At 68.7% G+C, this 56,432-nt stretch carries 56 protein-coding genes and 1 pseudogene; 29 read left to right on the top strand and 28 right to left on the bottom strand.

Features of this window, described 5'->3' with window-relative positions:
- The first annotated feature begins 182 nt into the window (after positions 1-182).
- The 4 genes from ACXMYJ_RS13325 to ACXMYJ_RS13310 all read left to right on the top strand — a co-directional run bounded on the left by ACXMYJ_RS13325 (position 183) and on the right by ACXMYJ_RS13310 (position 4,237).
- Positions 183-773 carry a GNAT family N-acetyltransferase gene (locus tag ACXMYJ_RS13325; RefSeq protein WP_460356752.1) on the top strand — a complete coding sequence of 197 codons (591 nt, stop codon included), beginning with the start codon at positions 183-185 and terminating at the stop codon, positions 771-773.
- Between the two features lies 1 nt (position 774).
- Positions 775-1,491, top strand: a complete 717-nt coding sequence (locus ACXMYJ_RS13320; protein ID WP_460356749.1) for an LppM family (lipo)protein — start codon at positions 775-777, stop codon at positions 1,489-1,491.
- 84 nt (positions 1,492-1,575) lie between these two features.
- Positions 1,576-2,655: a bifunctional (2E,6E)-farnesyl/geranyl diphosphate synthase gene (idsA2, locus tag ACXMYJ_RS13315; protein WP_260753510.1), complete on the top strand. Its 1,080-nt coding sequence runs from the start codon at positions 1,576-1,578 to the stop codon at positions 2,653-2,655.
- Between the two features lie 4 nt (positions 2,656-2,659).
- Entirely contained in the window at positions 2,660-4,237 is a 1,578-nt protein-coding gene (locus ACXMYJ_RS13310; RefSeq protein WP_443187050.1) for an alpha-(1->6)-mannopyranosyltransferase A, read from the top strand.
- Here the strand turns inward: ACXMYJ_RS13310 and ACXMYJ_RS13305 are convergent.
- Positions 4,158-4,562, bottom strand: a complete 405-nt coding sequence (locus tag ACXMYJ_RS13305; protein ID WP_260753512.1) for an Rv2175c family DNA-binding protein — start codon at positions 4,560-4,562, stop codon at positions 4,158-4,160. The genes ACXMYJ_RS13310 and ACXMYJ_RS13305 overlap by 80 nt on opposite strands.
- Before the next feature lie 82 nt (positions 4,563-4,644).
- Here ACXMYJ_RS13305 and ACXMYJ_RS13300 point away from each other — a divergent pair, with 82 nt between their 5' ends.
- Entirely contained in the window at positions 4,645-5,874 is a 1,230-nt protein-coding gene (locus tag ACXMYJ_RS13300; protein WP_260753514.1) for a protein kinase domain-containing protein, read from the top strand.
- A 77-nt stretch (positions 5,875-5,951) separates the two neighbouring features.
- Here the strand turns inward: ACXMYJ_RS13300 and ACXMYJ_RS13295 are convergent, their stop codons facing one another.
- From ACXMYJ_RS13295 to ACXMYJ_RS13285, 3 genes are read right to left on the bottom strand one after another with little or no spacing between them, the layout of a single operon-like run.
- Positions 5,952-7,340: a class II 3-deoxy-7-phosphoheptulonate synthase gene (locus ACXMYJ_RS13295; protein ID WP_443187049.1), complete on the bottom strand. Its 1,389-nt coding sequence runs from the start codon at positions 7,338-7,340 to the stop codon at positions 5,952-5,954.
- Between the two features lie 33 nt (positions 7,341-7,373).
- Positions 7,374-7,868: a polyadenylate-specific 3'-exoribonuclease AS gene (locus ACXMYJ_RS13290; protein WP_443187048.1), complete on the bottom strand. Its 495-nt coding sequence runs from the start codon at positions 7,866-7,868 to the stop codon at positions 7,374-7,376.
- Positions 7,869-8,759, bottom strand: a complete 891-nt coding sequence (locus tag ACXMYJ_RS13285; RefSeq protein ID WP_443187047.1) for a hypothetical protein — start codon at positions 8,757-8,759, stop codon at positions 7,869-7,871.
- Positions 8,760-8,843: 84 nt separating this feature from the next.
- Here ACXMYJ_RS13285 and ACXMYJ_RS13280 point away from each other — a divergent pair, with 84 nt between their 5' ends.
- Positions 8,844-10,118, top strand: coding sequence for a glycosyltransferase 87 family protein (locus tag ACXMYJ_RS13280; RefSeq protein ID WP_443187046.1), 1,275 nt, complete (start codon positions 8,844-8,846; stop codon positions 10,116-10,118).
- A gap of 3 nt (positions 10,119-10,121) precedes the next feature.
- Here ACXMYJ_RS13280 and ACXMYJ_RS13275 read toward each other — a convergent pair whose 3' ends face one another.
- The 5 genes from ACXMYJ_RS13275 to ACXMYJ_RS13255 all read right to left on the bottom strand — a co-directional run bounded on the left by ACXMYJ_RS13275 (position 10,122) and on the right by ACXMYJ_RS13255 (position 13,511).
- Positions 10,122-10,847: a lysophospholipid acyltransferase family protein gene (locus tag ACXMYJ_RS13275; protein ID WP_260753529.1), complete on the bottom strand. Its 726-nt coding sequence runs from the start codon at positions 10,845-10,847 to the stop codon at positions 10,122-10,124.
- Between the two features lie 85 nt (positions 10,848-10,932).
- The gene (locus ACXMYJ_RS13270; RefSeq protein ID WP_443187045.1) at positions 10,933-11,334 is read right to left on the bottom strand and encodes a hypothetical protein; all 402 of its coding nucleotides are present in this window, start codon (positions 11,332-11,334) and stop codon (positions 10,933-10,935) included.
- The gene (locus tag ACXMYJ_RS13265) at positions 11,331-12,572 is read right to left on the bottom strand and encodes an ArsA family ATPase (RefSeq protein WP_260753532.1); all 1,242 of its coding nucleotides are present in this window, start codon (positions 12,570-12,572) and stop codon (positions 11,331-11,333) included. The genes ACXMYJ_RS13270 and ACXMYJ_RS13265 overlap by 4 nt, the downstream gene beginning before the upstream one ends.
- A gap of 37 nt (positions 12,573-12,609) precedes the next feature.
- Positions 12,610-13,047, bottom strand: coding sequence for an SRPBCC family protein (locus tag ACXMYJ_RS13260; protein ID WP_260753534.1), 438 nt, complete (start codon positions 13,045-13,047; stop codon positions 12,610-12,612).
- 74 nt (positions 13,048-13,121) lie between these two features.
- Positions 13,122-13,511 carry a polyketide cyclase / dehydrase and lipid transport gene (locus tag ACXMYJ_RS13255; protein ID WP_260753535.1) on the bottom strand — a complete coding sequence of 130 codons (390 nt, stop codon included), beginning with the start codon at positions 13,509-13,511 and terminating at the stop codon, positions 13,122-13,124.
- 92 nt (positions 13,512-13,603) lie between these two features.
- On the opposite strand from ACXMYJ_RS13255, the gene ACXMYJ_RS13250 reads away from it, so the two are divergent.
- The gene (locus tag ACXMYJ_RS13250; protein WP_260753536.1) at positions 13,604-15,406 is read left to right on the top strand and encodes an AMP-dependent synthetase/ligase; all 1,803 of its coding nucleotides are present in this window, start codon (positions 13,604-13,606) and stop codon (positions 15,404-15,406) included.
- On the opposite strand, the gene ACXMYJ_RS13245 is transcribed toward ACXMYJ_RS13250, so the two are convergent.
- From ACXMYJ_RS13245 to ACXMYJ_RS13230, 4 genes are all read right to left on the bottom strand, one after another.
- The gene (locus ACXMYJ_RS13245) at positions 15,403-16,539 is read right to left on the bottom strand and encodes a glycosyltransferase family 4 protein (protein WP_260753538.1); all 1,137 of its coding nucleotides are present in this window, start codon (positions 16,537-16,539) and stop codon (positions 15,403-15,405) included. The two genes, ACXMYJ_RS13250 and ACXMYJ_RS13245, sit on opposite strands and share 4 nt — an antisense overlap.
- Positions 16,536-17,363, bottom strand: a complete 828-nt coding sequence (locus ACXMYJ_RS13240) for a peptidase (protein WP_260753539.1) — start codon at positions 17,361-17,363, stop codon at positions 16,536-16,538. Before ACXMYJ_RS13240 ends, ACXMYJ_RS13245 begins: the two co-directional genes overlap by 4 nt.
- Entirely contained in the window at positions 17,332-18,468 is a 1,137-nt protein-coding gene (gene ripC / locus ACXMYJ_RS13235) for a peptidoglycan hydrolase RipC (protein WP_460356739.1), read from the bottom strand. Before ripC ends, ACXMYJ_RS13240 begins: the two co-directional genes overlap by 32 nt.
- Positions 18,469-18,620: 152 nt before the next feature.
- Positions 18,621-18,863 carry a hypothetical protein gene (locus tag ACXMYJ_RS13230; RefSeq protein WP_260753541.1) on the bottom strand — a complete coding sequence of 81 codons (243 nt, stop codon included), beginning with the start codon at positions 18,861-18,863 and terminating at the stop codon, positions 18,621-18,623.
- Between the two features lie 124 nt (positions 18,864-18,987).
- Here ACXMYJ_RS13230 and ACXMYJ_RS13225 point away from each other — a divergent pair.
- Positions 18,988-20,793: pseudogene (locus ACXMYJ_RS13225) on the top strand (DEDD exonuclease domain-containing protein); the annotation flags it as partial.
- Here the strand turns inward: ACXMYJ_RS13225 and trpD are convergent.
- Positions 20,731-21,759, bottom strand: coding sequence for an anthranilate phosphoribosyltransferase (gene trpD, locus ACXMYJ_RS13220; RefSeq protein WP_260758155.1), 1,029 nt, complete (start codon positions 21,757-21,759; stop codon positions 20,731-20,733). The pseudogene ACXMYJ_RS13225 and the gene trpD sit on opposite strands and share 63 nt — an antisense overlap.
- Before the next feature lie 135 nt (positions 21,760-21,894).
- Between trpD and ctaE the strand changes: the two genes are divergently transcribed.
- From ctaE to qcrB, 4 genes are read left to right on the top strand one after another with little or no spacing between them, the layout of a single operon-like run.
- Positions 21,895-22,506 carry an aa3-type cytochrome oxidase subunit III gene (gene ctaE / locus ACXMYJ_RS13215; RefSeq protein ID WP_260753545.1) on the top strand — a complete coding sequence of 204 codons (612 nt, stop codon included), beginning with the start codon at positions 21,895-21,897 and terminating at the stop codon, positions 22,504-22,506.
- Positions 22,507-22,565: 59 nt separating this feature from the next.
- A complete protein-coding gene (qcrC, locus tag ACXMYJ_RS13210) occupies positions 22,566-23,402 on the top strand; it encodes a cytochrome bc1 complex diheme cytochrome c subunit (protein WP_260753546.1) in 837 nt (278 codons plus the stop codon).
- Positions 23,399-24,607, top strand: coding sequence for a cytochrome bc1 complex Rieske iron-sulfur subunit (gene qcrA, locus ACXMYJ_RS13205; RefSeq protein WP_260753547.1), 1,209 nt, complete (start codon positions 23,399-23,401; stop codon positions 24,605-24,607). The genes qcrC and qcrA overlap by 4 nt, the downstream gene beginning before the upstream one ends.
- On the top strand, positions 24,604-26,262 hold the full coding sequence (gene qcrB / locus ACXMYJ_RS13200) for a cytochrome bc1 complex cytochrome b subunit (RefSeq protein ID WP_460356736.1): 1,659 nt from the start codon (positions 24,604-24,606) through the stop codon (positions 26,260-26,262). Before qcrA ends, qcrB begins: the two co-directional genes overlap by 4 nt.
- Positions 26,263-26,486: 224 nt before the next feature.
- On the opposite strand, the gene ACXMYJ_RS13195 is transcribed toward qcrB, so the two are convergent.
- The 4 genes from ACXMYJ_RS13195 to ctaC all read right to left on the bottom strand — a co-directional run bounded on the left by ACXMYJ_RS13195 (position 26,487) and on the right by ctaC (position 29,651).
- Positions 26,487-27,137: a DUF2561 family protein gene (locus ACXMYJ_RS13195; RefSeq protein ID WP_460356733.1), complete on the bottom strand. Its 651-nt coding sequence runs from the start codon at positions 27,135-27,137 to the stop codon at positions 26,487-26,489.
- 14 nt (positions 27,138-27,151) lie between these two features.
- Complete coding sequence (locus ACXMYJ_RS13190) at positions 27,152-28,027, bottom strand: MmpS family protein (protein ID WP_260753552.1); 876 nt, start codon at positions 28,025-28,027, stop codon at positions 27,152-27,154.
- Positions 28,028-28,187: 160 nt separating this feature from the next.
- Complete coding sequence (locus ACXMYJ_RS13185; protein WP_260753553.1) at positions 28,188-28,607, bottom strand: cytochrome c oxidase subunit 4; 420 nt, start codon at positions 28,605-28,607, stop codon at positions 28,188-28,190.
- Between the two features lie 9 nt (positions 28,608-28,616).
- A complete protein-coding gene (gene ctaC, locus ACXMYJ_RS13180) occupies positions 28,617-29,651 on the bottom strand; it encodes an aa3-type cytochrome oxidase subunit II (RefSeq protein ID WP_460356729.1) in 1,035 nt (344 codons plus the stop codon).
- A 159-nt stretch (positions 29,652-29,810) separates the two neighbouring features.
- On the opposite strand from ctaC, the gene asnB reads away from it, so the two are divergent.
- Positions 29,811-31,742, top strand: a complete 1,932-nt coding sequence (gene asnB / locus ACXMYJ_RS13175; protein WP_396884565.1) for an asparagine synthase (glutamine-hydrolyzing) — start codon at positions 29,811-29,813, stop codon at positions 31,740-31,742.
- A gap of 32 nt (positions 31,743-31,774) precedes the next feature.
- Here the strand turns inward: asnB and ACXMYJ_RS13170 are convergent, their stop codons facing one another.
- Positions 31,775-32,746 (bottom strand): carbohydrate kinase family protein, encoded by a 972-nt coding sequence (locus tag ACXMYJ_RS13170; protein ID WP_260753557.1) that lies wholly within the window; start codon positions 32,744-32,746, stop codon positions 31,775-31,777.
- Between the two features lie 189 nt (positions 32,747-32,935).
- On the opposite strand from ACXMYJ_RS13170, the gene ACXMYJ_RS13165 reads away from it, so the two are divergent.
- The gene (locus ACXMYJ_RS13165) at positions 32,936-33,604 is read left to right on the top strand and encodes an Rv0361 family membrane protein (protein WP_260753558.1); all 669 of its coding nucleotides are present in this window, start codon (positions 32,936-32,938) and stop codon (positions 33,602-33,604) included.
- Positions 33,605-33,620: 16 nt separating this feature from the next.
- Here ACXMYJ_RS13165 and ACXMYJ_RS13160 read toward each other — a convergent pair whose 3' ends face one another.
- Entirely contained in the window at positions 33,621-33,998 is a 378-nt protein-coding gene (locus ACXMYJ_RS13160; protein ID WP_443187037.1) for a HesB/IscA family protein, read from the bottom strand.
- 111 nt (positions 33,999-34,109) lie between these two features.
- On the bottom strand, positions 34,110-35,171 hold the full coding sequence (locus ACXMYJ_RS13155) for a glycerate kinase family protein (protein WP_460356725.1): 1,062 nt from the start codon (positions 35,169-35,171) through the stop codon (positions 34,110-34,112).
- A gap of 79 nt (positions 35,172-35,250) precedes the next feature.
- On the opposite strand from ACXMYJ_RS13155, the gene ACXMYJ_RS13150 reads away from it, so the two are divergent.
- From ACXMYJ_RS13150 to ACXMYJ_RS13140, 3 genes are read left to right on the top strand one after another with little or no spacing between them, the layout of a single operon-like run.
- Positions 35,251-35,928 carry a DUF3043 domain-containing protein gene (locus ACXMYJ_RS13150; protein WP_260753565.1) on the top strand — a complete coding sequence of 226 codons (678 nt, stop codon included), beginning with the start codon at positions 35,251-35,253 and terminating at the stop codon, positions 35,926-35,928.
- A gap of 8 nt (positions 35,929-35,936) precedes the next feature.
- Complete coding sequence (gene cobT / locus ACXMYJ_RS13145) at positions 35,937-36,980, top strand: nicotinate-nucleotide--dimethylbenzimidazole phosphoribosyltransferase (protein ID WP_460356797.1); 1,044 nt, start codon at positions 35,937-35,939, stop codon at positions 36,978-36,980.
- A 3-nt stretch (positions 36,981-36,983) separates the two neighbouring features.
- Positions 36,984-37,715: an adenosylcobinamide-GDP ribazoletransferase gene (locus ACXMYJ_RS13140; RefSeq protein WP_460356722.1), complete on the top strand. Its 732-nt coding sequence runs from the start codon at positions 36,984-36,986 to the stop codon at positions 37,713-37,715.
- On the opposite strand, the gene ACXMYJ_RS13135 is transcribed toward ACXMYJ_RS13140, so the two are convergent.
- Entirely contained in the window at positions 37,712-38,815 is a 1,104-nt protein-coding gene (locus ACXMYJ_RS13135) for a branched-chain amino acid aminotransferase (protein WP_460356719.1), read from the bottom strand. The genes ACXMYJ_RS13140 and ACXMYJ_RS13135 overlap by 4 nt on opposite strands.
- A gap of 47 nt (positions 38,816-38,862) precedes the next feature.
- Entirely contained in the window at positions 38,863-39,999 is a 1,137-nt protein-coding gene (gene gcvT, locus ACXMYJ_RS13130) for a glycine cleavage system aminomethyltransferase GcvT (protein WP_460356717.1), read from the bottom strand.
- Between the two features lie 17 nt (positions 40,000-40,016).
- Here gcvT and ACXMYJ_RS13125 point away from each other — a divergent pair, with 17 nt between their 5' ends.
- Positions 40,017-41,549, top strand: a complete 1,533-nt coding sequence (locus tag ACXMYJ_RS13125; RefSeq protein WP_443187032.1) for a leucyl aminopeptidase — start codon at positions 40,017-40,019, stop codon at positions 41,547-41,549.
- A gap of 18 nt (positions 41,550-41,567) precedes the next feature.
- Here ACXMYJ_RS13125 and ACXMYJ_RS13120 read toward each other — a convergent pair whose 3' ends face one another.
- Both ACXMYJ_RS13120 and ACXMYJ_RS13115 read right to left on the bottom strand, forming a co-directional pair.
- Positions 41,568-43,136: an SDR family oxidoreductase gene (locus ACXMYJ_RS13120; RefSeq protein WP_460356714.1), complete on the bottom strand. Its 1,569-nt coding sequence runs from the start codon at positions 43,134-43,136 to the stop codon at positions 41,568-41,570.
- Positions 43,137-43,193: 57 nt separating this feature from the next.
- On the bottom strand, positions 43,194-43,544 hold the full coding sequence (locus ACXMYJ_RS13115) for an oxidoreductase (RefSeq protein WP_260753596.1): 351 nt from the start codon (positions 43,542-43,544) through the stop codon (positions 43,194-43,196).
- A gap of 158 nt (positions 43,545-43,702) precedes the next feature.
- On the opposite strand from ACXMYJ_RS13115, the gene sucB reads away from it, so the two are divergent.
- From sucB to ACXMYJ_RS13085, 6 genes are read left to right on the top strand one after another with little or no spacing between them, the layout of a single operon-like run.
- Entirely contained in the window at positions 43,703-45,478 is a 1,776-nt protein-coding gene (gene sucB / locus ACXMYJ_RS13110) for a 2-oxoglutarate dehydrogenase, E2 component, dihydrolipoamide succinyltransferase (RefSeq protein ID WP_460356711.1), read from the top strand.
- Between the two features lie 12 nt (positions 45,479-45,490).
- Entirely contained in the window at positions 45,491-46,402 is a 912-nt protein-coding gene (locus ACXMYJ_RS13105) for a TIGR01777 family oxidoreductase (RefSeq protein ID WP_443187029.1), read from the top strand.
- A gap of 10 nt (positions 46,403-46,412) precedes the next feature.
- Positions 46,413-47,111: a lipoyl(octanoyl) transferase LipB gene (lipB, locus tag ACXMYJ_RS13100; protein ID WP_460356709.1), complete on the top strand. Its 699-nt coding sequence runs from the start codon at positions 46,413-46,415 to the stop codon at positions 47,109-47,111.
- The gene (lipA, locus tag ACXMYJ_RS13095; protein WP_443187027.1) at positions 47,108-48,040 is read left to right on the top strand and encodes a lipoyl synthase; all 933 of its coding nucleotides are present in this window, start codon (positions 47,108-47,110) and stop codon (positions 48,038-48,040) included. The genes lipB and lipA overlap by 4 nt, the downstream gene beginning before the upstream one ends.
- A 4-nt stretch (positions 48,041-48,044) precedes the next feature.
- Positions 48,045-48,797, top strand: a complete 753-nt coding sequence (locus ACXMYJ_RS13090; RefSeq protein WP_443187026.1) for a DUF4191 domain-containing protein — start codon at positions 48,045-48,047, stop codon at positions 48,795-48,797.
- A 51-nt stretch (positions 48,798-48,848) separates the two neighbouring features.
- The gene (locus ACXMYJ_RS13085; RefSeq protein ID WP_460356705.1) at positions 48,849-50,663 is read left to right on the top strand and encodes an amidohydrolase; all 1,815 of its coding nucleotides are present in this window, start codon (positions 48,849-48,851) and stop codon (positions 50,661-50,663) included.
- Positions 50,664-50,666: 3 nt separating this feature from the next.
- On the opposite strand, the gene ACXMYJ_RS13080 is transcribed toward ACXMYJ_RS13085, so the two are convergent.
- A complete protein-coding gene (locus ACXMYJ_RS13080) occupies positions 50,667-51,137 on the bottom strand; it encodes an RDD family protein (protein ID WP_460356702.1) in 471 nt (156 codons plus the stop codon).
- Between the two features lie 144 nt (positions 51,138-51,281).
- On the opposite strand from ACXMYJ_RS13080, the gene glnA reads away from it, so the two are divergent.
- Positions 51,282-52,718, top strand: a complete 1,437-nt coding sequence (gene glnA, locus ACXMYJ_RS13075) for a type I glutamate--ammonia ligase (protein ID WP_460356700.1) — start codon at positions 51,282-51,284, stop codon at positions 52,716-52,718.
- Between the two features lie 32 nt (positions 52,719-52,750).
- On the opposite strand, the gene ACXMYJ_RS13070 is transcribed toward glnA, so the two are convergent.
- Together ACXMYJ_RS13070 and ACXMYJ_RS13065 are read right to left on the bottom strand one after the other, a co-directional pair.
- The gene (locus ACXMYJ_RS13070) at positions 52,751-53,977 is read right to left on the bottom strand and encodes a tyrosine-type recombinase/integrase (protein WP_460356697.1); all 1,227 of its coding nucleotides are present in this window, start codon (positions 53,975-53,977) and stop codon (positions 52,751-52,753) included.
- Complete coding sequence (locus ACXMYJ_RS13065; RefSeq protein WP_460356695.1) at positions 53,961-54,551, bottom strand: helix-turn-helix domain-containing protein; 591 nt, start codon at positions 54,549-54,551, stop codon at positions 53,961-53,963. The genes ACXMYJ_RS13070 and ACXMYJ_RS13065 overlap by 17 nt, the downstream gene beginning before the upstream one ends.
- 90 nt (positions 54,552-54,641) lie before the next feature.
- Between ACXMYJ_RS13065 and ACXMYJ_RS13060 the strand changes: the two genes are divergently transcribed.
- From ACXMYJ_RS13060 to ACXMYJ_RS13045, 4 genes are all read left to right on the top strand, one after another.
- Positions 54,642-54,836, top strand: coding sequence for a helix-turn-helix transcriptional regulator (locus ACXMYJ_RS13060; protein ID WP_460356692.1), 195 nt, complete (start codon positions 54,642-54,644; stop codon positions 54,834-54,836).
- A gap of 148 nt (positions 54,837-54,984) precedes the next feature.
- Positions 54,985-55,326, top strand: a complete 342-nt coding sequence (locus ACXMYJ_RS13055) for a hypothetical protein (protein WP_460356689.1) — start codon at positions 54,985-54,987, stop codon at positions 55,324-55,326.
- A complete protein-coding gene (locus tag ACXMYJ_RS13050; RefSeq protein WP_460356687.1) occupies positions 55,323-56,192 on the top strand; it encodes a tyrosine-type recombinase/integrase in 870 nt (289 codons plus the stop codon). Before ACXMYJ_RS13055 ends, ACXMYJ_RS13050 begins: the two co-directional genes overlap by 4 nt.
- Positions 56,189-56,432, top strand: a 244-nt coding sequence (locus ACXMYJ_RS13045; RefSeq protein WP_460356685.1) for a hypothetical protein, incomplete at its 3' end; no start/stop codon positions are given. The genes ACXMYJ_RS13050 and ACXMYJ_RS13045, both read left to right, overlap by 4 nt.

Raw genomic sequence — 56,432 nt, 5'->3', positions numbered from 1 at the left:
TAACAGTGATGATACGAGCTAAATCTGAGCGGTACCACCTAGTTCGCCCCACGATTCTATGACGTGCGCCGCTGACGGCGGCCACCACCTCGTCCGTCGGATGCCCACACTCGGATGCCCAGACGACGGTCCGGCCGATAATGGGTGCCGGTCACACTTTCACCTTCAGGAGGGGCAGACACTTGGCGGCACGTCTGATCGATCTGTCGCCCAGCGATATGGCGCACCGCCTCAGAGATGCGTTGGCGGTCTATGTGGACGCGATGCGTTATCCCCGCGGCACCGAGGATCAGCGCGCGGCGATGTGGCTCGAACACATCCACCGGCGTGGATGGAAGGCGGTCGCGGCGGTCGAGGTACTCGACTGCACCGACCCGGCCGACCCCTCCCCGGCCGCGCCGATGCTCGGCATCGCCTACGGCTACTGCGGCGCCCCCGACCAGTGGTGGCAACAGCAGGTGGTGTCGGGCCTGCAGCGCAGCGGCGCCGACCAGGCACACATCGCCGATCTGATGCGCAGCTACTTCGAGCTGACCGAACTGCACATCCATCCCCGCGCGCAGGGGCGGGGTCTCGGCGAGGCCCTGATCCGGCGCCTGCTCGACGGCCGTCCCGAGCAACATGTGCTGCTGTCCACGCCGGAGATCGTCGGCGAGGACAACCGGGCCTGGCGGCTCTACCGCCGCCTGGGCTTCACCGATGTGATCCGCGGCTACCACTTCGCCGGCGATCCTCGGGCATTCGCGATCCTCGGCCGCGCGCTACCCCTTTGACATGGCCCCGGTCTGGCACGATGACACGGTGCTGACCCGTCACCGCACCCGCAGACGTCTCCTCGCGCTGGTGTTGCTGCTGTTGGTCGTCGCGCCGTCGCTGATCGGCTGTGTGCGCGTCAGGGCCTCGCTCACCGTGTCCCCCGACGACCGGGTCTCCGGCCAGATCGTCGCGGCGGCCATCCCGCGCGACGACAATGACAAAGGCCCGCAACTGCTCAACAACCTGCCGTTCGCGCAGAAGGTCGCCGTCTCGGAGTACAGCCGTGACGACTACGTCGGTTCGCAGGCGGTGTTCTCCGATCTGACTTTCGCCGAGCTGCCGCAGCTGGCCGGCATGAACCGCGACGCCGCCGGCGTCGACATCTCGCTGCGCCGCGCCGGGGACCTGGTGATCCTCGAAGGACGGGCGGACCTCACCTCGCTCAGCGATCCGGAGGCCGACGTGTCGCTGTCCGTCGCGTTCCCCGGCGAGGTCACGTCGACCAACGGCGAGCAGATCTCGTCGTCGGTGGTGGAATGGAAGATGCGGCCGGGCGTGGTCAGCACGATGAACGCGCAGGCCCGCTACACCGACCCCAGCGCGCGCTCGTTCACCGGCGCCGCCATCTGGCTGGGCTTCGCCTCGCTGATCGTCGCCGGGGTCATCGGGTATCTGGCCTACATCAACCGGGACCAGTCCCCGCGGCCCGGGCAACCGCAGGAACCGGCGCACTAGGGCTTGCCTACTCGCTTCCGGGCAACAGGCTCTACGCTGAGCAGTCGGGGGCGTGTGCATGAGAGAAAGGGGCGCCCGCTGAGCGTGGATGCATCGGCACCGTCGGCCGTGGAGCTGGCGGCGGCCGTCACCGAACAGCTGCGCGAGTATCTTCGGGAGCGCCGCCGAGACGCCGCGTACATCGGCACCGACTACGCCGTGCTGACCGAGGCCGTCGAGGAGTTCGTGTTGCGCGGCGGCAAACGCCTGCGGCCCTCGTTCGCGTACTGGGGCTGGCGCGCCGTCGCCGGATCGGAGCCGGGGCCCGAGGTGCTCAGGCTGTTCTCCGCCCTGGAGTTGCTGCACGCCTGCGCGCTGGTCCATGACGACGTCATCGACGCCTCCGCAACCCGCCGGGGCCTGCCGACCGTGCACCGGATCTTCGCCGACCGTCACCGCGACAACAACTGGCTGGGTTCTGCCGAGCAGTTCGGGCTGTCCGCGGCGATCCTTCTCGGCGACGTCGCCCTGGTCTGGGCCGACGACATCGTCGCCGGCGCCGACATCGGCGCCGAGGCCCACCGCCGCGTGCAGCGGGTGTGGGCGGCGATCCGCACCGAGGTCCTCGGCGGGCAGTACCTCGACATCGTCAATGAGGCCAGCGGCGCCGAGACCGTCGCGGCGGCGCTGACGGTCAACATCTACAAGACCGCGTCGTACACGATCTCGCGACCGCTGCAGCTCGGCGCCGCGGCGGCCGCCGAGTGCCCGGAAGTGCTGTCGGCGTTCCACGAGGTCGGCACCAGTCTCGGGGTCGCGTTCCAGCTGCGCGACGACGTCCTGGGCGTGTTCGGCGACCCCGCCGTGACCGGTAAACCGTCCGGCGACGACCTGCGCTCCGGCAAACGCACCGTGCTGCTGGCCGAGGCCATCGAGCTCGCCGAGAAGCATGATCCGGTCGGGGCCGAACTGTTGCGCAGTTCCATCGGGACCGATCTGACGGACGTTCAGGTCAAGGAGGTCTGCCTGGTGATCGAATCGGTGGGAGCGCTGGCCGCCGTCGAGAGCCGGATCGACAAGCTGACCCGGCGCGCGGTCGAGATCCTCAACGCCGCACCCATCGACGCAGTGGCCAAGGCCGGGCTGGCCGAGCTCGCCAGATTGGCCGCGAACCGGTCCGCCTAGGAGCATGACGACACCGAGCCCCGCCCCGTCCCCGCGCACCGACGTATCGGATCATCTGCGGCGCCTCAAGGACTTCACCCTCTCCCCCCAGGCACGTCCCGCGCTGGTCGGTGCGCTGGGCGCGACGCTGATCACCGTCGGGGCCACCGGCGCGGGCAGCACACGGCTGCACGATCCGCTGCTGGAATCGATGCACCTGTCCTGGCTGCGGTTCGGGCACGGCCTCGTGGTGTCCTCGCTGCTGCTGTGGGCCGGTGTGGCACTGATGCTGATGGCGTGGCTGTGGCTGGGCCGCCGGGTCGTCGACCGCACCGCCACCGAGTACACGATGAAGGCCACCACCGCGTTCTGGCTGGCCCCGCTGCTGCTCAGCGTGCCGGTGTTCAGCCGTGACACGTACTCCTACCTCGCCCAGGGTGCGCTGCTGCGCGACGGCTTCGACCCCTACGTCGTCGGCCCGGTCGAGAACCCGAACTCATTGCTGGACAACGTCAGTCCGATCTGGACTACGACTACCGCACCGTACGGTCCGGCGTTCATCCTGGTCGCCAAGTTCGTCACGATGCTCGTCGGCGACGACGTCGTCGCCGGCACCATGCTGCTGCGCCTGTGCATGCTGCCGGGCCTGGCCCTGCTGATCTGGGCGGCGCCGCGGGTCGCCCGCCACGTCGGGGCCAGCGGGGCGGCTGCCCTGTGGATCGGGGTGCTCAACCCGCTGGTGATCATCCACCTGATGGGCGGCGTGCACAACGAGATGCTCATGGTCGGGTTGATGATGGCCGGCATCGCGCTGTGCCTGGCCGGGCGCAACGTCGCCGGCGTCACCCTGATCGCGGTCGCCGTGGCGGTGAAAGCCACAGCGGGACTGGCGCTTCCGTTCATGGTCTGGGTCTGGGCCCGAAGGCTGCGGGAACGTCGCGAGTTCAGCACGGTGAAGGCGTTTGCGGCCGCGACGGCGGGATCGGTGGTCGTCTTCGTCGCGGTGTTCGCGGTGCTGTCGCTGGCGGCCGGTGTGGGCCTGGGGTGGCTGACCGCGCTCGCGGGATCGGTCAAGATCGTCAACTGGCTGACCATCCCGACGGCGACCGCCAACCTGCTGAACTCCGTGGTGGGGCTCGTCATCCCGGTGAATTTCTATGCGGTGCTGGAAACCACCCGGATCATCGGGATCGTGATCATCGCGGTCTCGGCGCCGGTGCTGTGGTGGCGTCACCGCCACACCGACCGGGACGCACTGATGGGCATCGCGCTCGTGATGGGCGTCGTCGTGCTGTTCGTACCCGCGGCACTGCCGTGGTACTACACCTGGCCGCTCGCGGTGATCGCCGCGCTGGCCACCTCCAGGCGCTCGATCGCGCTGATCGCGGGCTTCTCGACATGGATCACCGTCATCTGGCGTCCCGACGGAGCGCACGGCATGTACTCATGGGGCCACGTGCTGCTGTCGTTCGCCTGCGCCGGCGCGGCGTGGTACTGGCTCGCGAAGGCTCCGGAGAGTCCGGTCAGTACGCCATCGCCTGAGCGCGACGAACCACCTCACGAGCCTGATGCGAGTGCAACGCATCGACCGGCCGGGCGTTAGCCTGCTGCTCGGTCGAACCGTCCCGGCGAATCGTCAGCGACGGATCCGGGGTGAAAAGCCACCGCATGATCTCGGTCTCGGTGTAACCGCCGTCGCGTAACACCACCAGGAGCCCGGTCAGACTCTTGGGGACGTGCCCGGTGGAATCGAAGAAGATCTTCGGCACCACGGCGATCCCCCCGCGCCGCACCGCGACCAGGTGACCCTCGCGGAGCTGCTGGTGCACCTTCGTCACCGCGATGCCCAACAACTGCGCCACGGCAGGCAGGTCATAGACGGCTTCGTCGGGATCCAGGACGTCCTCGGCAGTCGGAATGCTGCTCATCGCACAGAGTCTAGGACCACACGGGCCCGTTCGACGACGCATGCGGCTCGGCGGGGCAACGGCGGCCGTCTCGGCTCGTACCATGAATCCGATGGAGACCTACCAGCCCGCCGGCCCGCTGTCGGGGACCGTGCTGGACGGTCGGTATCGGGTGGACACGCTGATCGCCACCGGGGGTATGTCCGGGGTGTATCGGGGCCTGGATCTACGGCTCGACCGTCCCGTCGCGCTGAAGATCATGGACTCCCGCTACGCCGGGGACCAGGATTTTCTGACCCGGTTCCAGCGCGAGGCCCGGGCGGTGGCGCGGCTGAAGGACCACGGCCTGGTCGCGGTGTACGACCAGGGCGCAGGAACATCTGCCGGGCAACCGCCCTATCTCGTGATGGAGCTTGTCGAGGGCGGCACGCTCAGGGAACTGCTGCGCGAACGGGGCCCGATGCCGCCGCACGCCGTCGCCGCGGTGCTGCGCCCGGTGCTCAGCGGGTTGGCGGCGGCGCACGCGGCCGGCCTGGTGCACCGTGACATCAAACCCGAGAACGTGCTCATCAGTGACGACGGCGACGTCAAGATCGCCGACTTCGGCTTGGTCCGGGCCGTGGCAGAGGCCAAGATCACCTCGACGAGCGTGATCCTCGGCACCGCGGCCTACCTCGCCCCCGAGCAGGTGGCCAGCGGCGACACCGACTCACGCGGCGACGTCTATTCCGTCGGAATCCTCATCTACGAACTGCTGACCGGGTACACACCGTTCAACGGCGACAGCGCACTGGCGGTCGCCTACCAGCGCCTGGAGCGCGACGTGCCGCCGCCGAGCACCGCGATCCGAGGTGTGCCAAGGCAATTCGACGATCTGGTGCAGTGCGCGACCTCGCGCGACCCGGGCGCCCGCTTCGCCGATGCAGCCGAGATGGCCGACCAGCTAGAGACGATCGTCCGCGAACTCGACCTCCCCTATTTCCGGGTGCCCGCGCCGCGCAACTCCGCGTCGCACAACTCGGCGAACCTGCTGTCCACCCATCCGCACGACGCGCACGACACCACGGTCACCAACCTCGACAAGCCCAGGGCGGCGAGCCGGGACACCAAGGTTTTCACCCGCGACGAACTACCCGTCGACGACGCCGACGAGGTCGACGGATACCTTCCCGCCACAGGGCAGTTCGCGGGCATCGACCTGGAGGAGTTCTACTGGGCGCGGCAACGCTCCCGGCGGGTGCTGTTCTTCTGGATGGTCACGGTGATCACGCTGACCGGAATGGCAGCCGCCGGGGCGTGGACGCTCGGCGCCAACCTGCCGAACCTGCTCTAACCGCGGAGCATCTCCGCCCCTGCCTAACCGCGGAGCATCTCCGCCCCTGCCTAACCGCGGAGCATCTCCGCCCCTGCCTAACCGCGGAGCATCTCCGCGACCAGAAACGCCAGCTCCAGCGACTGCTGCGTGTTCAACCGCGGATCGCAGGCGGTCTCGTAGCGGCCCGCCAGGTCGGTGTCCGAGATGTCCTGGGCACCACCGAGACACTCGGTGACGTTCTCGCCGGTGATTTCGACGTGGATGCCACCCGGATGAGTGCCCAGCGCGTGGTGGACCTCGAAGAAGCCCTGCACCTCGTCGACGATGCGATCGAAGTGCCGCGTCTTGTACCCGGTCGAGGACTCGTGGGTGTTGCCATGCATCGGGTCGCACTGCCAGATCACCTGATGACCCGAGGCCTGCACCTTCTCGATGATCGGCGGCAGCACGTCGCGGACCTTCTGGTTGCCCATCCGGCTGACCAGCGTGAGGCGGCCCGGTTCGTTGTTCGGGTCCAGCCGCTCGACGTACTCGACGGCCAACTCCGGTGACGTGGTCGGCCCGATCTTGATGCCGATCGGGTTCGCGATCACCTCGGCGAACGCGACATGGGCGCCGTCGAGCTGGCGGGTGCGTTCCCCGATCCACACGTAGTGCGCCGACAGGTCGTAGAGCTTCGGGTGCTCCTCGGCCTCGGTGTGCATGCGCAACATGGCCCGCTCGTAGTCGAGCACCAGCGCCTCGTGGCTGGCGTAGATCTCGGCGGTGTCGAGATTGCGGTCGTCGACCCGGCACGCGCTCATGAAATGCAGCGCGCGGTCGATCTCGCCCGCCAGCGCCTCGTAGCGCGCCCCGGCCGGCGAGGTGCGCACGAACTCCCGGTTCCAGTCGTGCACCTGGTGCAGCGACGCCATGCCCGACGACGTCAGCGCGCGCACCAGGTTCATCGCGGCGCTGGCATTGGCGTAGGCCCGCACCAGGCGCGACGGATCGTGCTCGCGGACCGCGGCGTCGGGCGCGAACCCGTTGACCATGTCGCCGCGGTAGGACTTCAGGCCGAGGGCGTCGACGTCGGCCGACCGGGGCTTGGCGTACTGGCCCGCGATGCGCGCGACCTTGACCACCGGCATGCTCGCGCCATAGGTCAGCACCACCGCCATCTGCAGCAGCGTGCGGATGTTGGCGCGGATGTGCGGTTCGGTGTTGTCGACGAACGTCTCGGCGCAGTCGCCGCCCTGCAGCAGGAACGCCTCACCGCGGGCCACATCGGCCAGCTGGGATTTCAGCCGCTCGATCTCCGACGGCACCGTCACCGGGGGCACGCTCTCGAGCACCTTGCGCATCGCTGCGGCCTGGCCGGCGTCCCAGGACGGCTGCTGCAGTGCCGGCTTGGCGAGCGCGGCGTCGAGGCGTTGCCGCAGGTCCTCGGGCAGCGGCGGCAGCGCAGGCAGCTGATCGATGGGCACGTCGACGGTCCAGTTCACCCGTTTATGGTAACCGCGGCGCAAAACCGCATCTCACAGCGCGCGTGCGCCGCCTTCGGTGATCAGTCGATAACGGAACAGGTTGTGCTTGGCGTCGACGAGCGCATCATGCGCGTCCCGCGGCCGCGGTGGCATCCGGGGGCTGCCGCGGTCTTCCCACAACTGACGCAGCTCACGGGTGAAGCGCGGCATGGCCGGCGGCAGATCGGTCATCGGCCCCCACAGCTGGCACAGCACCACATGGTCGTAGGCGCCCACCCAGGCCCACAGCTCGATCGGCTCGTCGCCGTCGACGCCGAAGAAGTCCTCAAGTTCGGCGCGGATCTGCCGGCGCGAGCGCCACAGCGGCGAGGCCGGGGACGGCAGCTTCGGCAGCACGTTCTTGCGCACCCAACGCCCGGCCCGATCGGGATCGAATTCTGTTGAGATGGCGTAGTATTCGCGGCCATCTTCGGCTGCCACGCCGATCGAGATCAGCTCGATGGTCCGGCCGTTGTCGATGAACTCCGTGTCATAGAAGTACCGCAATTACAGGGCTTTCTGTTCGGCGGGCGCGCTGTCGCCGGGGGCGGGCGCGGCGTGGATCTCGCGGTCGAGCTGCTCATCGACCAGTGCGTCGTCGGGGAACTTCGGCATTCCGGCGATCGCATCCTGCAGCCACAGTTTGGCCTGGATGACCGGCCGGCGCAGCCAACGCTCGCGCTCCAGCGCACGGTGCATCTTGCGCGGTCGTCGGGTGTAGCGCCACCGCGCCCACGGCGCATGCGGGCGGGACAGCCTGATCGCACCGACGAACAGCAACGGGGTGATGAACATCCCGACCAGCCCCGTCCACACCTTGCCCTTGAGCAGCACGACCACCGCCAGAGCCAGCGTGAGCAGAGCGCCCACCACCACGACGGTACGGGCGACCACCGAATGGTCGCTCTCCCAGATCCCGACATCGAAGAACGACAACGGGCTGAAACCCATGATCAGCAGGCCGGCGACGGCGACCGCGACGAACACCGCGTCCACCGACGTGCGTCCGTCCTCGGCCCAGTACACATCGGACAGGTGCAGGATCAGCGCGAACTCGTCGAGCACCAGCGCCGCACCGATGCCGAAAAGGATTGACGCGACGGTGAACTCGGGTACGCCCCCATCGACAGCGAGCGTCACCATCGAGACACCGGAGACCATGACCAGAATCACACCGATCACCACGTGGTGGATGTGCAGTCCGCCGCCGGCCGAGATGTTGCGAGGCTGCCACCACTTTCGCGGTGCATCGCTGCCGGAATGCGCGCGGATGTACCGCACGATCGTGCGGGTGATGAAGAACGTCAGGATGAACGCCACGAGGCAGCAAACCAGCGGCAGCCGCGACGGCGGTATGTGTGGCAACAAGTCGAACTCGACGTCCAGGTCCGTGCGCACGCAGAGAACTTACGCCGACCTGCGTGTGTCGCGGCCGGGATACCCGCCGACGCGCCGGTGGGCACCGATAGTCTGGTCGTCGACATGAGTAATCAGCAGTCGCCCGGCGGGCCTGGTTGGAAGCCGAGGCTGGCATGGCGGCTGTTCCAGCTACTGACGCTCGCAGCGCTCGCCGCGGCGGGATGGCGGCTGCTGGGCCACATTCCGTACCGCATCGACATCGATGTCTACCGCATGGGCGGACGCGCCTGGCTGGACGGACAATCGCTGTACGCCGACGGTGTGATGTTCCAGACCCGGGGCGGCCTGGAGCTTCCGTTCACCTACCCGCCACTGGCCGCGGTGGCGTTCGCGCCCTTCGCGATGCTCTCCCTGGAGGCGGCCAGCGTGGCGATCACGCTGACCACGCTGATCCTGCTGCTGGTGTCGACCGTGATCGTGCTGACCCGACTCGATGTCTGGCCCGACACCCGCATCACCGGCGAGCCGGCGTGGCTGCGCAGGGGCTGGCTCGCGGCGGCGATCGTCGCGCCGGCGGTGCTGTACCTGGAGCCGCTGCGCTCCAACTTCGACTTCGGCCAGATCAACGTCGTGCTGATGACACTGGTGATCGCCGACTGCGTGCCACGGCGCACGCCGTGGCCCCGGGGCGTGCTGCTGGGCCTGGCGATCGCTGTGAAGCTGACACCGGCGGTATTCCTGCTGTACTTCCTGCTGCGCCGCGACACCCGCGCGCTGCTGGTCACCGCGGCGTCGGCAGTGGTGGCCACTTTGGCCGGCTTCGCGTTCGCGTGGCGGGACTCCTGGGAGTACTGGACCGAGACGGTTCGCAACACCGACCGCATCGGCACCGCGACCCTGAACACCAACCAGAACATCGCCGGCGCGCTGGCCAGGCTCGGACTCGGAGAGGGCGAGCGCTTCTTCGTGTGGGTCGCGCTGTGCTTCGCCGTACTCGCGCTCACCGTGTGGGCGGCCCGGCGGGCGCTGCGCGCCGACCAACCCGTCCCGGCGTTGATCTGCGTCGCGATGTTCGGCCTCGTCGTCTCCCCCGTGTCGTGGTCGCATCACTGGGTCTGGGCGCTCCCGACCGTACTGGTCACTGCCGTGCTCGGCGTCCGGCTGCGGAACCTGGCCCTGAGCGCGGTGGCGGCCGTCGGGCTGGCGCTGATGGTGTGGACCCCGATCACCCTGCTGCCCGTGCACCGCGAGACCACCGCGTCGCTGTGGCGCCAGCTCGCGGGCGGGTCCTACCTGTGGTGGGCGCTGGCCGTGATCATCGCGTGCGGCACCGTGGCGGTGCGCGGCAATGCCGGCACTGCAGCCGAAGAACCGGCGGACGAAACCGTCAAAGCCTGAGGCTCAACCGGCGGCTGCATCAGGGAGTCGGGTCGGCGGCTTCACGGCCGCATCACCTTTTCCCTGTTTGATGTCGGCCGCGTAGAGGTCGACGTACTCCTGGCCCGACAGGCGCATCAACTCGTACATCACCTCGTCGATGACAGCCCGCTCGATGAACCGGTTGCCTGCCAGTCCCTCGAACCGGCTGAAGTCCATCGGGGCGCCGAATTTGACCTGCACGCGCCCGAACCGCCACATCTTGCTCCCCGGCGGGTTCACCACGTCGGTGCCGATCATCGCCACCGGGATCACCGGGACCTGGGTCTGCAGCGCCAGCCGGGCCAGGCCCGTCTTGCCCTTGTAGAGCCGGCCGTCGGGGGAACGGGTGCCCTCGGGGTACATGCCCAGCAACTTGCCCTGGGCGAGGATGCGTTCGGCGGTGGTGAGCGCAGCCTGCGCACTGTCGGCATCGGTGCGGTCGATCGGCACCTGGCCGGCAACGGTGTAGAACCAGCGGGTGAACCAGCCCTTGAGACCTGCGCCGGTGAAGTACTCGGCCTTGGCCAGGAACGTGATCCGCCTGCTGACCACCAGCGGCAGGTAGAAGCTGTCGGCGACAGCAAGGTGGTTACTGGCCAGGATCACCGCGCCGGACTGCGGAACATGTTCGAGCCCTTCGACTTTCGGCCTGCCGAGCAGGGTCAGCAGAGGTCCCATGAAGACGAACTTGAACAGCCAATACCACATGGACCCTCCGGATCACCGACCGCGGCGCGGTCAATACGTCTGCGACAACTTTACCTACGCGCTGTGTGTGCGACCACAGCTGCGCCTATTCTTCGACGCTCACCGGAATGTGCTGGTAGCGGCCGGGGGTCGACGACGGTCCCGAGGGGCCGTCGGGAGCCGGCGGGCCGGGTTCGTCGGGCGGCGGGCCGTCCGGCTCGGGCGGTGCGCCGCCGCCGGTGCGCTCGATGTCGTCGACCATCGCCTTGACCAGCGTCAGCAGTGCCACGCTGTGCTCAGCCAGCACGCTGAGCAGCGGATGCTGCTCGCCGGAGATCAACGCCGCCAGCGCGCAGACCGGGCACCACACCTGTTGACACCGCCCGGGTCCCCCGTCTACCCCCTGGGCACGGGCAGCAGCCAGGCGGACCGCGGGATCGAGCTTGTCCAGAATCGACTGAGCGAGTTGCCGTAATTCCGGCCCCAGATCGGAGTGAGCCCCACTCACCGTGGCCACACCTCCGGATTCGGTCGGAATCGCACCGTCAGCTCGCTGCCGCGCAGCTGGGCGCCGATGACGATGCACCGTCGCAGTACCGACGCGAGGCGCACCCGGCGCCGCATCCCGCCGACGCCGATGATCAGGTCGTCATCGACCCTACCCAACGACAGCGCGGACGAGTCCACCTGTGGCAGCTCCAGCCGCAGCCGGTACACCGCGTCGAGACCATCGCCCGACTCCCGGTCGACGACCGGACGCAGCGGACCGGGGGGTGGTGCGCCGTCCCTGCTGCGGGCGGATTCGAGCAGTTCGCCGAGCGACTTGGCCCCGATCGGCTCGCCCGATACGTGCGGCACCATCACCAGCGCGACATCACCGATCTTGCGGTGCAGACCGTCGAGCACCGCCTGCTGCTGGGAGATCCGCTCCGAGTACCAGTCGAAGGCCGGGTGCGCGGGCAGATTGCGGTACTCGAACGAATCATCCTGCACCAGAACCTGATTGACGATCAGCTCGGCAACCTGGACCCCCATCAGCGACAACGAGCCGAGGGTGCGCACCGCCTCCGCCGCGACCACGCGCTCCGGCGTCATGACCAGATGGGCGCACACCCGCGCACCGTCGACGAGCAGGGTGCTCAGCCGTTCCGTTCCGGCACCGATCCGTTCGAGCAGGCCCACCATCGCCGCCGACCGGGCGTCGTCGGCGCTGGACAGCCGGCGATGCCTGGGCCAGGCCCGCTCCAGATACAGCGAGAAGGCGGCCGGCAACGTCAGCATCCGCATCGCGTCGGCGGTGGAGGCGCAGTCGACCACCACCAGGTCCCATCTGCCGGAGTTCGCCAGCTCCCCCACCTCGTGCAGGCCCAACACTTCCTGCACGCCCGGCAAGGCCGAAAGCTCTTCAGGCGCAATGTCTCCGACGTCGGAGTCGGGGAACCGGGCGGCCAGCGGGCCGGCGACTGCGCGCCAGCGTTCGGACAGCACCGCAAGGGTGTCGAGTGCCAGCGCATCCAGGGATCCGCCTCCGCAATCGGCGGTGTCGAGTTCGGCGAGCACCCGGGTCGGGGCCCGCCGACCGGTCGGGATGAGGTTGACGCCCAGCACGTCGCCGGTCGAGTGCGCCTGGTCGGTGGACACGACGAGAACCCGCATCCCGGCCCGTGCGGCGCGCACGGCCGTGGCGGTCGCCAATGTCGACTTCCCCACGCCGCCCTTGCCGACGAACAGACTGATCCGGGCCACCCCGGCGGGGTCGTCCGCGCCGGCGGCGGCCCTGCGCTCAGTCAGCCTCGACTCGTTTCTTCAGATCCTTCAGTGCGGTGTCCGTCAGACGCCGTTCAGCCTTTCGCTTCAGCAGACCGATCATCGGGATCATCAGGTCGACGGACAGCTCGTAGGTGACGTCGGTGCCAGATCCCTTCGGCGCCAAGCGGTATGCGCCGTCAAGCGACTTGAGCAGCGTGCTCGAGACCAGCGACCATGTCACAGACTTGTGGTCGGCGGGCCATTCGTAGGCGAGCACCATGTTGTCCTTGAGCACCGCGGCGTCGAGAAGAAGCCGGGCCACCTTCGGGTAGCCCTCGTCGTCGACCTCGAGAACCTCGGTCTCTTTGTATTCGGCGACCCAGTCCGGGTACGAGCCGATGTCGGCGATGACGTCCATCACCGTAGAAGGATCAGCATCGATGTAGATCGTCTGCGCCGTCTTGTCCGCCACTGGAACCTTCCCTGCCGTGGTCTGGTCGCTGGCCAGAAATCTACCCTCCTCGGACGGACTCTGACCGCCTTACTTCAGGCCAGCCGTGACACTCCGACCGGACGGTCCGCCTCCAGCCTGCGCTTGATCTCGAAGGCCATCTCCTTGCCCGCCACCCGCCTGCGGTGGTTCATCTTCGCCAGGTTCATCCTCGCCAAATCGTGCGCGGCCACCGCGGAGGGCTCGGCGTGCAGGAAGTAGTGCAGGATGACGCCGTCGAGCATCTGCTCCAGCCAGACCTCCATGGTGCCGGTCAGCGCGCCGGTCACCGTCCAGCGCTGGCCCTGCTCCCCACGGTCCTGCGCGACCACCAGCCGCAGGTCCGGCCACCAGCGCGACCAGCTCGCCTTGTCCGCGACAGCCTGCCCGACCGCCACCGGATCGGCGGCGATGAACGTCTCGTCGGCGATCTGGATGCTGTTCATGGCTGACAAGCTTCACATATGCGCAGACGCGCGCCCACCCCGGCCGACTAGGCTGGACGCCGCACTGCCGCATATGTCGAGAGGGCTCCATCGTGCGTGAGTTCAGCGTTCCCGCCTCGTTCACCGTGAGCGAGCGAGACAACGTCGCTTCGGTCGTCTACTCCCACGAACGCGACAATCCCGATCACGTGATCTTCCAGCGCCTTGTCAACGGCGCCTGGACGGACGTGACATGCCGGCAGGCCGCCCAGCAGATCCGCTCGGCCGCACAGGGGTTGATCGCCGAAGGCGTGCAGCCGGGTGACCGGGTCGCGGTGCTGTCCGCGACGCGCTACGAATGGGTGATCCTCGATTACGCGATCCTGTCGATCGGCGCGGTGACCGTCCCCATCTATGAGACCTCCTCACCGGATCAGGTGCGCTGGGTGCTGGAGGACTCCGGCGCGGTGCTGGCCTTCGTCGAGATCGAGGCGCACGCGCTGATGGTCAAGGAAATGCTCAACGAGTTGCCCGCGCTGCGCAAGGTCTCGGTCATCGACACCGCCGCGCCCGCCGCGCTGGAAGCACTGGCCCAGGCCGGCGCCTCGGTCGACCCCGCCGAGGTGGACCGCCGGCTCGCCGCGATCAAGAGCGCCGATCCGGCCACGCTCATCTACACCTCGGGCACCACCGGCCGCCCGAAGGGCTGCCAGCTGACCCACTCCAACCTCCTCTACGAGATCCGCGGGGCGACCGCTTGTTTCCCCACCCTGCTCCGCAAGGGTGAGCGCCTGCTGGTGTTCCTGCCGCTGGCGCACGTGCTGGCCCGCGCGCTGTCGATGACGGCGTTCGCCAACGGTGTCACCATCGGCTACACCAGCGACATCAAGAACCTGGTCCCGATGTTCGGCCAGTTCAAACCGACCGTGATCGTGTCTGTTCCGCGGGTTTTCGAAAAGGTCTACAACACCGCGGAGATGAACGCCCAGGACAGCGGGAAGGGAGCGATCTTCGCGAAGGCGGTGGAAACCGCCATCGAGTGGAGCAAGGCCCAGGACACCGGCGGTCCGGGCCTGGTGCTGCGGGCCAAGCACGCGCTGTTCGACCGGCTGGTCTACACCAAGCTGCGTGCGGCCACCGGCGGCAACTGCCGCGCGTCCATCTCCGGCGGGGCTCCTCTCGGCGCCCGCCTGGGCCACTTCTACCGGGGTATCGGCCTGACGATCTACGAGGGATACGGCCTCACCGAGACCAGCGCCGCGATCACCGCCAACCGCATCGGTGAGCTCAAGGTCGGCTCAGTCGGAAAGCTTCTGCCGGGCAACATCATGGCGATCGCCGACGACGGCGAACTGCTCGTCCGCGGCGGCGTGGTGTTCAACGGCTACTGGCGCAACGAGACCGCCACCAAGGAAGCGATCGTCAACGGCTGGTTCCACACCGGCGACCTGGGCAGCGTCGACGACGACGGGTTCCTGTCCATCGTGGGCCGCAAGAAGGAGATCATCGTGACGGCGGGCGGCAAGAACGTGGCCCCCGCGGTTCTGGAGGATCAGCTGCGCGCCCATCCGTTGATCAGTCAGGCCATGGCCGTCGGTGACGCCAAGCCGTTCGTCGGTGCGCTCATCGCCATCGACCCGGAGGCCTTCGAGATCTGGAAGCAGCACCACGGCAAGGCATCGGCCGCGTCCGTGGCCGACCTGATCGACGATCCGGACCTCGTCGGCGAGATCGACCTGGCCGTCAAGAACGCCAACCAGGCGGTGTCGAAGGCCGAGGCCATCCGCAAGTTCTGCATCCTGCCCGCCGACTTCACCGTGCTCACCGGCGAACTGACGCCGACTCTGAAGGTCAAGCGCAAGGTGGTCGCCGACAAGTTCGCCGACGAGATCGAGGGGCTCTACAGCACGGCTTAGAGCAGTCGCGCCAGACGCTCCGCCTGCCTGGTCCACCGCCAGTTGTCGACCACCCACTGCCGTCCCGCGGCACCCATCGCCGCGGCGCGGGCCGGGTCGGCCAGCAGGTCGCCGACGGCCGCCGCGATCGCCCCGACGTCCCATCCGTCGACCACGACGCCGGTCTGTCCGTCGACGACCGTCTCCGGCGCGCCGCCGGACCGCCCGGCCACCACCGGCACTCCGGTCGAGGACGCCTCCAGGTAGACGATCCCCAGCCCCTCGACGTCCAGGCCGGCCCCGCGGGTCCGGCAGGGCATCGCGAACACGTCGGCCATCGCGTGGTGTGCGGGCAGTTCATCGCCGGGCACACCGTCGGTGAACACCACGTGTTCGGCGACTCCGAAGGTGTGCGCGAGCCGGTGCAGCGCCGTGCGGTACGGGCCGCCCCCGACGATCACCAGCGCGGCGTCGGGAACCCGCTGACGGATCGCGGGCAGCGCCCGAATCAGCATGTCCTGGCCCTTGCGCGGCACCAGACGCGACACACACACCACCACCGGCCGGGTCCCGAGTCCGTAACGGGCCCGCAGTTCGGCGCGAGCGACCTCGTCAGGGACGAAACGATCGGTGTCCACACCGGGCGGCACGAGCTCCAGTGCCGCGCCGGGGCCGAACGCCGAGGCGAACCGCCCCCGCGTGTAGGAGCTGATGTAGGTGACGACGTCGGTGTCATTGCCGATGCGGCGCAACGCTGTTCGCGCCAGCGGCAGCATCGACCAGCCGACCTCGTGGCCATGGGTGCTGGCGATCACCCGCTGCGCGCCGGCGGCACGGGCCAGCGGCGCCAACAGGGCCAGCGGTGCCGCGGCGCCGAACCAGACGGTGTCGATGTCGCGTTCCTGGATCAGCCGGCGCATCCGCAGGGCGACGGTCGGCTCGGGAACCATCAGCGTGCCGGGGTGGCGGACCACCTCGTAACCGGTCGCTGCGGCCACGGCGTCGTAGTCCTCGGCGCCCTTCCACTTCGGCGCATACACCGTCAGGCGGTGCCCACCGGATTCCACGATGTGGCCGACGAGCGCCTCCAGGTAGGCCTGGATGCCACCGCGCCGCGGCGGATAGTCGTTGGTGACCAACAGGATCCGTCTCATCGCGCACCCGCGGGCAGATCGTCGCCGAGCACGTCGCGGATGGCGGTCGCGACGTCGGGATGGCCGGGCCCGCACGCCGCGACATACAGCGCCCGCAGCGTCGCGGCGCCGTGGGTTCCGGCCACGTAGGTCGCGAACTCCCACGCCCTGTCATAGGCCGCCGCCCGACCGGGACCCGGTGTGGTCAGCTCGGCGTCAGTCGGCGGCGTCGGCGCAACCGCGGGCGGCTCGGCCGGCGGGCGCGCGACAAAGTCCGCGACGCCCTCGGTGAGCCACACCGGGGCGTCGGCGGCGGTGTCGGCCCGGGCCGCGTAGTGAAACAGCTCGTGGCGCAGCACCATCCGCAGGTCGGCGTCATTCATCGCGCCGGCCGCCGGGGAGAACATGATGCGCTCGGCGGTGGTGGTGGCCGCGACGTCGGCGCTGCCACCGGCCAGCGTGGCGAACTGCTCGGCCGATCCGGCGACCACCACCGAGATGTCGGGGCGCCAGTCCGGGCCCCAGAACGCGGTGACCGCCTCCGCGGCGCCGGGCAGTTCAGCCGAGATCCGGGTGAGCAGGTCGTGGCCGCCCGCGGCGCCGAGATCGATGAGCTGGGCCGTGCGGCCGTCCGGCAACGCCGCCGCGACCGGAGCCGACAGGGTGTGGATCACCGGAGCGGCGACGCTGGGGCCGGCAGGGGGCGCCGCTGGACCACCGACCAGCAGTACCGCGCAGAGCAACTCCGCGCCCAGCACCGCCCCGACCCGGCGTCGAGCCGCGGCCCGGCGGCGAGCCGCGGGCCGCGAGGGCTCAGTACCTACGGACGTTGTAGATCGGCGCATTGTCCACCGGGGCGACCCGCACCGGTGTGCCGTAGGTGGACGCGTGCACCATCATCCCGTCGCCGATGTAGATGCCGACGTGCGACGCATCGGAGTAATAGGTGACAAGGTCACCCGGCTGCATCTGATCCCTGGACACCGGCTGGCCCCCGCGGGCCAGCGCCTGACTCGAATGCGGCAGCGAGATACCAGCCTGCTGGAAGGACCACATCACCAACCCGGAGCAGTCGAAGGCGCCGGGACCGGAGCCGCCCCACGAGTAGGGCGAACCGATACGGCTCAGCGCGGCCTGGATGACGGTGGTGGCCACCGGCGATCCGGGGGGCGCGACGTCGCCCGGCGGAATCGCCCCGAGGGCGGGAGGCGCGGGCGGTGTGGCCAGCACGGCCGGGTCCTGACCGGGCGCCGGCGGCACGGGCGCCGCGGCGGGCACCGGTGGCGGCGGCGGGGCGGCGGCGAGGGTCTCCCGCTGCTGCGGCGTCAAGGCCTCGTACTGAGCCTTGACGATCGCGATCTGGGTCTGCAGCTGGCTCTGCTTGGCCTGCAGCTCGGCACGTACCGCTGCTGCCTGCTCGGCCGCTGTCCTGGCTTCCGCGGCGGACGCGGCGGACGCCTGCTCGGCGACCTCGGCTTGGCGGCCGGCCTCGCGGAAGTTGGCCATCTGCGACTGCATCTCGGCGGCCATCACCCGCTGGACCGACATCTGGTCGATCAGCCCCTGCGGGGAGGACGCCGTCAGCATCGCGTCGAAGCCCGACGTACGGCCGCCCATGTACTGAGCCGCCGCCAGGCTGTCGACCTTGCGCTGGAAATCCGACAGCTGGGTCCTGGCCGCCTCCATCGCGGCCACATCGCTGACGTGCTTGGCGTCCGCGGCCTGCTGGATGGCGAGCTTGTTGTCGAGGTCGAGCTGAGCGGAGTGCATTGCCTCGGTGGTCTGCTCAGCCTGCCGTGACAGCTGATTCAGCTTTGCCAGCGCGTCTTCAGCGGGGTCGGCGTATGCCCCTCCGGCGAGCACCGCACCGAATAAAGCCATGCCGGCCATCGCACTGATGAAGGTTTGCCGAATACGACGGGACTTAGTGTGCGCGCGGTCGAGCCTCAAGATTTATGCGTCCTTCAATTGCCGTAACGAGCCACCCAGAACTGCTGTTAGGTCTCAAACAGGTTACGAAACGGCATCGGCCTTGTCCAACGGAAGCCGCAAATCTAACAGCCGACACCGCGACACGCGAAGGGCGCGCAGGCCGCGTGTCGTCAGGCCACCCCGGACCCGCCCTGACGGTGGATCGGAACCAGCCGCAGCCGCGGCGCCAAACCGACCTCGGCCAGCACCTCGAGTGCCCGCCGCTCGTCGACGCGCAGCGTTTCGGGAACGCCGAGCAGCACGCTGACCACGCAGTCCCGGCATCCGGGCCCGCGCACCGCGCAGTCGTCGCAGTCGATCTTCAAAGTCCCGGGGTCGGGGCGTTCGCCCGCCGGCCACTGCTCCTGTGCCATCGCACCTGTCCTTCCGATCGCAGTCGAGCGCACGGTATCGACGGCCTCCGACATTGATTCCGACAACCGTTTCGCACGGCGCCGCCTCGCCGCAGTTGTCACCCCGGGGACCTACGTTCAGCACATGGGTCAGCTCAGCTTCGCCGATGTCGATCCCACGGCTGACCCCACGCTGCGCGAGACCACCTTCGTCGTCGTCGACCTGGAGACCACCGGCGGGCGATCGTCCGGCGAGCGACACGACGAGATCACCGAGATCGGCGCAGTCAAGGTGCGCGGCGGCGAGATCCTGGGCGAGTTCGCCACTTTGGTCGATCCCGGGCGCGCGATCCCGCCACAGATCGTCGCGCTGACGGGCATCACCACGGCCATGGTGTACGACGCCCCGCGGATCGAGGCGGTACTCCCCTCTTTCCTCGAGTTCTGCCGGGGCGCCGTGCTGGTGGCGCACAATGCCGGATTCGACATCGGCTTCCTCCGCGCCGCCGCCGAGCGCCACCACCTGCCGTGGCCGAAACCGCCGGTGCTGTGCACCGTGGCGCTGGCCCGCCGGGTCCTCACCCGGGACGAGGCGCCCAGCGTGCGGCTTTCCGCGCTGGCCCAACTGTTCAGCGCCACAACCACCCCCACCCACCGCGCGCTCGACGACGCCCGCGCCACTGTCGACGTGCTGCACGGGCTCATCGAGCGCGTCGGCAACCAGGGCGTGCACACGTTCGCCGACCTGCGGGCCTACCTGCCGGATGTCACTCCCGCGCAACGCAGCAAGCGTCACCTCGCGCGGGCGATGCCACGCAGCCCGGGGGTGTACCTGTTCCGCGGCCCGTCCGAGGAGGTGCTCTACGTGGGCACCGCCGTCGATCTGCGCCGCCGGGTCTCCCAATACTTCAACGGCGCCGACCCGCGCACCCGCATCAAGGAGATGGCGTCCTTGGCCGTCAGGGTCGACCACGTCGAATGCGCCCACGAACTGGAAGCGGGTGTGCGCGAACTGCGGCTGCTGGCCGCACAGGCGCCGCCGTACAACCGACGGTCGAAATTCCCGCACCGGTGGTGGTGGGTGACTCTGACCGACGAGCCCTTCCCCCGGTTCTCCACAGTGCGCGCCCCGCGCAGTGACAGCGCGGTGGGCCCGTTCCGGTCCCGGGCCGATGCGTCCGAGGCCGCGGCGCTGATGGCCCGCTTCACCGGGGTGCGCACCTGCACCAAGCGGCTCGGCCGCACCGCCGTGCACGGGCCGGCCTGCCCGGAGCGCGAGGTCTCCCCGTGTCCGGCGCTGCGCGGCACCGACGCCGACGCGTACGCCGCGGCGGCCCGGAATGCGCTCGCACTCATGGACGGCCGGTGCGGCCGGGCCCTTGAGGCGGCCCTGGCCCACATCGCCGAGCTGTCCGGACGGAACCGGTACGAGACGGCCGCGCGCCTGCGCGACCACACCGCCGCCACGATCGATGCGCTGTGGCGAGGCCAGCGACTTCGGGCCCTGTCGGCGATCGGCGAACTGGTGGCCGCCAGACCGGACGGCGGCGGTGGCTGGCATCTCGCGGTGATCCGGCACGGCCAGCTCGCCGCGGCCGGAGGGGCCGCCCGCGGGGTTCCGCCGATGCCCGTGGTGGACGCGCTCACCGCGTCCGCCCAAGCGATCCTGCCTGCTCCGGGACCGCTCGGCGGAGCGCTGGTCGAGGAGACGGGCCTGATCGCGCGCTGGCTCACTCAGCCCGGCGTGCGGATCGTGCGAACCGACACCGGCTACTGCACACCGTTGGCCGCGGCCGGACGCTTCGCGGCGTGGGCCGCCGCCGCGCGCTCGGCGCGGGCCGCCGCCGAACAGCTCGCCGAACAGTTCGGCGGGCCGGAGCTTCGCCGCTCAGAGACTCTGGGTGAACCGCACCCAACGCGCGAGCAGCTCTTCGGCCGCCCCGGAGTCGATCGCCTCCTTCGCCCGCGCGAGCCCGGACTCCCAGGCCGGAACCCACTTGGCGTCGCTGGATAGCCCGGCGTGAGCGACCATCGCGCCGGCGGCATTGAGCACGACGGCATCGCGCACCGGCCCCTTGGCGCCGCTGAGCACCGCGCGGGCCGACGCCGCGTTGGCCTCGGCGTCACCGCCGACGAGTTCGGAGATGTCGGCCCGGGCGAAGCCGAACGCGGCCGGGTCGAACGTCAATCGCTCCACCGTGCCGGCCTGCACCCGCCAGATCGTGCTCGTCGTGGTGGTGGTCAGCTCGTCGAGCCCGTCGTCACCGTGCACCACCAGCACGCTGGAGCCGCGGGTGGCGTATACCCCCGCCATCACCTCGGCCAGGTCGCCCCAGGCGCAACCGATCAGGCCTGCCCGCGGGGCGGCCGGGTTGGTCAAGGGCCCCAGCAGGTTGAACACCGTCGGCACACCGATCTCACGGCGCACCACGCCGGCATGCTTGTACGACGGATGGAACTGCGGGGCGAACGCGAAGCCGATGCCGACCTCGGCCACGCACCGCGCGACGTCCTCGGGACCCAGATCGATCCGTACCCCGAGCGCCTCGAGCGTGTCCGCTCCGCCCGACAGCGACGACGCGGCCCGGTTCCCGTGCTTGACCACGGGCACGCCGGCTGCGGCCACCACGATCGAGGCCATGGTGGACAGGTTCACGGTGTTGGCGCCGTCACCGCCGGTGCCGACGATGTCCACGGTCGCGTTGCCGATCGTGTCGGTCGGCACCCGGCGGGCGTGCTTGAGCATGATGTCGGCCAGCTCGGTCACCTCGGCCGACGTGGGCCGCTTCATCTTCATCGAAACCGCGAACGCGGCGATCTGCGCCGGGGTTGCGGTCCCGGTCATGATCTGGTCCATCGCCCAGGCTGTCTGCCCCGCCAGCAACCCCTGACCCGTCGTCAGTCTGCCCAGGATCATCGGCCAGGTAGGAGCGCTCCGGGAGACGTCGGAAGCCGATGTGGAATGGGGCGCAGGGGTAGTCACAGAAGTGATTATGACGAATTGCCTGACCCGGGTGGAGTTCGACAACTACAAAGCGTCATACTTGCTCTCGTGACGAGCGCTGTAGGAACCTCCGGAACCGCCATCACCTCGCGCGTTCATTCGCTGAACCGGCCGAACATGGTAAGTGTCGGCACCATCGTGTGGCTTTCCAGTGAGTTGATGTTCTTTGCTGGACTGTTCGCGATGTATTTCACGGCGCGCGCACAGGCACACGGCGACTGGCCGCCGGAGCCGACCGAACTGAATCTCGCTCTCGCCGTACCGGTGACGCTGGTGCTGATCGCGTCGTCGTTCACGTGCCAGATGGGCGTGTTCGCCGCCGAGCGCGGCGACGTATTCGGGCTCCGCCGCTGGTACACGCTCACGCTGGCGATGGGCACCTTCTTCGTGCTGGGCCAGGGCTATGAGTACCTGCACCTCGTCGAGCACGGAACCACAATCGCCGGCAGTGCCTATGGCACCGTCTTCTACCTGGCGACCGGCTTCCACGGCCTGCACGTCATCGGTGGTCTGATCGCGTTCGTCCTGCTGCTGTTGCGCACCCGGATGAGCAAGTTCACGCCCGCCCAGGCCACCGCGGCCATCGTCGTGTCCTACTACTGGCACTTCGTCGACATCGTGTGGATCGCTCTGTTCGCCGTCATCTACTTCGTCCGATGACCGGCGAGCCGGAACGTTCGACGACGTCACAGCCCAACGAGCGGATGAGAAGGGGTTCGATGACCAGCAAGTCACGCGGTGCCGGACGGCCGGCGACGGTTCGCCGGCGGCGGCTGCGCCGACGCGTCACGGCGGCACTGCTGCTGCTGAGCGGATTGGTGATGGCCGGTGGCCTGGCGGCTACGTTGACTCCGTCACCACAGGTCGCGGTCGCCGATGAATCGGCGTCGGCGATGCTGCGCACTGGTCAACAGCTCTACGAGACCTCCTGCGTGTCGTGCCACGGCGTGAATCTGCAGGGTGTCGCCGATCGCGGCCCGAGCCTGATCGGCGTCGGCGAGGCGGCGGTGTACTTCCAGGTGTCCACCGGCCGTATGCCGGCGATGCGCGGCGAGGCGCAGGCCCCGGCCAAGCCGCGGCAGTTCGACGAGGCACAGACCGACGCGCTCGGCGCCTACATCCAGGCCAACGGCGGCGGACCCGTCGTCCCGCGCGACGAGAATGGCCAGATCGCGTCTCACTCGCTGATCGGTAACGACGTGGCCCGCGGCGGTGATCTGTTCCGCCTCAACTGCGCGTCGTGCCACAACTTCACGGGCAAGGGCGGCGCGCTCTCGTCCGGCAAGTACGCCCCCGACCTCGGTGACGCCAACGAGGCCCAGATCTACACCGCGATGCTGACCGGTCCGCAGAACATGCCGAAATTCTCCGACCGCCAGCTGTCCCCTGAAGAGAAGCGCGACATCGTCGCCTACGTCCGCGAAGCAGCCGAGACGCCCACACCCGGCGGGCTCGGACTGGGCGGCTTCGGACCGACGTCCGAAGGCATGGTCGCGTGGATCGTCGGCATGGTGGCCATCATCGCCGCCGCTCTCTGGATCGGAGCACGGGCATGAGTGACGCGCACGACGACGTGAGGGGCACCGACGTCCCCGGCCACAAGGGCGAACCGGGGCAGCCCACCGACGCCGAACTGGCAAAGATGACGCAGGAAGAACTGCTCGAACTGGGCGGCAAGCTCGACGGCGTCGAGATCGTTCACAAGGAGCCGCGCTGGCCGGTGCCCGGCACCAAGGCCGAGAAGCGCGCCGAACGCACCGTCGCGTACTGGTTTCTGCTGGCCGGTTTCTCCGGCCTCGCACTGCTGCTGATCTTCCTGTTCTGGCCGTGGGAGTACAAGCCCTACGGTTCCGACGGCGAATTCCTGTACTCGTTGACCACCCCGCTCTACGGTCTGACCTTCGGGCTGTCGGTGCTGGCCATCGGTATCGGCGCGGTGCTGTTCCAGAAAAAGTTCATCCCCGAGGAGATCTCGGTCCAGGAGCGCCACGACGGCCGCTCCCCCGAGATCCACCGCAAGACCATCGCGGCCAACCTCGGTGACGCGCTCGACGGCTCGACCATCAAGCGCCGCAAGCTGATCGGCCTGTCGCTGGGCATCGGCTTCGGCGCGTTCGGAGCGGGCACGCTTGTGGCCTTCATCGGCGGGCTCATCAAGAACCCGTGGAAGCCCGTCGTTCCGACCGCGGAGGGCCCCAAGGCAGTGCTGTGGACCTCGGGCTGGACGCCGCGCTTCGAGGGCGAGACCATCTATCTGGCCCGCGCGACCGGCAAGCCCGGCGAGTCCCCGTTCGTCAAGATGCGTCCCGAGGACATCGATGCCGGCGGCATGGAGACCGTGTACCCGTGGCGTGAATCCGACGGTGACGGAACGACTGTCGAGTCCGAGCACCACATTTTCGAGATCTCGATGGGCGTGCGCAACCCGGTGATGCTGATCCGCATCAAGCCCGCGGACATGTCCCGGGTGGTCAAGCGCCGCGGCCAGGAGAGCTTCAACTTCGGCGAGTTGTTCGCCTACACGAAGGTGTGCTCGCACCTGGGCTGCCCGTCCTCGCTGTACGAGCAGCAGACCTACCGCATTCTGTGCCCGTGTCACCAGTCGCAGTTCGACGCGTTGCACTTCGCCAAGCCGATCTTCGGTCCGGCGGCCCGTGCGCTCGCGCAGCTGCCGATCACCATTGATCAAGAGGGCTACCTGGTCGCCAACGGCGACTTCATCGAACCCGTCGGACCGGCATTCTGGGAGCGGAAGTCATGAGCCCACGTCTAGACGCAGCCACGATCGCGGCCAGGCAGGGTGACGCGATCGACTCGCGGTATCACCCGTCGGCTGCGGTGCGCCGGCAGCTCAACAAGGTCTTCCCCACGCACTGGTCGTTCCTGCTGGGCGAGATCGCGATGTACAGCTTCATCGTGCTGCTCATCACGGGCGTTTACCTGACGCTGTTCTTCGATCCGTCGATGGCGCACGTCACCTATGACGGCGTGTACCAGCCGCTGCGCGGGGTCGGCATGTCCCGCGCCTACGAGACGACGCTGGACATCAGCTTCGAGGTGCGCGGCGGCCTGTTCGTCCGTCAGGTCCACCACTGGGCGGCGCTGCTGTTCGCCGCGTCCATCATGGTCCACCTGGCCCGTGTCTTCTTCACCGGCGCGTTCCGTCGCCCGCGTGAGGCGAACTGGGTGATCGGCTCGCTGCTGCTGATCCTGGCCATGTTCGAAGGCTTCTTCGGGTATTCGCTGCCCGACGACCTGCTCTCGGGCACCGGCATCCGCGCCGCGCTGTCGGGCATCACGATGGGCATCCCGATCGTCGGCACCTGGATGCACTGGGCGCTGTTCGGCGGCGACTTCCCCGGCGAGATCCTGATCCCCCGCCTCTATGCGCTGCACATTCTGCTGATTCCGGGAATCATCCTGGCGCTCATCGGTGTTCACCTCGCGTTGGTCTGGTTCCAGAAGCACACGCAGTTCCCCGGCCCCGGCCGCACCGAGACCAACGTCGTCGGCGTGCGCGTCATGCCGGTGTTCGCGATCAAGTCTGGTGCGTTCTTCGCGGTGACGGTCGGCATCCTCGGTCTGATGGGCGGTCTGTTCCAGATCAACCCGGTCTGGGTGTTGGGCCCCTACAAGCCGTCCCAGGTGTCGGCGGGAAGTCAGCCGGACTTCTACATGATGTGGACGGACGGCCTGATCCGGTTGTGGCCGGCCTGGGAGTTCTACCCGTTCGGTCACACCATCCCGCAGGGCGTGTGGGTGGCTGTGGGCATGGGTCTGATCTTCACGCTGCTGGCCGCGTACCCGTTCCTGGAGAAGAAGCTGAGCGGGGACGACGCGCACCACAACCTATTGCAGCGCCCGCGTGACGCACCGACCCGCACCGCGGTGGGCGCCGCCGCGATCGCGTTCTACATCGTGCTGACCTTCGCGTGTATGAACGACATCATCGCGCTGAAGTTCCACATCTCGCTCAATGCGACGACGTGGATCGGCCGCGTCGGCATGGTGGTGCTTCCCGCGATCGTGTACTTCGTCGCCTACCGCTGGGCGGTGGCGCTGCAGCGCAGCGACCGCGAGGTGCTCGAGCACGGCGTCGAGACCGGCATCATCAAGCGGCTGCCGCACGGCGCGTACGTCGAGCTGCACCAGCCGCTGGGTCCTGTCGACGAGCATGGTCATCCGATTCCGCTGCAGTACCAGGGCGCCGCCCTGCCGAAGCGGATGAACAAGCTGGGATCGGCGGGCGCCCCGGGCACCGGCAGCTTCCTGCGGGGCGACCCGCTGTCCGAGCACGAGGCGCTCACCGAGGCGGCGCACGCGTCCGAGCATCGCGCGCTGACCGCACTGCGGGAGCACCAGGAGCGCAGCTCCGGCAACGGCTCCTCGAACGGATCGTCCAACGGACACCACTGACGAGCCGCGAAGCACGAAGATCCGCCCCCAGCCGCAAGGCTGGGGGCGGATCTTTTTGTGTGAGCTGTCGGCCGAAGAGGGCCGGTTCGTCCCGGGCCCTCCCCCGCCCCACCCGTCACACGCATTCACCCTCTGCAGACAAAGCGCGAGAAGACCACTGCAGAAAGCAGATTCGTGTGACCCCCGAGACTCCCGCAGCCGTCCGCGTCTTCGCCCGGGCCGGCTCAGCTTTCGGTGGCGGAGCGCAGCTCGCGCAGGAAGTACCACGGGAGCGCGCACATCCCGACGGTGACGGCGCCGGCGAGGCCGTACAGCACCCATGCCGCAGTGTCGCTGTCGACGGCTATCAGATAGGTCGCCGCCGAGATCAGCAGCGTCGCAACGCCCATCGCGGCCGCGATCGATGCGGTGCACCGCAGGTACATCTGGTCGGTCACCGGCGAACTCGCCGCCGAGGACCCCGGCATCGTCGGCAACGGACCGCTCGTTTCGACGGGGCGCGCGACGCGCAGTTTCTCCGTCGGTGCGTCCAGCCCGCGCACCGGCGGCGGTGCGCTCTCGGCACGCGGTGCCGGCGCGGGCACGGCCTCCGATTCGGTCGTCCGCCGGGCACGCAGCAGCAGCGGCACAGCCGCCACGATCACCGCCGCAGACACCCCGATGATCGTGTACAGCACCCACGGGGTCCCGGACCCCCCTGCGGACTGCGCATGGCCTCGCGCGAGGTCGACCAAGGCCACGACGGCGGCGACCGCGGCACCCAGCGCGGCCAACCACACCACGGCACAGCCGCCCAGCAGCAGGCGATCCGTGCGATCGAGTGTGGCGACGTCGAGGCCCGGCCGGGTCCGGGTGGTGTCGGTGAGGTTCGTCATCTGCGGTCTGCGGCCTAACAGCTGGTCTGTGCGGCGTTGCTGGTGTTGGACGACAACACCGTTCCGTCGCTTGTCGTGATTGAGCAGTTCAGCCGGCTGACCAGAAACAGGCTCGAAGCCTGAACCGAGCCGACCTCGGACTGGGAGATCGGGGTGACCGTCAACGACCACGGGATGTAGACGTTGCGCTGCGTACGGCTGCGACCCGACGCGTCGATGTAGGTGACGGTGATGATGTCGCCCGGCGCCTTCGTCCCGGTCACCGAGTAGGTGACCTGACGCGGTCCCGACCGCGTCGTGGTCGGAGGCGGCGGCGGTGCCGGTTCCTCCGTGGTCGGAGGCGGCGGAGGCGGCGCCTCCGTGGTGGCCGGCGGTGGAGGAGGCGGCGGCTCGGTGACCGTGACGGTCTCAGGTGGTGGCGGCGGGGGCGGAGCCTCTTCCGAGGTCGGAGGCGGCGGGGGCGGCGGCGGCTCGGTCGTGGTGAACTCGTCCTGCACCGGGGGCACCGATTCGGTGGTCGTCGTGGTCGGTGTCGCCAGGTTGTCGGTCTCGGTGCGTGTCACCAGCACCGACACGGACACGACCAGCGCGATCGCGGCAACGATCGCAACCACCCCGACCACCCACGGCCATCGGGGCGGCGGCGCCTGCTCGACGTCCACGTTTGCGTCGTAGCTGTCGTAGTCGTACAACGATGCGTCCGCCGGCACGTAGGGCGGACTGACGAACTGTTCGGATTCCGGCGCCGAATAGGCCCGAGAATAGAAGTCGGTCTGACCGGTATCGGGATTGTCGGCGGTGGGTTCGTCCGGGGTGGGCTGGCCAGCCGGCTCCTCACCTGGGAGGCCAGAGCTGCCAGAGTCCTGCCCGGGAGGATTCGGCCCGCTCATCTACGTCTATCCTTTTCGACTGCTTCTCCGGCGCGGTGGTCGCCGTGGCGGCTCATGGCGCCTCGGCAACACTACCCAACGGCAGCACCCGATCGGATGGCTCGACGCGTGTTGCGGGTGAACTCATGCCCTGATTGTGACCTTGACGCCGGGGCGGTGGTCAGTGCTTCTCCGGGCCCCAGTGGTACTCGAAGACCAGACCCGACACGGTCACCAGGATGAAGCAGACGCCGGCGATGATCAGCCACGGCAGCCACATCGCCAGCCCGACTGCAGCGACCGATCCGGACAGCGCGATGAAGATCGGCCACCAGCTGTGCGGGCTGAAGAAACCGAGCTCTCCGGCGCCGTCGGCGATCTCGGCGTCCTCGTAGTCCTCGGGCCGGGTGTCGAGGCGGCGCGCGACGAACCGGAAGAACGTGCCGACGATTAGCGAAAGGCCCGTGGTGAGCGCCAGCGCGGTGCTGCCGGCCCACTCGATACCGCCCTGGGCGAACATATAGGTCAGCACGACGTACACCACGGTGCACAGCGCGAAGAACGCCGTCAGGAACTCGAACAACCTGGCTTCGATGTGCATCTGCTGTCCTTACCTGCTCGCCTGGGGCAGCTCGGGTGCTCCCTCACCGCGACGGGTGTCGAAGGGTTTGGTGGTGACGGCCACCGGCGACTGATTGATCGCCTCCAACGCCTCGGCGTTGGTCTTGCCGGCACTGCGCTGATCGAGGTACGCCTTGAAGTCGTTGGGCTCCACCACACGCAGCTCGAAGTTCATCATCGCGTGGTAGGTGCCGCACATCTCGGTGCACCGACCGACGAACGCGCCGGTCTGGTTGATCTCGCTGATCTGGAAGACGTTGTCGGAGTTGTTCTCCTTGGGGTTGGGCAGCACGTCCCGCTTGAACAGGAACTCAGGCACCCAGAACCCATGGATGACGTCGGCCGAGGCGATCTGGAACTCGATCCGCTTGCCGACCGGCACCACCAGCACCGGGATCTCGGTGGAGGTCCCGATGGTCTCGATCTTGTCGAAGTTCAGGTAGGTACGGTCCTCGGGGTTCTTGCCGTAGATGGCGCCGACCTGCTCGATGCCGTGATCGTCCACGCCCTCGGGACGCGAGGTCATGGCCTCTTTGCGGGCGTTGTCCACGCCGTCGTAGGTCAGCGTGCCGTCGGCGAAATCGACCTTCTGGTAGCCGAACTTCCAGTTCCACTGGAACGCCGTGACGTCGATCACGACCTCAGGGTTGTCTTCCTTGTTCAGCATCCGCTCCTGCACCACCACGGTGAAGTAGAAGAGCACCGAAATGATGATGAACGGGATCACCGTCAGCGTCAGCTCCAGCGGCATGTTGTAGCCAAACTGGCGGGGCAACTCGGTGTCGCCCTTCTTCTTCCGGTGGAAGGCCATCGTCCACAACAGCAGGATGTAGACGATCGCGCCGACGACGAACGCGGCGATCACCGAACCGATCCACAATTCGCGGTTCAGGTGTGCTTCCGGGGTGATGCCGTTGGGCCAGCCGAGGCCGAGCACCTCCGACCAACTGCACCCGCTGAGTAGCACCGCCGTCCCGCCCAGAAGCAGCGACAATGCCACCAACTTAGGACCGCGAGCGGACACGTTGGCGCCTCCTACTAAGTCGTTAAACCGGCGGCCGGTCAGACGGCTGCATCGAATACTACGCAGCGTAGACCACGCCCTCGACCGCACGCGAAGGGACCGGTGGATGTGGGCACGTGCCGATCTCTGCACGCACTCCGCAACAGGCATACTGGCGCGGTGTGCGGACTTCTGGCGCTGGTCACCGACCCTTCCTCTGAGGTATCCCCCACCACCGTCGATGCCGTGTCCGGAGCGACCGCCCAGATGCGGCACCGCGGCCCGGACGAGCCCGGCACCTGGCACGACGGCCGCGTGGTGCTCGGTTTCAACCGGCTCTCGATCATCGACATCGCACACAGCCACCAGCCGCTGCGGTGGGGGCCGCCGGAGGCGCCGGAGCGCTACACGCTGGTGTTCAACGGCGAAATCTACAACTACCTGGAACTGCGGGACGCGCTGCGGTCCGAGTTCGGCGCGGAGTTCCACACCGACGGTGACGGCGAGGCCATCGTGGTGGCCTACCACCACTGGGGCGCCGAAGCGCTGACCCGGCTGCGCGGCATGTTCGCGTTCGCGCTGTGGGACAGCGTCACACAGGAACTGTTCTGCGCCAGGGACCCCTTCGGCATCAAACCGCTCTACATGGCGACCGGCCCCGGCGGCACCGTCGTCGGCAGCGAGAAGAAATGCCTGCTGGAGGTCGCCGACCGGCTCGGGATCGATCTCGGTATCGACGAGCGAGCCGTTGAGCACTACACCGTGTTGCAGTACGTCCCCGAACCCGAGACGCTGCACCGCGGCATCCGCAGGCTGGAATCGGGCAGTTCGGCTGTGATCCGGCCGGGCGCCGGCCCGGAGGTGACGCGTTACTTCAAGCCGCGGTTCGACGCGGTGGCATTCCGGCCGGGAACAGAGCAGTCCCGCTACGACGAGATCACCGCCGCGCTCGAGGACTCGGTGGCCAAGCACATGCGTGCCGATGTGACGGTGGGTGCGTTCCTGTCCGGCGGTATCGACTCGACCGCGATCGCGGCGCTGGCGATGCGGCACAACCCGCGGCTGATCACGTTCACCACCGGCTTCGAACGGGAGGGGTTCTCCGAGGTCGACGTCGCGGTCGCATCGGCCGAAGCGATCGGCGCCCGCCACGTCACCAAGGTGGTCAGCCAGCAGGAGTTCGTCGCGGCGCTGCCCGAGATCGTCTGGTATCTCGACGAACCCGTCGCCGACCCGGCGCTGGTCCCGCTGTACTTCATCGCCCGGGAGGCCCGTAAACACGTCAAGGTGGTGCTCTCCGGCGAGGGCGCCGACGAGCTGTTCGGCGGCTACACGATCTATCGGGAACCGTTGTCGCTCAAGGCTTTCGACTACCTTCCCCGCGGCCTGCGCAAGTCGGTGGGCCGGATGGCCGGCCCGTTGCCCGAGGGTCTGCGCGGCAAGAGCCTGCTGCACCGCGGATCCTTGACGCTCGAGGAGCGCTATTACGGCAACGCGCGCAGCTTCTCGGACGCGCAGCTGCGCGCGGTGCTGCCGCGGTTCCGCCCGGAATGGGTGCACACCGATGTGACGGCGCCGGTGTACGCCCAGTCACAGGGCTGGGACCCGGTGGCGCGGATGCAGCACATCGATCTGTTCACCTGGCTGCGCGGCGACATCCTGGTCAAGGCGGACAAGATGACGATGGCCAACTCGCTGGAGTTGCGGGTGCCGTTCCTGGATCCCGAGGTGTTCGCGGTCGCGTCGAGGCTGCCGTACGACCAGAAGATCACCCGGTCGACGACGAAGTACGCATTGCGTCGCGCGCTCGAACCTATCGTTCCCGCGCACGTGCTCAACCGCCCGAAACTGGGCTTCCCGGTGCCGATCCGGCACTGGCTGCGCTCCGGCGAGCTGCTCGACTGGGCGCACGGGATGGTCGGCACGTCCGGCGCGGGCGATTTCGTCGATCTCGCCGCGGTCCGCTCCATGCTCGACGAACACCGCAGCGGCACCACCGACCACAGCCGCCGGCTGTGGACCATGCTGATCTTCATGCTGTGGTACGGGATCTTCGTCGACAAGAGCGTGACCCCGCAGATCAGCGAGCCGACCTACCCCGTACAGCTTTAGGCGCTAAAGCGCCTCTGAGGGCTCTGTCGGCGCTAAAGCGCCTCGGCGATCTCCCGGGCAGCTTCAGCCCCATACGCGTCCGAGAGGCGCTCCACGGCCGACTCCTTGTGCCAGCTCCACTCCTGCGGACCCGGGGCCTCCAGCACCAGCGTGGCCACCAGAGAGGCCAGCTGGGCCGCGCGCTCCAGCGACAGCCCGGCGTCACGGCCGGTCAGGAAGCCGGCGCGGAACGCGTCGCCGATCCCGGTCGGATCCTCCTTGTGGGTCTCGGGCACCACGTCGACGTGCACGAAGGTTCCGTCGCGACCCACGAGGTCCACGCCCTTCTCACCCAGGGTGGTGACGCGCAGCTGGATCTGGCTCATCACCTCTGCCTCCGACCAGCCGGACTTCTGCAGCAGCAGATCCCACTCGTAGTCGTTGGTGAACAGGTAGCTCGCGCCGTTGATCAGATTGCGGATCTCCTGCCCCGACAGCCGCGCCAACTGCTGGCTGGGGTCGGCCGCGAACGCCAGGCCGAGCGTGCGGCACTCCTCGGTGTAGAGGAACATCGCCTCCGGGTCGTTGGCTCCGATGATCACCAGATCCGGTGTGCCCGTTTGCTTCACGACGTCGGCAAGCTTGATGTTGCGAGCCTCCGACATCGCCCCCGGGTAGAAGGACGCGATCTGGGCCATGTCCTCGTCGGTGGTGCACACGAACCGCGCCGTGTAGGCGCTCTGTGACACGAGCACGCTGTCGCAGTTCACACCGTGCGCGGTGAGCCACTGCCGGTAGTCGTCGAAGTCTTCCCCGACCGCTCCGATCAGCAGCGGGCTTCCGCCGAGCACGCCCATCGCGAACGCCATGTTCCCGGCGACGCCGCCGCGATGCATGACGAGATCGTCGACGAGGAAACTCAACGAGACCTTCTGCAGGTGGTCGGCCAGCAGCTGTTCGGAGAACTTCCCCGGAAAGCGCATCAGATGGTCGGTCGCTATCGATCCGGTCACCGCAATGGTCACGCAGTCCCACCCTTCGTGTTCATGAGCATTTCAGCCTAGTGTCGAGCACTCCGGCGGGCAGATCTCGGCCCCGTCCTGGCCTCGCTGTCGGCAGGGTCACCCCGGCCAGGTGCGCTAACCTGCCTATAAGTGCCTGCCCGGTCACTGTAGATGCCGCAGGATCCGATCGACTTCCCCGGGAGCAAATCTATGACTGGTCCGTACCCGCCCCAATACGGCGCAGGACCAGCAGGCCCGCAGATGTATCCGGAGGGTTATCCGCCGCCGACCTACCCGGCGATGGGGACTCCCTATCCCGAGGCCGGCCCGGCGGCGTCCTATCCGGGCCCGCTGCCGCCGCCGGTGCAGTACCCCAAGCGCAGGCGCCCCTGGATCGTCGCCGCCGTCGCGGTGGTGGCGGTCGTCGGGCTCGTCGCGGTGATCGCCGCGGTGGCGCTGACCGGCCGGCGCGACGACGCCGGCTCCTCCGGCGCCCTCACCGAGGCGACGGCCAAGACCGCGATCCAGGACTATCTGGACGCGCTGACCAACGGCGACGACGAGACCGTGGCGCGGCACACCTTGTGCGGCCTGTTCGACGCGGTCAAGGAACGGCGCTCTGATCTGGCGCTGGCCAACCTGTCCAGCGACGCGTTCCGTAAGCAGTACGACAGCGCCGAGGTGACCGCGATCGACAAGATGGTGCTGTCCTCACCGACCCAGGCACAGGTGCTGTTCACGATGCGGGTGGTCCCGGCCAGCGGCTCGTCGCGCACGCAGCCCCAGGAGGCCGACGAGCAGGCCGTTGCGCAGCTGCTGTCGGTCGATGACGAGGTGTTGGTGTGCTCCTACCTGCCGCGCACGGCAGGTCAGTACTGATCGATCCGGTGCCGGCTCAGTTGAACGAGTCGCCGCACGCGCACGAACCGGTGGCGTTCGGGTTGTCGATGGTGAAGCCCTGCTTCTCGATCGTGTCCACGAAGTCGATGGTGGCGCCCTGCACATAGGGGGCGCTCATGCGGTCGACCGTGAGCTCGACGCCGTTGAAGTCGACGGTCAGGTCGCCGTCGAGGGTGCGGTCGTCGAAGAAGAGGTTGTAGCGCAGACCTGCGCACCCGCCGGGCTGCACAGCGATCCGCAGCGCCAGGTCGTCACGACCCTCCTGGTCGAGCAGAGCCTTCGCCTTGGCGGCCGCGGCATCGGTCAGAGTCACGCCGTGTTGGGCGTCGGTGGCCTGACCTGCCTGCACTGCCGAATCGTCCTGAACAGTCATGAAATCTCCCGTGTGGATGTTCGTGGAAGGGGCCCGCGGTTTGGCCGAGGTGGCCATGCGAGGTCTGACCCCATTGACTCAACGGTACCCCGTTCCCCCGCTATTCCCCATCTATCCCCAGCTTCCCGCGACGTCCGCGGCGAGACCGGTCAACTGGTCGGCCGCGTCCTCGATGGCACGCTGGACGGATCCCGCGTACTCGGCCACGGAGCGGGCCGTCTCGATACCCGCCGCCTGCAGCGAGGCATGGTCCAGCGTGACCTGCCCGGCCAGCACCAGCACCGGAATCCGGTGCGCCTGCGCGCTCGCTGCCAGGGCACTGACCACCTTGCCGTGCAGCGACTGGTCGTCGAAGCGGCCTTCCCCGGTGATGACCAGGTCGGCGGCGGCCACGTCGGCGTCGAGCCCGGTGTGCTCGGCGATGATCGCCGCGCCCGATTCGCGCCTACCCCCGAGCGCCAGCAGTGCGGCGCCGATACCTCCGGCGGCGCCGGCACCCGGTTCGTCACGGATCGAGCGCCCCGCCGCGGCATCGAGGTGACGCGCCCAGTCCGTCAGCCGCTGTTCGAGGACGACGACGGTGTCCGGGTCGGCGCCCTTCTGCGGACCGAACACCGCGGCCGCCCCCCGAGGCCCGAGCAGGGGATGTTCGACGTCGCTGGCGGCGATCAGCTCGACATCGGAGAGCAGCTTGCGGGCGGCGTCCAGCCCGCCGAGGGCCTCGACCATCCCCCGGCCGCCGTCGGTGCAGCCGCTGCCGCCGAGTCCGACGACGATACGGCGCGCGCCCGCGGCGTACGCCGCGGCGATCAGCTGACCGACCCCGCTGCTGTGCGCCGCCAACGCGGTGCGGACCGTCGGCGGCCCGCCGAGCAGGGCGAGCCCGCAGGCCTGCGCGCATTCGATATACGCGGTGACCGGCGGGCCGCCGTCGAAGACCCACTGCGCCTCGACCTCGGCGTCCAGCGGGCCTGCCACCGTCGTCGTCCGCGTGTCCCCCAGCCGGCCGGCCAGCACCTCGACGAACCCGGGCCCGCCGTCGGACTGCGGGGCCAGGGTCAGCGCATCCGCCGGACGCGCCCGCCGCCAGCCGTCGGCGATGGCCCGGGCGGCCTGCACAGCGGTGAGGCTGTCGCCGAAACAGTCGGGCGCGATGAGAATGCTTGCCACCACGGCAGACTATGGCCTGTCCGCGGGCCCCGCAGGTCGCGCGGATTGGGTCGCCCGGCGGCCGAGAAGTAACCTGGCAGTCGTGAAACTGCTGGGCCGTAAGAACGACGACTCCGGGGATCCCCGCGACTCTGCGCCCTCCGCCGACCAGCGCGCCGACGCGGCCGCAGCCGAGCGGGCCGGGACGGCGCCCAAGGGCAAGCCGACACCGAAGCGCAACCAGGCGGCCCGCCGGCGCGGCCCGGTCGCGCCGGCGCCGATGACGGCCGCCGAGGCGCGGAAGCGCCGCAAGGAGATGCGCGGGCCGAAGCTGTCCCGCGAGGAGCGCAAGGCCGAGCGCCTTGAGCGCCGGGCCGACATGTCCGAGCGCCGGGCACGGATGATGGCCGGTGAGGACGCCTACCTGCTCCCCCGCGACCGTGGCCCGGTGCGCCGGTACGTGCGTGACGTGGTCGATGCGCGACGCAACCTGCTCGGCTTGTTCATGCCGTCGGCCCTGTTTCTGATTTTCGTGATGCTGGCCGTGCCCTCGGTCCAGGTGCAGGCGTTCCTGTCGCCGGCGATGCTGGTTCTGGTGCTGATCATGGTGATCGACGGGTTCTTCCTGGGCCGCAAGGTGAACCGGATGGCCGACGAGAAGTTCCCGGGCAACACCGAGACCGGCTGGAAGCTCGGTTTCTACGCCGCCAGCCGCGCCTCTCAGCTGCGCCGTATGCGTGCGCCGCGGCCGCAGGTCGAGCGCGGCACCCGCGTTGCGTGACGCCGGAGGTGGCGTACTTTCCTGAGATCGCCGCGCCTGACGCCGACGCCGCCGCGGCCGCGCGGGCCCGGCAGTCCACGCTCACCAAACCGACGGGCGCGCTCGGCCGGCTCGAAGACCTGTCGATCTGGGTCGCGGCATGCCAAGGCGTCTGTCCGCCAAGGCAATTCGATCGGGCCCGGGTGGTGGTTTTCGCCGGCGACCACGGTGTCGCCGCGGCCGGCGTGTCGGCCTATCCCGCCGAGGTGACCGCGGCGATGGCGGCGAACATCGCCGCCGGCGGCGCCGCGGTGAACGTGCTGGCCGACGTCGCCGGTGCCGGGGTGCGGGTCGTCGACATGGCCGTCGACACCGACGAGCCGCTGACGGAGGCGATCGGCGCCGACAAGATCCGGCGCTCCAGCGGCAACATCGCGGTCGAGGACGCGCTGACACCCGACGAGGTGGTGCAGGCCATCGACGCCGGGCGCCGCCTCGCCGACGAGGAAGTGGACTCCGGCGCCGACCTGCTGATCGCCGGCGACATGGGCATCGGCAACACCACACCGGCGACCACGCTAATCGCCGCGCTGACCGACTCCGAACCCGTGGCCGTGGTGGGCCGGGGCACCGGCATCGACGACGCCGGCTGGGCCCGCAAGACCGCCGCGATCCGCGACGCGCTCTACCGCACCCGGCGGCTGTCCGCCGATCCGATCGCGCTGCTGAGAATCTGTGGCGGCGCCGATCTGGCCGCCATGACCGGGTTCTGCGCGCAGGCCGCGGTGCGCCGCACCCCGCTGCTGCTCGACGGCATGGTGGTGACGTCCGCGGCGCTGGCCGCCGAGAAGCTCGCGCCGGGCGCGCGGCTGTGGTGGCAGGCCGGTCACCGCTCCACCGAACCGGCCCACACCCTGGCGCTGCGTCACCTCGACCTCGAGCCGATCGTCGATCTGGGGATGCGCCTCGGTGAGGGTTCCGGCGCGCTGGTCGCGCTCCCGGTGCTGCGTGCCGCCGTCGCGACCCTGGCGTCGATGGCCACCTTCGGGGAAGCCGGAATCAGCGAGGCCTGACGCGTGATCTCCTCACTGGCAGGTGCATTCGCTTTCGCAACGGTCCTGCCGGTGCCGGCGCGGGTCTCGGCCGGCGCCGGGCGCGGGGTGTTGACCGCGCTGCCGGTGGCGGGCGCGGCGCTCGGTGCGTTGGCGGGCGGCGTGCTGGCGGCAGGATTCTGGGCGTTCGGCGACGGCAGCGCACTGGCCGGGGCGCTGGCCGTCGCAGCGCTGCTGCTGGCCACCCGCGGCCTGCACATCGACGGCCTGTCCGACACCGTCGACGGGCTGGGCTGCTACGGGCCGCCCGAGCGGGCGCTGTCGGTGATGCGCGACGGCAGCGCGGGTCCGTTCGGGGTCGCGGCGGTGGCGATGACGCTGCTCGTCCAGTCGTTGGCGTTCGCGCAGTCCGGTTGGGCCGCGGCGATTGTCGCCGTCGCGGCGGGGCGGGTGGCCGCCGTCGCCGCATGCCGTCGCGGGATCCCCTCGGCCACCGGCAGCACCCTCGGCGCGCTGGCGGCAGGCACGCAGCCGGTCTGGTTGGTCGCCGCCTGGGTGGCCGTCGCCGTCGCCGCGGCGGTGCCGGTGTGCGCGCGGCCGTGGCAGGGGCCGCTGGTGGTGGTGCTGGCGCTGGTCTGCAGTGCAGCGCTCGTCGCCCACTGCGTCCGCCGCTTCGGCGGGATCACCGGTGACGTGCTCGGCGCGGCCGTCGAGGTGACGACGGTGATCGTCGCGGTCGGTCTGGCGGTCCGCTAGGACAGCCGGGCCATCCAGCCATGGGTGTCGGCGAACGTGCCGCGCTGGATGCCGGTCAACGTGTCCCGCAGCGCCATGGTGATCTCCCCCGGCTCGCCGTCGGCGATGGTGAACTCGCCCTCGCCGTACTTGACGTGAGAGACCGGGGTGATGACCGCGGCGGTCCCGCAGGCGAAGACCTCGGTGATCTCTCCCGCGGCCGCCTTCTTCTGCCACTCGTCGACGTCGATTTTGCGTTCCTCGACCGCGAACCCGGCGTCGGTGGCCAACTGCAGCAACGAGTTCCGGGTGATGCCGGGCAGCAGCGACCCCGACAGTTCCGGAGTGACCAGACGGGCGGTGCCGCCGCTGCCGAAGACGAAGAACAGGTTCATGCCGCCCATCTCCTCGATGTAGCGGCGTTCGATCGCGTCGAGCCACACCACCTGATCGCATCCGTGTGCGGCGGCCTCGGCCTGTGCCAGCAGCGACGCGGCGTAATTGCCGCCGAACTTGGCGGCCCCGGTGCCGCCGGGCGAGGCGCGCACGTACTCGTGCGAGAGCCACACACTGACCGGCTTGATCCCGCGCGGGAAGTAGGCCCCCGCGGGTGAGCCGATGACCATGTAGCGGTACTCGTCGGCCGGCCGCACACCGAGACCGGGTTCGGTGGCGAAGATGAACGGCCGCAGGTACAGCGACTCCTCGCCGCCCGCGCGCGGCACCCACTTCTCGTCGATGGCGATCAGCTGCCGCAGCGATTCGATGAACACCTCGTCGGGCAGCTCCGGGATGGCCAGCCGGCGCGCCGAGGAACGCAACCGCGCCGCGTTGGCCTCGGGACGGAACGACACGATCGACCCGTCGGCCCACCGGTAGGCCTTCAGCCCTTCGAAGACTTCCTGCGCGTAGTGCAGCACGATCGCCGAAGGGTCCAGTTCGATGGGGCCGTACGGGATGACGCGGGCATCGTGCCAGCCCTTGCCGGTGGTGTAGTCGATCGAGACCATGTGGTCGGTGTGAAACTTGCCGAATCCGGGGTTCTCCAGAATCCCGTCGCGTACCTCGTCGCTCGCCGGATGCGCGTTGCGATCGACGGTGAACTCGAGGCCTTCAGTCATGCAGGCGATTCTATAACCCGGCGGCCAACCGTTTTTGGGGTGCGGCCTCAGCGGGTGCGGGTATCGACGAACGGCGGCTTGACCACTTCACATTCGATGCGGCGACCGCGGACGTCGACGTCGACGTGTGCGCCGTCGGCGATGTCGGCCGCGGTGTCGATCAACGCCAGTGCGATACCCACTTTCAGTGTGGGAGAGAAGGTTCCAGATGTCGTGGTGCCGACGGCGGTGTCGCCGGCGAGCACCGTGAGGTCCGGCCGCAGCACACCCCGACCGACCGCGCGCAACCCCCGCAGCGTGCGCCGCGGGCCGGCTTCCTTCTCCGCGAGCAGCGCCTCACGGCCCCAGAATGCGTCCTTCTTCCAACCGATCGCCCAACCGCAGCGGGCCTGCAGCGGCGAGATGGCCGGCGACAGCTCGTGGCCGTGCAGTGGATATCCCATCTCGGTGCGCAACGTGTCGCGGGCGCCCAGACCGGCCGGTTGGCCGCCGGCCGCCTGCACCGCCTCCAGCAGCGCGTCGAACACCACCGCGGCCTGATCCCAGCCCGGCAGCAGCTCGTAGCCGTGTTCACCGGTGTATCCGGTCCTGCAGACCCGCACGTCGACGCCGCGGTACTCGGCGTCGGCGTAGCCCATGTAGTCCATGTCCGTCGGAAGTCCCAGCCCGCCGACGACGTCGGCCGACTTCGGTCCCTGCACCGCGAGCACGGCCCTGGACCGATGCTCGTCGGTGATGGTCAGATCGTCCGGGGCGCGCTCCTGCAGCGCGGCGACCACGGCTGCGGTGTTGGCCGCGTTGGGCACCAGGAAGATCTCGTCGTCGGAGACGTAATAGGCGATCAGGTCGTCGATCACCCCGCCGTCCTCGGTGCAGCACAGCGTGTACTGGGCCTTGCCCGGCCCGATCCGGCGCAGGTCGTTGGTGAACGCGGAGTTGACGTACTCGGCGGCGCCGGGCCCCTTCACCAGCGCCTTGCCGAGGTGACTGACGTCGAACAAACCGACCGTGCTCCGGGTGGCGTTGTGCTCGGCCACCGTGCCGGCGTAGGACACCGGCATCGACCAGCCGCCGAATTCGGCGAAGCTCGCACCGAGCTTGCGGTGACGGTTCTCCAGAGGGCCGGCCAGCACGTTGTCGCTCACGGCGAACCACACTAGTAGTGCGCCGCACCCCAACGGCATGGCTAGGGTGAATCCCCGTGAGCACCTCAGCCGGTTACCAGTCCCCCGCCGTCACGGTCGCCACCGCGCTGCCCAAGCGCCGGGTTGACTCGTCGGTCCTCATCGTGCCCGTCGTCAGCGACGGGAACGGCAGTGAGGGCAGCGACGCCCGCGCCACCGTGGTGGCCGGCTCCTACCTGAGCGCCGAGGCCGTCGGTGAGATCGAGGCCGCGCTGCAGGCGCTCGGCGCCAAGGGCGGCAACGAGCAGGTCACGCGCGTGGTCGTGTCGGGGCTGCCGGTGGCCAGCGTGGTGGCCGTCGGTCTGGGCAAGAGCCGCGACGAGTTTCCGGCCGAGACGATCCGCCGCGCCGCCGGCGCGGCGGCGCGGTCGCTGTCGGGTGTCGAGGCGGTGGTCACCACGCTGTCCGATCTCAACCTGGAGGCGGCGATCGAGGGGTTGATCCTCGGCTCGTACCGGTTCTCGGAGTTCCGCAGCGAGAAGACCGCACCCAAGGACGCCGGGCTGCGCTCGATCACCGCGCTGACCCCCGACACGAAAGCGGCGACCAAGGATGCCGCTGCCCGCGCGGCGGCCATCGCCACCGCGGTCGCCACCGCCCGCGACTTCGTCAACACCCCGCCCAGCCACCTCTACCCTGCCGAATTCGCCTCTCGGGCAAAGACATTGGGCGAGGCTGCCGGCCTCGAAGTCGAGGTGCTGGACGAGAAGGCGCTCACCAAGGCCGGTTACGGTGGGATCATCGGCGTGGGCAAGGGGTCGTCACGCCCACCACGGCTGGTGCGACTGGCCCACCGCGGCGGCGGCCGTTCGGGCAAGAAGGTGGCGCTGGTCGGCAAGGGCATCACGTTCGACACCGGCGGCATCTCGATCAAGCCGGCCGCCAACATGCACCACATGACCTCCGACATGGGCGGCGCGGCGGCCGTGATCGCGACGGTCGTGCTCGCCGCACTCCGGAACCTGCCGATCGACGTGGTCGCGTACGTGCCGATGGCCGAGAACATGCCGTCGTCCACCGCTCAGCGTCCCGGCGATGTGCTGACCCAGTACGGCGGCACCACCGTCGAGGTGCTCAACACCGACGCCGAGGGCCGGCTCATCCTGGCCGACGCGATCGTGCGGGCGTGTGAGGACGAGCCCGACTACCTGATCGAGACCTCGACGCTGACGGGCGCGCAGACCGTGGCACTGGGTTCGCGAACCCCGGGCGTGATGGGCAGCGACGACTTCCGCGATCGGGTCGCCGAGCTGTCCCAGGCGGTCGGCGAGAACGGCTGGCCGATGCCGCTGCCCGAGGAGCTCAAGGACGAGCTGAAGTCCACCGTCGCCGATCTGGCCAACGTCAGCGGCTCCCGGTTCGCCGGCATGCTGGTCGCCGGCACCTACCTGCGGGAGTTCGTCGCCGAGGGCGTTGAGTGGGCGCACATCGACGTCGCGGCGCCGGCGTACAACTCCGGAGGCCCCTGGGGCTACACCCCCAAGGGGGGCACCGGAGTACCGACGCGGACGATGTTCGCGGTGCTCGAAGATATCGCGGCGAACGGCTGAGCGGCCGAACCCGCTGCATCACATGATGTTTCCGCCGCGGGCGGCGCTTCGCATCACCTGCGGGAAGGCATGTGAGACGCCGTAGACGAGGTACGCCTCGGCGGTCACTGGCCGGACCGGTTTGTTCTTCCTGACCGCGGCGACGATGGCCCTGGCGACCTTGTCCGGGCCGACGCGCCGCACCGCGAAGCCCTTGCGCACCCGTCGCCGGATCGCCTCCGCGTCATAGCTGCGAGCCTCCGGCAGCGAGAAGCGGGTGGTGTTGACGATATTTGTGCCGATGATGCCCGGGCAGATGGTGGTCAGCCCGATCCCGGCCGAATCAAGTTCCGCGCGTAGACAATCCGAGAACATGAACACGGCCGCCTTCGACGTGCAGTACGGGTTCATCACGTTGACCGGCGTGTAGGAGGCCATCGAGGCGACGTTGACGATGTGCCCGCCGGTGCCGCGGTCCACCAGCCGCTTGCCCCATGAGCGGCACCCGTTGACCACCCCGCCGAAATTGATGTCCATCACGCGGTCGAACTCTTCGGCCGGGGTGTCGAGGAAGAACCCCGCGTGACCGATGCCGGCGTTGTTGACCACGATGTCGGGCACGCCGTGCTCGGCGCACACCCGTTCGGCCATCTCCTCGACCGCAGCGGCATCGGATACGTCGACGGTGTAGGTGTGCGCTGCGGAGCCGGTGGCGGCGACGAGCCGGGCGGTCTCCTCCAGACCAGCCGAGTCGACGTCGCTGATCACCACGTCGGCCCCGTCGCGGGCGAAGGCGAGCGCGGTCTCGCGGCCGATGCCGCTGGCTGCGCCGGTCACGGCGACCAGGGTGTCGCCGAACGTCTTGCGCCGCCGACCCGTCTCGGCGCGCAACAGCTCACGGGCGGCCGGTGCGCCGTCGAGGTGATCGACGAGCTGGGTGACCGCCCGGGCGAGCACGCCCGGATGCGACGCGGGCGTAACCGGACCGGTCGTGATGTCTCGGCGCCACAGCCGCGGCACCCGCGAGGGCAGGGCGTCGTAGACGTGGGGGTCCACTCCGCGGTCCCTGGCGGAGACGATCAGTTGCACCGGTACGTCCGTGCGCAGGTCAGCCAGCACGGTCCGCGGGTTGGCGCGGTATGGCGTGACCGTCGCCGTCCGGGCCATGCCGCGGATGAACCGGCCGGGAGCGGTCATCGCGGTGCGCAGCCGTGCGGCGAGGTGTTCGGGGCCGGCTCCCGAGACCGACGTCAGCGACGCGATTCGCGCCCCGGGACGCTTCAGGTAGTGCCAGACCCCGGCCGTGCCCGCACCATGCGCGAGCACGTGCACCGCCGTATTGCCGTCGAGGACGGCCGCGAGGTCGTCGGCGAACCGCTCCACGGTGTAGGCCGACGCCGGCTTGGGCGCATCCGACTCGCCCGCTCCGCGGAGGTCGTAGGCGACGATCCGGAACCTGTCGGCCAACAGCGCAGCCACCTCGTCCCAGATGCGGTGGGTGTCGGAATGACCGTGCACCAGCACGAGCGTGGGGCCGTCCGGATCGCCGTGTTCGAAGACGGCGATGCGGACACCGTCACTGCTGCGGACGAAGCGCTGGCTACTCACGAGCGGACACTACCGCCAGCGACGGAGCATTACCCCATGGCTCACGCTTGGCTGCCGTCAGCGCTCGAGTTCTTCGCGGGCGGCCCGCTTACGCTCGATCCGCCGGCGCGCGTCGTAGTCGCGCATGCGTTGCGGGTAACCGACCTTCTGAACGTCATAGACGGGGATCTTCAGCCGGTCGGACAGCCGTCGGGCCCCGGCGTGACCGCCGGCTTTGCGCCGGGTCCACTCACCGTCGGCGGCGACCAGCACCACGGTGACATCGGTGACGGTGGTCTTGGGTTCGATGAACGCCTCGACGCCATGATGTTCGGCGACCCAGCGCTGCAGGTACCGCAGATCGGCGGCGGGGTCGGTGGCCGTCGTGGCCGTGCGGCGCCGACCACGGAGTCTGTCAAACAGTCCCACCTGGGCTTGCTCCTTCCGGCGATCCGCTGGTGACCCGACATTTCGATAGTGCCAGAGGTTTCAGAACGCGCGTCCGCGGCGGAAGGTCACATGGACGTGACAGGATGGGACGCGACACCTCAGAGACTGCGACCGACCATTAAGGGAGTCACGACACTATGGCCATCTCCGTCCAGATGCCCGCACTCGGAGAGAGCGTTACCGAGGGGACTGTCACCCGCTGGCTGAAGCAGGAGGGGGACACGGTCGAAGAGGACGAGCCATTGCTGGAGGTGTCCACCGACAAGGTCGACACCGAGATCCCCTCACCTGCCTCAGGTGTGCTGAAGAAGATCGTCGCCCAGGAGGACGACACCGTCGAGGTCGGCGGTGAGCTGGCGGTCATCGGCGACGCCGACGACAGCGACAGCGGCGACACCGACAGCGACAGCGGCGGCGAGGAACCGGAAGCCGAGGCCGAACCGGAACCCGAGCCGGAGCCCGAGCCCGAGCCGGAGGAAGAGCCCGAGCCGCAATCTGAGAAGAAGCCCTCCGGCGGCGGTTCGTCGGGGTCGGCGACACCCGTACTCATGCCCGAGCTCGGCGAGTCCGTCACCGAGGGCACCGTCACCCGCTGGCTGAAGAAGGTCGGCGACAGCGTCGAGGTGGACGAGCCGCTCGTGGAGGTGTCCACCGACAAGGTCGACACCGAGATCCCGTCGCCGGTGGCCGGCACGCTGCTGTCGATCACCGCCGAAGAGGACGACACCGTCGAGGTCGGCGGAGAGCTCGCCAAAATCGGCGATCAGGGCGCTGAGGCCGAGCCCGAACCGGAAGCCGAGCCCGAACCGGAGCCGGAACCCGAGCCCGAGCCGAAGCAGACCAAGCCGTCGGCCAAACCCTCTGAGGAAGCCCAGCCCGAACCCAAGCCCGAACCGAAGCCGGAGCCCAAGCCCGAACCGAAGCCCGAATCGAAGCCGGAGCCGGCCGCGGCCGAGGGTTCCGCGGACTCCAGCCCGTATGTGACTCCGCTGGTGCGCAAGCTCGCCGGTGAGCACGGAGTGGACCTCGCGACGGTCAAGGGCACCGGTGTGGGCGGCCGGATCCGCAAGCAGGACGTGCTGGCCGCCGCAGAGGCGAGCAAGGCGCCGAAGGAGGCGCCGAAGGCGGCGCCCGCGGCCGAGGCGCCCGCCAAGGTGGCCGGCCCGCCCGCCGAAGGGGCGCTGGCGCACCTGCGCGGTACCACCCAGAAGGCCAACCGGATCCGCCAGATCACCGCCAAGAAGACCCGCGAGTCGCTGCAGACCACGGCGCAGCTGACGCAGGTCCACGAGGTCGACATGACCAAGATCGTGGCGCTGCGGGCCAGGGCCAAGGCGCAGTTCGCCGAACGCGAAGGGGTGAACCTCACCTACCTGCCGTTCATCGCACGGGCGGTGATCGACGCGCTGAAGCTGCACCCGAACGTCAACGCCAGCTACAACGAGGATTCCAAGGAGATCACCTACTACGACGCCGAGCACCTGGGCATCGCCGTCGACACCGACCAGGGCCTGCTGTCCCCGGTGATCCACAACGCCGGCGACCTGTCGCTGGGCGGGCTGGCCCGGGCGATCGCCGACATCGCCGCGCGGGCGCGGTCGGGCAACCTCAAGCCCGACGAACTCTCCGGTGGCACGTTCACGATCACCAACATCGGCAGCCAGGGCGCGCTGTTCGACACCCCGATCCTGGTGCCGCCGCAGGCGGCCATGCTCGGCACCGGCGCCATCGTCAAACGGCCGCGGGTGATCGTCGACCAGTTCGGCAACGAGTCGATCGGCGTCCGCTCGGTGAGCTACCTGCCGTTGACCTACGATCACCGCCTCATCGACGGCGCTGACGCCGGCCGCTTCGTCACCACCGTCAAGCGCCGGTTGGAAGAGGGTGCGTTCGAGGCCGACCTCGGGTTGTAGACGAGGTTGTCGATGCCATCGGATTCGGTCATCGCGATCGCGGGGTCATCCGGTCTGATCGGTACGGCGCTGGTCTACGCGCTGCGCGCCACCGATCATCGGGTGATCCGCATCGTGCGGCGCGCCCCGTCGAACGCCGACGAGGTGTTCTGGAATCCCGACTCCGGCGAGTTCGACCCGAACACCCTGCTCGGTGTGGATGCCGTGGTGAACCTGTGTGGCGTCAACGTCGGCCAGAAGCGGTGGTCGGGTGCGTTCAAGCAGAGCCTGCGCGACAGCCGGATCGGCCCGACCGAGGTGCTGGCCAACGCGGTGGTCGATGCCGAGGTGCCGGTGTTGATCAACGCCAGCGCGGTCGGCTACTACGGCAACTCGGGTAGCACGCCGGTCGACGAGACGGCCGGGCCGGGCCACAACTTCCTGGCCCGCCTGGCCGTCGACTGGGAGACCGCCACCACGGTGGCCGCGCAAGCCGGCGTTCGGGTGGTGCTGGCACGCACCGGCCTGGTGATGGCGCCGTCAGGGGGCATGCTGAGTCGGCTCAAACCGCTGTTCTCGCTCGGGCTCGGCGCCCGCCTCGGCAACGGACGGCAGTACCTGTCGTGGGTCAGCCTCGAAGACGAGGTGCGGGCACTGCTCTTCGCGATCACACGCGACGAGCTGTCCGGGCCGGTCAACTTCACCGGGCCGGCACCGGTGACCAACGCGGAGTTCACCACTGCGCTGGGCCGCTCAGTGCGCCGACCAACCCCTCTGGTCGTGCCGGGGTTCGCGTTGCGGGTCGCGCTCGGAGAATTCGCCGACGAAGGTGTGCTCGGCGGGCAGCGCGCGATCCCGGCGGCATTGGAACGCGCCGGTTTCGAGTTCCACCACCACACCATCGGCGAGGCCCTGGCGTTCGCCACCGCGCCCAACCGTGAGTAGCGTCGAGGACATGGCGGTTTCGATTCGGTCGCACACCGCACCGGTACAGGTGCGCCGTCTCGGCAACCTGGACTACCGGCAAGCGTGGGACCTTCAGCGCCGCGTCGCCGAAGAACGCATCGCGGGCGGGCCCGACACGCTGCTGCTGCTGGAGCACCCGCCGGTGTACACCGCGGGCCGGCGCACCCTACCCGAGGAGAAGCCGGTCGACGGCACGCCTGTCATCGACACCGACCGCGGCGGCAAGATCACCTGGCACGGGCCCGGCCAGCTGGTCGGCTACCCGATCATCGGGCTGGCCGAGCCGCTGGATGTGGTGAATTTCGTTCGGCGCCTTGAAGATTCGTTGATCACGGTGTGTGCGGAGCTGGGCCTGTCGGCAGGCCGGGTCGAGGGCCGGTCCGGGGTGTGGTTGCCGGCCGCGGTGAACCGGCCTGCGCGCAAGATCGCCGCGATAGGCATCCGGGTCGCGCGGGCGACGACCCTGCACGGGTTCGCGCTGAACTGTGACTGCGACCTCGGCGCGTACGGCGCGATCGTGCCGTGCGGCATCCGGGACGCCGGCGTGACCTCGCTCACCGCCGAGCTGGGCCGCACGGTCACCGTCGACGACGTCGCCGACCGGGTGGGCGAGGCGGTTCTCGACGCGCTCGACGGCCGTCTCACGGCGTTTGCGGCGCCTGCCATGCGCGTAGGATCACCACAGTGACTATCGCTCCTGACGGCCGCAAGCTGCTGCGTCTGGAAGTTCGTAACGCCGAGACGCCGATCGAGCGCAAGCCCCCGTGGATCAAGACCCGCGCCAAGATGGGCCCGGAGTACAAAGAGCTCAAAAACCTGGTGCGCCGTGAGGGCCTGCACACCGTGTGCGAGGAGGCGGGCTGCCCCAACATCTTCGAGTGCTGGGAAGACCGCGAGGCTACGTTCCTGATCGGCGGCGAGCAGTGCACCCGTCGGTGCGACTTCTGCCAGATCGACACCGGTAAGCCCGCCGAACTGGACCGCGACGAGCCGCGCCGGGTGGCCGAGAGTGTGCAGGCGATGGGTCTGCGCTACTCCACGGTGACCGGTGTGGCCCGCGACGACCTGCCCGACGGTGGCGCCTGGCTCTACGCCGAAACGGTCCGTCAGATCAAGGCGCTGAACCCGAACACCGGTGTGGAGTTGTTGATCCCGGACTTCAACGCAGATCCGGGCCAACTGGAGCAGGTCTTCGAGTCGCGGCCGGAGGTGCTGGCGCACAACGTCGAAACCGTCCCCCGCATCTTCAAGCGGATCCGGCCCGGGTTCCGTTATGAACGCAGCCTGTCGGTGCTGACGATGGCGCGCGACTACGGACTGGTCACCAAGAGCAACCTGATCCTCGGCATGGGTGAGACCCCTGAGGAGGTGCGCGCGGCCCTGGGCGACCTGCACGAGGCGGGGTGCGACATCGTCACGATCACTCAGTACCTGCGCCCGTCCGCACGCCACCACCCGGTGGAACGCTGGGTCCATCCCGACGAGTTCGTCGAGCACGAGCGCTACGCGACCGAGCTCGGCTTCGCCGGCGTGCTGGCCGGACCGTTGGTGCGTTCGTCCTACCGGGCCGGGAAGTTGTATGCGCAGACGGTCGCGTCGCGACCGCCCGTATCCTGAAGCAATGGCGAAATCGCGTAACCCGGCCGAGGCGAAGGCCGCCAAGGCAGAGGCGAAGGCCGCCCGCAAGGCGGCGTCCAAGCAGCGGCGCAGCCAGCTGTGGCAGGCGTTCCAGATGCAGCGCAAAGAGGACAAGCGGCTGCTGCCGTACATGATCGGCGCGTTCGTGCTGATCGTCGGCGCCTCGGTGGCGACCGGTGTGTACGCCGGCGGGTTCACGATGTTCATGCTGATCCCGCTGGGCATCGTGCTCGGCGCGCTGGTGGCCTTCATCATCTTCGGTCGGCGCGCCCAGAAGGCGGTGTACCGCAAGGCCGAGGGACAGACCGGCGCGGCCGCGTGGGCGTTGGACAATCTGCGCGGCAAGTGGCGCGTCACTCCCGGCGTCGCCGCGACCGGCCACTTCGACGCCGTGCACCGGGTCATCGGACGTCCCGGTGTGATCTTCGTGGGCGAGGGTGCCGCCAACCGGGTCAGGCCGCTGCTGGCCCAGGAGAAAAAGCGCACTGCCCGTCTGGTCGGTGACGTGCCGATCTACGACGTGATCATCGGCAACGGTGAGGGTGAGGTTCCGCTGGCCAAGTTGGAACGCCACCTCAACAAGTTGCCGGCGAACATCACGGTCAAGCAGATGGACTCCCTGGAATCCCGCCTGGCAGCACTGGGCACCAAGGTGGGACCGGCCGCGATGCCCAAGGGCCCGTTGCCGGCGCAGGCCAAGATGCGCGGCGTGCAGCGCACCGTGCGCCGGCGCTGACCACCGGCGCGCCGCGCCTGCTCTAACCCTCCGCGCACGTACGTTCGCCATATGTGCACCGCGTGCGAATGGGCTCCGCATTTCGCGGCTTTCGGGCGAGGGGGGCCCCTGACACGCCGGACCGTGCTGCGGGCCGCGGCCGTGACGGCCGTCGTCGCGACGGCATCGGCATGCGCCACCGAGTCGACTCCCCTGACGCAGTCCACCGCGGCCGACGGCGCCGACCCGGACTTCGTCTTCCACAACGGCCGCGTCTACACGGTGACCGAGGCGGCGCCGTGGGCCGAGGCCGTCGCGGTCACCGGTGACACCATCACCTATGTCGGCGACGCGGCCGGGGCGATGGCGCTAGTCGGTCCGGACACTCAGGTCGTCGACCTCGACGGCAATCTGCTGATGCCGGGTTTCGTCGAGGGGCACATCCACCCGATCCTCGGCGCGTTCCTGTCCACCGGCGTCGATCTCCAGGTGCCGACCGCACAGGACGCACTCGATGCGATCGCGGCCTACGCCAGCGCCAACCCGGGCGGTCCGGTACGCGGATTCGGCTGGCGCGTGGACATGTTCGGCCCTGACGGGCCGACCCGGGCCCAACTCGACCGGGTGCTGCCCGACCGACCCGGGTTCTTCTTCGCGATCGACGGTCACAGCATGTGGGCCAACAGCAGGGCCCTGGAGTTGGCCGGCGTCAGCCGCGACTCGCCCGACCCGATCCCCGGATTCAGCTACTACGTGCGCGACGAGGACGGCGAGCTCACCGGTTATGTGCTCGAAGTGGACGCGGTGCTCGGCCTGGTCAACGCGATCGAGCCCATCTCCGCCGAGACGATGGGCCGGCTGCTCGAACAGTGGCTGCCGAAAGCATCCGAAGCGGGCATCACGTCGGTGTTCGACGCGGGCGTCCCGCCGATCGGCGGCGACCAGAGCGCACTGATCGAGCTCTGCACCGACGCCGCGCGCCGCGGCGCGCTGCCGTTGCGCGTGGTGGCCTCCTACAGCGTGAAGTCACCGCCGTTCGACGACGCCGTCGCCCGGCTGACCGACATCCGCAACCGCGTCTCCACCGACCTCGTCGACGTCGGGGTGGTCAAGATCGTCGGCGACGGAACGCAGGGCGGTTACACGGCCTGGCTGCTGGAACCCTATGCCGACCGGCCGGAATCGATCGGCGGCTCCCCGTTCACCGAGCAGCAGTGGCGGCAGCTGGTGCAGCAGGTGGATGCGGCCGGTCTCGACATCCACGTGCACGCCTGCGGTGAACGCACCGCACGCACGGCACTGGACTCGATCGAGGCCGCGGTCAAGACGAACCCGCCGCGGGATCGTCGGCACACGGTCGCCCATCTGGTCTACCTGGAAGACCCGGACGCACGACGCTTCGGTGAGCTCGGTGTGGTCGCCCAGTTCTCCGCCAACTGGCTGTCCGCCGATCCCGACACGGTGCAGAACATGGCCGCGCGGTACGGGAAGCCCCGTGGGGACAACTTGTACCGGGTGCAGGACGTCCTACGAACCGGCGGCCCGGTGTCGCTGGGCACCGACTGGCCGGCGGCCGGGTACTTCTCGACGTACAAGCCGCTGGACTCCATCCAGATCGGGGTGACGCGACAGTTGATCGGCGATCCCGACGCTGAGGTGCTCGCACCGGCCGATCAGAGGATGACGGTCGAACAGGCGGTGCATGCCAACACCCTCGGCGCGGCCTATCAGCTTCGCCTCGACGACAAGGTCGGCTCCGTCGAGGTCGGCAAGCTGGCTGATCTGATCGTGTTGGACCGCAACATCTTCGAGGTCGACCCTCATCAGATCAGTGGCGCAACGGTGACGATGACGATGATGAACGGGCAGATCCGCCATCAGGCTTAGCGCTCATCGCCTCACCACGGCGGTCTTCGTCGCCAGATCGTGCAGTCCGCGCAGATCGGAGTCGGTGAACAGAGCCGGGATCACCAGTGTGATGAGCAGACCGCGCACCAACGCCCGGCCCGAACCCACATGCTGCCGGTTGTCCACGGGCACCACCTTCAGGCCGAGCAGGAGCTGGCCCGGGGTGAAACCGAACAGCCGCACCGACACCACGCCGAGGACGAGCCACACGACGAGCACCGCGGTCGACAACGCCGCCAGGCTGACCCAACCGAACGTCATCGCCAGCGCGGCGAGGCCGTAGCTGACCAGCCAGTCGACGAGGAGCGCACCGATGCGGCGGCCGAATCGAGCGATGGACCCCGGGCCACTCTCGGGGAAGCCGAGACGCTCGCCGGGATAGGTGGAGGCCCGCTGACCGGAGTCGTCGGATTGCGACGGTCCCGACAGCCAGGACCCAATGCTGCGGGCCATGCGGCAAGGATATGCGGCTGCCGATAGTGTCCTGTAACTGACGCCGCCGTGATGCGTAACGTCCACGCAACATGCGGTTGACTGCCGTGCAACATCGTATCCATACCGTCACCGGCGGGCTACCAAGTCAAAGGAGAGCAATAAGTGGCAGAACAGACCGCCGACGACATCATCAAGCTGATCAAGGACGAGAACGTCGAGTACGTCGACATTCGGTTCTGCGATCTGCCCGGCGTCGTCCAACACTTCTCGATCCCGGCGTCTGCGTTCGACGAGAGCGTGTTCGAGGACGGCCTCGCCTTCGACGGTTCGTCGGTGCGCGGCTTCCAGTCCATCCACGAGTCGGACATGATGCTGCTGCCCGATCCGGCCACCGCGCGCATCGACCCGTTCCGGCACGCGAAGACGCTGAACATGAACTTCTTCGTGCACGACCCGTTCACCCGTGAGGCGTACTCCCGCGACCCGCGTAACGTCGCCCGCAAGGCCGAGAACTACCTGGTCAGCACCGGCATCGCCGACACCTGCTACTTCGGCGCGGAGGCCGAGTTCTACATCTTTGATTCGGTGAGGTTCGATTCGAAGATCAACGGCACCTTCTACGAGGTGGACTCCGAGTCGGGTTGGTGGAACACCGGGGAGCCGTTCGAGGCGGACGGCACCCCCAACCGTGGCTACAAGGTCCGCCCCAAGGGCGGCTACTTCCCCGTCGCGCCCTACGACCACTACGTCGACCTGCGCGACGAGATGGCCACCAACCTGCAGAACTCGGGCTTCGTGCTCGAACGCGGACACCACGAGGTGGGCACTGCCGGTCAGGCCGAGATCAACTACAAGTTCGACACGCTGCTGCACGCGGCCGACGACGTGCTGCTGTTCAAATACATCATCAAGAACACGGCGTGGGCCAACGGCAAGACCGTCACGTTCATGCCGAAGCCACTGTTCGGTGACAACGGCTCCGGTATGCACGCTCACCAGTCGCTGTGGAAGGACGGCAAGCCGCTGTTCCACGACGAGTCGGGTTACGCCGGACTGTCGGACATGGCCCGCCACTACATCGGCGGCATCCTGCACCACGCGCCGTCGCTGCTGGCGTTCACCAACCCGACGGTGAACTCCTACAAGCGTCTGGTGCCGGGCTACGAGGCCCCGATCAACCTGGTGTACAGCCAGCGCAACCGGTCGGCCTGCGTCCGTATCCCGATCACCGGCAACAACCCGAAGGCCAAGCGTCTCGAATTCCGCTGCCCCGACAGCTCGGGCAACCCGTACCTGGCGTTCGCGGCGATGCTGATGGCCGGTATCGACGGCATCAAGCGCAAGATCGAGCCCCTGGCCCCGGTCGACAAGGATCTCTACGAGTTGCCGCCCGAGGAGGCCGCCAACATCCCGCAGGCGCCCACGTCGCTCGCCGCGGTGATCGACAAGCTCGAAGAGGACCACGAATACCTCACCGAGGGCGGGGTGTTCACCACGGACCTGATCGAGACCTGGATCTCCTACAAGCGGGAGAACGAGATCATGCCGATCCAGATCCGTCCTCACCCGTACGAGTTCTCGCTGTACTACGACGTGTAAGCCAGCAAACGCGCTGACCAGCGTGAACGAGCCTATTCGGTCGCGCTGGTCCGCAGCTGGTCCGCAGCACCTCCTTTCGAGTCCATCCGTTCGGCGATCACAGCACCGATCGCTGAGCGGGTGGACTCGTCTGCGTCTGGCCACAGATGGCCGTAGGTGTCGAGCGTGGTGCGCGCGCTACCGTGCCGCATGCGCGCCTGAACCGTCTTGATGTCCGCGCCCGACGCAATCAGCAGCGACGCAAGGTAGTGCCGCAGATCGTGGAACGAGAAGCCATCGGGCAACTGGACCTTTTCACGGTCAACCGTGAGAACCTTTGCATCGGATCCAGTAAAACGGTCGGCTCTCGCACGGCGGACCGCGCGCTCGATCACCCACGGCGGCGCCGGCTCGCCGGCCACTCCCCCGGTGACCATCATCTCCGACGGGTACCGCTGCACGGACGCCGACAGCAGGAGCGCGAGGTCATTCGGGATCGGGAGGGGCTGGGCGCTGCCGTCCGTCTTGAGCGGCTTCTCGGGCCACTGCTGCACCGGGTGCACAACGCCGCGGATGAAGTCGACGTCGGACACGCGCAGCGCGGAGACCTCGGCCACGCGCAGCCCGACGAACGCGCCCAGGAGCACAGCGACGCGCAGATGGTCGGGCATCGCGTCGTGCAGCGCCCACACCTGCTCCGTCGTGGCGACATAGGGCTTCTGCTTGCCCATCGGCGGGGCGGTCCGACGTGAACACGGATTGCGTGCCAGAACACCGTCGTGCACAGCGTCGCCGAGGATCTGCGACAGTCGGGAGTGCAGCGCGTAGACGTAGCTCGGCGCCATCTCGGCCGCCTTCAGGCCGGCCACCCACGCCTTCACCTGCGACGGCCGCAGCGACGACAGCGGCTGATCGCCGAACTCGGCCACAATGTGCTTGATGTGCGTGCGGGCCTGACGCACCGTCGACTCGCGGTTCACCGCGTAACCCTGAATCCACGTGTCGCACCACTGCTGTACGGTCATCTGCGCATTGCGCGGCGCGACGTGGTTCCCGGTGACGACCGCCGCGGTCTGCCCGTCGAGCCACCGTTGCGCATCGGGCTTGCGAGCGAACGACTTTGAGTGTTCCTTGCCGCGCTCGTCGACGTAACGAGCCAGCCAGCGCATGCCGTTGCCGTTGCGCGCTGAGGGCACCTTTTCGGTGGACCCGTCGGGGTGCGTGATCGTCTTGTGCCAGCGGTCCTCAACGCCGCTGCGGCGGTTACGTCTCTGCGTCATCAGGGACCGTAGTGCTCGCTAGCGCCGCCAGAACGTCACTGACCAGCTCGCGCATCTCGGGATCAATCCCGCTGCTGCGGTCTTTGGACTCGCGTCGCGACTTACTTTCGCGGAATCCATCGGCCACCATCGTGAGGTACTCCTTTGCGTCCCGGGGTTGCCGGTCTCCTGCGAAACGTATCGAGGACAGGAGGTCGGGGTGCTCATCTAAAAGCGTTGCAACCAAAAGTAATTGGGCAGCGAGGTGCTTCAGCGACTCGCTCGCTTCATGCATTCGCACGGGCAGGTTGTTCAGGGCCTGATCGAACCGGGTTGCATAGTCGACGGGGTTGTCGACAAGCTCACTGAGGCTCATGCCGAGGGCGCGTGCGATCGCTACAGCTTCGGTCAGCTTCGGCTCGCGCTGGCCGGTCTCTATCCGAGTGACGGCCGACGGATACAGCTTGACGTCGCTCGTCGCCATGATTATCTCGCTCAATCTCCGCTGCGAGAGGCCTGCCATGGATCTCGCCGCCCGAACAGCGTCGCCGAACTGACGGAATGCCTCGCTCGGTGGATCGCTCTCCTGTTTCACATTCAACACCGTAGTGCTTGACGCGCACCACTAACAAGAGTACTACTGACAGTGTCAAACTGACACCACGGTGCTGAAGGAGTACCAAGCATGGAAATTGTTGGAATCAACGTGGTCTCGGGGATGACCGGCGCGACGCCGGGAACCCTCCGCTACTGGCGCGCGAAAGGCGAGGGTCCCCCGTCGTTCAAGATGGGCCGTCGCGTCGTCTACCGCCGCGCCGAGGTCGAGAAGTGGATTGCGGAACAGGAGGCCGCGACGCTGCGTAGTAGCAGGACAGTCTGATGCACCGCCCTCAGGAAGACCACGCCGATCTCGGCCTGGTTGACGACGACCGGACCGAAGACCTTCGGCCCCGAAAAAGTGACGCCGCCAGGGCTGCCACCCCGACGGCGTCTGAACCAACCCTCACCAGAAAGCAGGTACAGCAATCATGACACAGCACCCCGTCGACAGCACCTATCACCACTGCTGCAACGGCATCGGGCGGCACACGCCGGACTGCAACCCGGATCTGCCGATCCCCGCCGGCGCGAAGGCGGGCGATTGGGACTCCATCGACCTCGACGGCGTACTGACCCGGTCCCTCGAGTGGGGCCGCTTCGACACCGTCAAGGTCGGTGTGTCCATCGACGGTTTTCAGAACGCGCGCGGCGAAGTCTCCCGGTCGATTGCGCTCTACAACTCCGACGGCCGAGAGCTGACCGCCGACGACGCCCGTGCCCTGGCGGCCAAGCTCGTCGAGGCGGCCGAGGCGATGGAGCAGCTGCAGTGACCCGGCTCAGGCGAGGGCGGTTGCCCGTCGCACCGATCAACTGGGACATGCTCATCGACGAGTACGCCACCTGGTTACGCGGTGTCGGGCGCTCTCCGAAGACGATTGAGCTGCGGGTTGGACAGCTGCGGATGGTCGCCCGCGAGATCGGCGGCCACCCCAACGCTGTCACCCAAGACGACCTCGTGACCTGGCTGGGCTGCTACCCCGACTGGAAGCCCGAGACCCGACGCAGCTACCGCGGTGCGATCTGCGGATTCTTCGACTGGGCCTACAAATTCGGCCGCATCGTCGAAGACCCCGCCCGCGGCCTGCCGAGCTTCCCGATTGGTGTGTCTGCGCCGCGCCCGGCCGACGACGCTGCGTGGGCCGAAGCACTGAGGACGGCGGACCTGCGGGTAACGCTAATGCTGCGCCTGGCTGGCGAAGTAGGGCTGCGGCGCTCCGAGGTCGCCCAGGTCCACACGCGCGACCTCATCGAGGGTGTGGCCGGCGCGCAGCTCATCGTCCACGGCAAGGGCAACAAGAAGCGCACGGTGCCGCTCAGTCAGGGGCTGGCCGACCTGATCCGCCTCGGCGCCGAAGGGCACACGCCAGGTGCCCCATCGAGCGGCTGGCTCTTCCCAGACGGATTCGGCGGACACCTCACCCCGGCGTATGTCGGCCTGCTCGTGAAACGCGTACTCCCTGACGGTCTCACGATGCACACGCTGCGCCATCGAGCGGCCACCCGGGCCTACCGCGGCACCCGCAATATTCGCGCCGTTCAGCACCTTCTCGGGCACTCGTCGGTGGCCACGACCATGCGATACACGGCTGTCGACGACGATGAGGTCCGCGCGGCGATGATGGCGGCGGCGCTGTGAACGCCCTGTCGACGAGATTGGCCCGGCGCCACGCAGCTGCTGATCGGTGCGTCCCGCTCGATTGCGGGTGCCGCGACCCGTGGCCATGTCGCTGCGCCGATCCCCCGCTGAGTGACCAGGCGCTGGACGGGTGGCGCGACGCGGCTCTGCGGCTGCTGTTCGACGGCCTGATTCCTCTGCTGCCCATCGAGGTTCGCCGTGCGCTGTACCGCCGCGGCGGCCCCGATCGGGTGCTCGCCG

The sequence above is a fragment of the Mycobacterium sp. ZZG genome, from assembly GCF_054786995.1.
Note: the sequence above shows the minus strand (reverse complement) of the source record. Positions and strands in the feature narration are given on the sequence as shown.

Excerpts from the sequence above, each read along its gene's own strand:
- ACXMYJ_RS13320 (WP_460356749.1), top strand. The coding sequence starts at position 775 with ATGGCCCCGGTCTGGCACGATGACACGGTGCTGACCCGTCACCGCACC.
- ACXMYJ_RS13310 (WP_443187050.1), top strand. The coding sequence starts at position 2,660 with ATGACGACACCGAGCCCCGCCCCGTCCCCGCGCACCGACGTATCGGAT.
- ACXMYJ_RS13305 (WP_260753512.1), bottom strand. The coding sequence starts at position 4,562 with ATGAGCAGCATTCCGACTGCCGAGGACGTCCTGGATCCCGACGAAGCC.
- ACXMYJ_RS13300 (WP_260753514.1), top strand. The coding sequence starts at position 4,645 with ATGAATCCGATGGAGACCTACCAGCCCGCCGGCCCGCTGTCGGGGACC.
- ACXMYJ_RS13280 (WP_443187046.1), top strand. The coding sequence starts at position 8,844 with ATGAGTAATCAGCAGTCGCCCGGCGGGCCTGGTTGGAAGCCGAGGCTG.
- ACXMYJ_RS13275 (WP_260753529.1), bottom strand. The coding sequence starts at position 10,847 with ATGTGGTATTGGCTGTTCAAGTTCGTCTTCATGGGACCTCTGCTGACC.
- ACXMYJ_RS13255 (WP_260753535.1), bottom strand. The coding sequence starts at position 13,511 with ATGAACAGCATCCAGATCGCCGACGAGACGTTCATCGCCGCCGATCCG.
- ACXMYJ_RS13245 (WP_260753538.1), bottom strand. The coding sequence starts at position 16,539 with ATGAGACGGATCCTGTTGGTCACCAACGACTATCCGCCGCGGCGCGGT.
- ACXMYJ_RS13240 (WP_260753539.1), bottom strand. The coding sequence starts at position 17,363 with ATGCGCCGATCTACAACGTCCGTAGGTACTGAGCCCTCGCGGCCCGCG.
- ACXMYJ_RS13230 (WP_260753541.1), bottom strand. The coding sequence starts at position 18,863 with ATGGCACAGGAGCAGTGGCCGGCGGGCGAACGCCCCGACCCCGGGACT.
- trpD (WP_260758155.1), bottom strand. The coding sequence starts at position 21,759 with ATGATCCTGGGCAGACTGACGACGGGTCAGGGGTTGCTGGCGGGGCAG.
- qcrC (WP_260753546.1), top strand. The coding sequence starts at position 22,566 with ATGACCAGCAAGTCACGCGGTGCCGGACGGCCGGCGACGGTTCGCCGG.
- qcrA (WP_260753547.1), top strand. The coding sequence starts at position 23,399 with ATGAGTGACGCGCACGACGACGTGAGGGGCACCGACGTCCCCGGCCAC.
- qcrB (WP_460356736.1), top strand. The coding sequence starts at position 24,604 with ATGAGCCCACGTCTAGACGCAGCCACGATCGCGGCCAGGCAGGGTGAC.
- ACXMYJ_RS13195 (WP_460356733.1), bottom strand. The coding sequence starts at position 27,137 with ATGACGAACCTCACCGACACCACCCGGACCCGGCCGGGCCTCGACGTC.
- ACXMYJ_RS13190 (WP_260753552.1), bottom strand. The coding sequence starts at position 28,027 with ATGAGCGGGCCGAATCCTCCCGGGCAGGACTCTGGCAGCTCTGGCCTC.
- ACXMYJ_RS13185 (WP_260753553.1), bottom strand. The coding sequence starts at position 28,607 with ATGCACATCGAAGCCAGGTTGTTCGAGTTCCTGACGGCGTTCTTCGCG.
- ACXMYJ_RS13165 (WP_260753558.1), top strand. The coding sequence starts at position 32,936 with ATGACTGGTCCGTACCCGCCCCAATACGGCGCAGGACCAGCAGGCCCG.
- ACXMYJ_RS13160 (WP_443187037.1), bottom strand. The coding sequence starts at position 33,998 with ATGACTGTTCAGGACGATTCGGCAGTGCAGGCAGGTCAGGCCACCGAC.
- ACXMYJ_RS13135 (WP_460356719.1), bottom strand. The coding sequence starts at position 38,815 with ATGACTGAAGGCCTCGAGTTCACCGTCGATCGCAACGCGCATCCGGCG.
- gcvT (WP_460356717.1), bottom strand. The coding sequence starts at position 39,999 with ATGCCGTTGGGGTGCGGCGCACTACTAGTGTGGTTCGCCGTGAGCGAC.
- sucB (WP_460356711.1), top strand. The coding sequence starts at position 43,703 with ATGGCCATCTCCGTCCAGATGCCCGCACTCGGAGAGAGCGTTACCGAG.
- ACXMYJ_RS13105 (WP_443187029.1), top strand. The coding sequence starts at position 45,491 with ATGCCATCGGATTCGGTCATCGCGATCGCGGGGTCATCCGGTCTGATC.
- lipB (WP_460356709.1), top strand. The coding sequence starts at position 46,413 with ATGGCGGTTTCGATTCGGTCGCACACCGCACCGGTACAGGTGCGCCGT.
- ACXMYJ_RS13090 (WP_443187026.1), top strand. The coding sequence starts at position 48,045 with ATGGCGAAATCGCGTAACCCGGCCGAGGCGAAGGCCGCCAAGGCAGAG.
- ACXMYJ_RS13085 (WP_460356705.1), top strand. The coding sequence starts at position 48,849 with ATGTGCACCGCGTGCGAATGGGCTCCGCATTTCGCGGCTTTCGGGCGA.
- ACXMYJ_RS13080 (WP_460356702.1), bottom strand. The coding sequence starts at position 51,137 with ATGGCCCGCAGCATTGGGTCCTGGCTGTCGGGACCGTCGCAATCCGAC.
- ACXMYJ_RS13070 (WP_460356697.1), bottom strand. The coding sequence starts at position 53,977 with ATGACGCAGAGACGTAACCGCCGCAGCGGCGTTGAGGACCGCTGGCAC.
- ACXMYJ_RS13060 (WP_460356692.1), top strand. The coding sequence starts at position 54,642 with ATGGAAATTGTTGGAATCAACGTGGTCTCGGGGATGACCGGCGCGACG.
- ACXMYJ_RS13055 (WP_460356689.1), top strand. The coding sequence starts at position 54,985 with ATGACACAGCACCCCGTCGACAGCACCTATCACCACTGCTGCAACGGC.